Source organism: Sunxiuqinia sp., from assembly GCF_055140945.1.
The window spans coordinates 1-57,671 of the sequence record NZ_JBSQYS010000005.1 but is presented as its reverse complement, the minus strand read 5'-3'; the positions used below and the strand labels follow the sequence as shown (position 1 = coordinate 57,671).

The 57,671-nt window shown below is 42.1% G+C and carries 54 protein-coding genes and 1 pseudogene (1 of these 55 running past the window's edge); 44 read left to right on the top strand and 11 right to left on the bottom strand.

The window, feature by feature from the left end; genetic code table 11:
* The 14 genes and pseudogenes from ACTB00_RS03225 to ACTB00_RS03160 form a co-directional block, all read left to right on the top strand.
* Positions 1-1,273, top strand: the 3' portion of a protein-coding gene (locus tag ACTB00_RS03225; protein ID WP_463298510.1) for a T9SS type A sorting domain-containing protein. It extends 1,127 nt beyond the left edge of the window; the window shows 1,273 of its 2,400 coding nt (coding positions 1,128-2,400); the start codon falls outside the window, past its left edge; it ends in the stop codon at positions 1,271-1,273.
* Positions 1,274-1,293: 20 nt separating this feature from the next.
* Complete coding sequence (locus ACTB00_RS03220; RefSeq protein WP_463298509.1) at positions 1,294-2,031, top strand: SGNH/GDSL hydrolase family protein; 738 nt, start codon at positions 1,294-1,296, stop codon at positions 2,029-2,031.
* A 4-nt stretch (positions 2,032-2,035) separates the two neighbouring features.
* Positions 2,036-3,214 (top strand): sialidase family protein, encoded by a 1,179-nt coding sequence (locus ACTB00_RS03215; RefSeq protein WP_463298508.1) that lies wholly within the window; start codon positions 2,036-2,038, stop codon positions 3,212-3,214.
* A 4-nt stretch (positions 3,215-3,218) separates the two neighbouring features.
* Entirely contained in the window at positions 3,219-4,643 is a 1,425-nt protein-coding gene (locus ACTB00_RS03210) for a sulfatase (protein WP_463298507.1), read from the top strand.
* A 1-nt stretch (position 4,644) separates the two neighbouring features.
* Positions 4,645-6,072 carry a sialate O-acetylesterase gene (locus tag ACTB00_RS03205; protein WP_463298506.1) on the top strand — a complete coding sequence of 476 codons (1,428 nt, stop codon included), beginning with the start codon at positions 4,645-4,647 and terminating at the stop codon, positions 6,070-6,072.
* A 93-nt stretch (positions 6,073-6,165) separates the two neighbouring features.
* On the top strand, positions 6,166-6,693 hold the full coding sequence (locus ACTB00_RS03200; RefSeq protein WP_463298505.1) for a NanQ anomerase/TabA/YiaL family protein: 528 nt from the start codon (positions 6,166-6,168) through the stop codon (positions 6,691-6,693).
* 52 nt (positions 6,694-6,745) lie between these two features.
* Entirely contained in the window at positions 6,746-8,704 is a 1,959-nt protein-coding gene (locus ACTB00_RS03195) for a glycoside hydrolase family 97 protein (protein WP_463298504.1), read from the top strand.
* A 19-nt stretch (positions 8,705-8,723) separates the two neighbouring features.
* Positions 8,724-9,875: a glycoside hydrolase family 43 protein gene (locus ACTB00_RS03190; RefSeq protein ID WP_463298503.1), complete on the top strand. Its 1,152-nt coding sequence runs from the start codon at positions 8,724-8,726 to the stop codon at positions 9,873-9,875.
* Between the two features lie 30 nt (positions 9,876-9,905).
* Positions 9,906-10,589: a sugar-binding domain-containing protein gene (locus tag ACTB00_RS03185; protein ID WP_463298502.1), complete on the top strand. Its 684-nt coding sequence runs from the start codon at positions 9,906-9,908 to the stop codon at positions 10,587-10,589.
* Positions 10,571-10,771: pseudogene (locus ACTB00_RS03180) on the top strand (hypothetical protein); the annotation flags it as partial. The gene ACTB00_RS03185 and the pseudogene ACTB00_RS03180, both read left to right, overlap by 19 nt.
* 9 nt (positions 10,772-10,780) lie before the next feature.
* Entirely contained in the window at positions 10,781-12,379 is a 1,599-nt protein-coding gene (locus ACTB00_RS03175) for a glycoside hydrolase family 2 TIM barrel-domain containing protein (RefSeq protein ID WP_463298501.1), read from the top strand.
* A 100-nt stretch (positions 12,380-12,479) separates the two neighbouring features.
* The gene (locus ACTB00_RS03170) at positions 12,480-13,406 is read left to right on the top strand and encodes a dihydrodipicolinate synthase family protein (RefSeq protein WP_463298500.1); all 927 of its coding nucleotides are present in this window, start codon (positions 12,480-12,482) and stop codon (positions 13,404-13,406) included.
* Positions 13,407-13,462: 56 nt separating this feature from the next.
* Entirely contained in the window at positions 13,463-14,944 is a 1,482-nt protein-coding gene (locus tag ACTB00_RS03165; protein ID WP_463298499.1) for a sodium:solute symporter family protein, read from the top strand.
* 598 nt (positions 14,945-15,542) lie between these two features.
* A complete protein-coding gene (locus ACTB00_RS03160) occupies positions 15,543-16,370 on the top strand; it encodes an RteC domain-containing protein (RefSeq protein WP_463298498.1) in 828 nt (275 codons plus the stop codon).
* A 165-nt stretch (positions 16,371-16,535) separates the two neighbouring features.
* On the opposite strand, the gene ACTB00_RS03155 is transcribed toward ACTB00_RS03160, so the two are convergent.
* Positions 16,536-16,661 (bottom strand): hypothetical protein, encoded by a 126-nt coding sequence (locus ACTB00_RS03155; RefSeq protein ID WP_463298497.1) that lies wholly within the window; start codon positions 16,659-16,661, stop codon positions 16,536-16,538.
* 26 nt (positions 16,662-16,687) lie between these two features.
* Between ACTB00_RS03155 and ACTB00_RS03150 the strand changes: the two genes are divergently transcribed.
* From ACTB00_RS03150 to ACTB00_RS03055, 20 genes are all read left to right on the top strand, one after another.
* Positions 16,688-16,930, top strand: a complete 243-nt coding sequence (locus ACTB00_RS03150) for a hypothetical protein (RefSeq protein ID WP_463298496.1) — start codon at positions 16,688-16,690, stop codon at positions 16,928-16,930.
* Between the two features lie 122 nt (positions 16,931-17,052).
* A complete protein-coding gene (locus tag ACTB00_RS03145; RefSeq protein WP_463298495.1) occupies positions 17,053-17,349 on the top strand; it encodes a helix-turn-helix domain-containing protein in 297 nt (98 codons plus the stop codon).
* A complete protein-coding gene (locus tag ACTB00_RS03140) occupies positions 17,346-17,831 on the top strand; it encodes a hypothetical protein (RefSeq protein ID WP_463298494.1) in 486 nt (161 codons plus the stop codon). The genes ACTB00_RS03145 and ACTB00_RS03140 overlap by 4 nt, the downstream gene beginning before the upstream one ends.
* Positions 17,755-18,480 carry a P-loop NTPase family protein gene (locus ACTB00_RS03135; protein WP_463298493.1) on the top strand — a complete coding sequence of 242 codons (726 nt, stop codon included), beginning with the start codon at positions 17,755-17,757 and terminating at the stop codon, positions 18,478-18,480. Before ACTB00_RS03140 ends, ACTB00_RS03135 begins: the two co-directional genes overlap by 77 nt.
* Positions 18,481-19,399: 919 nt before the next feature.
* A complete protein-coding gene (locus tag ACTB00_RS03130; protein WP_463298492.1) occupies positions 19,400-19,762 on the top strand; it encodes a hypothetical protein in 363 nt (120 codons plus the stop codon).
* A 20-nt stretch (positions 19,763-19,782) separates the two neighbouring features.
* On the top strand, positions 19,783-20,097 hold the full coding sequence (locus ACTB00_RS03125) for a DUF4134 domain-containing protein (RefSeq protein WP_053183468.1): 315 nt from the start codon (positions 19,783-19,785) through the stop codon (positions 20,095-20,097).
* The gene (locus ACTB00_RS03120) at positions 20,094-20,402 is read left to right on the top strand and encodes a DUF4133 domain-containing protein (RefSeq protein WP_463298491.1); all 309 of its coding nucleotides are present in this window, start codon (positions 20,094-20,096) and stop codon (positions 20,400-20,402) included. Before ACTB00_RS03125 ends, ACTB00_RS03120 begins: the two co-directional genes overlap by 4 nt.
* Positions 20,399-22,822 (top strand): TraG family conjugative transposon ATPase, encoded by a 2,424-nt coding sequence (locus tag ACTB00_RS03115; protein ID WP_463298490.1) that lies wholly within the window; start codon positions 20,399-20,401, stop codon positions 22,820-22,822. The genes ACTB00_RS03120 and ACTB00_RS03115 overlap by 4 nt, the downstream gene beginning before the upstream one ends.
* Before the next feature lie 33 nt (positions 22,823-22,855).
* On the top strand, positions 22,856-23,518 hold the full coding sequence (locus tag ACTB00_RS03110; RefSeq protein ID WP_463298489.1) for a hypothetical protein: 663 nt from the start codon (positions 22,856-22,858) through the stop codon (positions 23,516-23,518).
* A gap of 29 nt (positions 23,519-23,547) precedes the next feature.
* Positions 23,548-24,270, top strand: a complete 723-nt coding sequence (locus tag ACTB00_RS03105) for a hypothetical protein (protein ID WP_463298488.1) — start codon at positions 23,548-23,550, stop codon at positions 24,268-24,270.
* Complete coding sequence (locus ACTB00_RS03100) at positions 24,270-25,223, top strand: hypothetical protein (RefSeq protein WP_463298487.1); 954 nt, start codon at positions 24,270-24,272, stop codon at positions 25,221-25,223. The genes ACTB00_RS03105 and ACTB00_RS03100 overlap by 1 nt, the downstream gene beginning before the upstream one ends.
* Positions 25,224-25,272: 49 nt before the next feature.
* Positions 25,273-25,899 (top strand): conjugative transposon protein TraK, encoded by a 627-nt coding sequence (gene traK, locus ACTB00_RS03095; protein ID WP_463298486.1) that lies wholly within the window; start codon positions 25,273-25,275, stop codon positions 25,897-25,899.
* A gap of 17 nt (positions 25,900-25,916) precedes the next feature.
* Positions 25,917-26,270 (top strand): hypothetical protein, encoded by a 354-nt coding sequence (locus ACTB00_RS03090; RefSeq protein ID WP_463298485.1) that lies wholly within the window; start codon positions 25,917-25,919, stop codon positions 26,268-26,270.
* Positions 26,236-27,396, top strand: a complete 1,161-nt coding sequence (traM, locus tag ACTB00_RS03085; protein WP_463298484.1) for a conjugative transposon protein TraM — start codon at positions 26,236-26,238, stop codon at positions 27,394-27,396. Before ACTB00_RS03090 ends, traM begins: the two co-directional genes overlap by 35 nt.
* A 5-nt stretch (positions 27,397-27,401) precedes the next feature.
* Positions 27,402-28,211 carry a DUF4138 domain-containing protein gene (locus tag ACTB00_RS03080; protein ID WP_463298483.1) on the top strand — a complete coding sequence of 270 codons (810 nt, stop codon included), beginning with the start codon at positions 27,402-27,404 and terminating at the stop codon, positions 28,209-28,211.
* Between the two features lie 11 nt (positions 28,212-28,222).
* Positions 28,223-30,268 carry a YWFCY domain-containing protein gene (locus ACTB00_RS03075; RefSeq protein ID WP_463298482.1) on the top strand — a complete coding sequence of 682 codons (2,046 nt, stop codon included), beginning with the start codon at positions 28,223-28,225 and terminating at the stop codon, positions 30,266-30,268.
* Positions 30,261-30,779 (top strand): PH domain-containing protein, encoded by a 519-nt coding sequence (locus ACTB00_RS03070; protein WP_463298481.1) that lies wholly within the window; start codon positions 30,261-30,263, stop codon positions 30,777-30,779. Before ACTB00_RS03075 ends, ACTB00_RS03070 begins: the two co-directional genes overlap by 8 nt.
* A gap of 18 nt (positions 30,780-30,797) precedes the next feature.
* Positions 30,798-31,478, top strand: coding sequence for a DUF3945 domain-containing protein (locus ACTB00_RS03065; protein ID WP_463298480.1), 681 nt, complete (start codon positions 30,798-30,800; stop codon positions 31,476-31,478).
* Positions 31,479-31,707: 229 nt separating this feature from the next.
* Positions 31,708-32,106: a plasmid mobilization protein gene (locus tag ACTB00_RS03060; RefSeq protein WP_463298479.1), complete on the top strand. Its 399-nt coding sequence runs from the start codon at positions 31,708-31,710 to the stop codon at positions 32,104-32,106.
* Between the two features lie 30 nt (positions 32,107-32,136).
* Positions 32,137-33,084, top strand: coding sequence for a relaxase/mobilization nuclease domain-containing protein (locus tag ACTB00_RS03055; RefSeq protein WP_463298478.1), 948 nt, complete (start codon positions 32,137-32,139; stop codon positions 33,082-33,084).
* Positions 33,085-33,205: 121 nt separating this feature from the next.
* Here the strand turns inward: ACTB00_RS03055 and ACTB00_RS03050 are convergent, their stop codons facing one another.
* The 6 genes from ACTB00_RS03050 to ACTB00_RS03025 form a co-directional block, all read right to left on the bottom strand.
* A complete protein-coding gene (locus tag ACTB00_RS03050; protein WP_463298477.1) occupies positions 33,206-33,682 on the bottom strand; it encodes a hypothetical protein in 477 nt (158 codons plus the stop codon).
* A gap of 20 nt (positions 33,683-33,702) precedes the next feature.
* On the bottom strand, positions 33,703-34,941 hold the full coding sequence (locus ACTB00_RS03045) for a GIY-YIG nuclease family protein (RefSeq protein WP_463298476.1): 1,239 nt from the start codon (positions 34,939-34,941) through the stop codon (positions 33,703-33,705).
* Complete coding sequence (locus ACTB00_RS03040) at positions 34,934-36,868, bottom strand: DEAD/DEAH box helicase (RefSeq protein WP_463298475.1); 1,935 nt, start codon at positions 36,866-36,868, stop codon at positions 34,934-34,936. Before ACTB00_RS03040 ends, ACTB00_RS03045 begins: the two co-directional genes overlap by 8 nt.
* Positions 36,869-37,007: 139 nt before the next feature.
* Positions 37,008-37,391, bottom strand: coding sequence for a hypothetical protein (locus tag ACTB00_RS03035; protein WP_463298474.1), 384 nt, complete (start codon positions 37,389-37,391; stop codon positions 37,008-37,010).
* Positions 37,342-38,637 carry an RNA-binding domain-containing protein gene (locus tag ACTB00_RS03030; protein WP_463298473.1) on the bottom strand — a complete coding sequence of 432 codons (1,296 nt, stop codon included), beginning with the start codon at positions 38,635-38,637 and terminating at the stop codon, positions 37,342-37,344. The genes ACTB00_RS03035 and ACTB00_RS03030 overlap by 50 nt, the downstream gene beginning before the upstream one ends.
* Positions 38,637-41,327 (bottom strand): class I SAM-dependent DNA methyltransferase, encoded by a 2,691-nt coding sequence (locus ACTB00_RS03025; RefSeq protein WP_463298472.1) that lies wholly within the window; start codon positions 41,325-41,327, stop codon positions 38,637-38,639. The genes ACTB00_RS03030 and ACTB00_RS03025 overlap by 1 nt, the downstream gene beginning before the upstream one ends.
* Before the next feature lie 774 nt (positions 41,328-42,101).
* On the opposite strand from ACTB00_RS03025, the gene ACTB00_RS03020 reads away from it, so the two are divergent.
* Both ACTB00_RS03020 and ACTB00_RS03015 read left to right on the top strand, forming a co-directional pair.
* Positions 42,102-42,536 carry a DUF6573 family protein gene (locus tag ACTB00_RS03020; RefSeq protein ID WP_463298471.1) on the top strand — a complete coding sequence of 145 codons (435 nt, stop codon included), beginning with the start codon at positions 42,102-42,104 and terminating at the stop codon, positions 42,534-42,536.
* A 45-nt stretch (positions 42,537-42,581) separates the two neighbouring features.
* Entirely contained in the window at positions 42,582-42,800 is a 219-nt protein-coding gene (locus ACTB00_RS03015) for a hypothetical protein (protein ID WP_463298470.1), read from the top strand.
* Positions 42,801-42,899: 99 nt separating this feature from the next.
* Here the strand turns inward: ACTB00_RS03015 and ACTB00_RS03010 are convergent, their stop codons facing one another.
* Positions 42,900-44,420, bottom strand: a complete 1,521-nt coding sequence (locus ACTB00_RS03010) for an RNA-binding domain-containing protein (RefSeq protein ID WP_463298469.1) — start codon at positions 44,418-44,420, stop codon at positions 42,900-42,902.
* A gap of 171 nt (positions 44,421-44,591) precedes the next feature.
* On the opposite strand from ACTB00_RS03010, the gene ACTB00_RS03005 reads away from it, so the two are divergent.
* Positions 44,592-46,154 carry an outer membrane protein assembly factor BamB family protein gene (locus tag ACTB00_RS03005; RefSeq protein WP_463298468.1) on the top strand — a complete coding sequence of 521 codons (1,563 nt, stop codon included), beginning with the start codon at positions 44,592-44,594 and terminating at the stop codon, positions 46,152-46,154.
* A 192-nt stretch (positions 46,155-46,346) separates the two neighbouring features.
* Here ACTB00_RS03005 and ACTB00_RS03000 read toward each other — a convergent pair whose 3' ends face one another.
* Positions 46,347-47,879, bottom strand: a complete 1,533-nt coding sequence (locus ACTB00_RS03000; protein ID WP_463298467.1) for a Fic family protein — start codon at positions 47,877-47,879, stop codon at positions 46,347-46,349.
* 485 nt (positions 47,880-48,364) lie between these two features.
* Between ACTB00_RS03000 and ACTB00_RS02995 the strand changes: the two genes are divergently transcribed.
* The 3 genes from ACTB00_RS02995 to ACTB00_RS02985 all read left to right on the top strand — a co-directional run bounded on the left by ACTB00_RS02995 (position 48,365) and on the right by ACTB00_RS02985 (position 50,846).
* Entirely contained in the window at positions 48,365-49,402 is a 1,038-nt protein-coding gene (locus tag ACTB00_RS02995; RefSeq protein ID WP_463298466.1) for an ArdC family protein, read from the top strand.
* Positions 49,403-49,458: 56 nt separating this feature from the next.
* Positions 49,459-50,166 (top strand): N-6 DNA methylase, encoded by a 708-nt coding sequence (locus ACTB00_RS02990; protein ID WP_463298465.1) that lies wholly within the window; start codon positions 49,459-49,461, stop codon positions 50,164-50,166.
* Between the two features lie 215 nt (positions 50,167-50,381).
* Complete coding sequence (locus ACTB00_RS02985; RefSeq protein WP_463298464.1) at positions 50,382-50,846, top strand: hypothetical protein; 465 nt, start codon at positions 50,382-50,384, stop codon at positions 50,844-50,846.
* A gap of 257 nt (positions 50,847-51,103) precedes the next feature.
* Here ACTB00_RS02985 and ACTB00_RS02980 read toward each other — a convergent pair whose 3' ends face one another.
* Complete coding sequence (locus ACTB00_RS02980) at positions 51,104-51,688, bottom strand: nucleotidyl transferase AbiEii/AbiGii toxin family protein (protein WP_463298463.1); 585 nt, start codon at positions 51,686-51,688, stop codon at positions 51,104-51,106.
* Positions 51,689-51,872: 184 nt separating this feature from the next.
* Here ACTB00_RS02980 and ACTB00_RS02975 point away from each other — a divergent pair, with 184 nt between their 5' ends.
* From ACTB00_RS02975 to ACTB00_RS02965, 3 genes are read left to right on the top strand one after another with little or no spacing between them, the layout of a single operon-like run.
* Positions 51,873-53,105, top strand: a complete 1,233-nt coding sequence (locus ACTB00_RS02975; RefSeq protein ID WP_463298462.1) for a site-specific integrase — start codon at positions 51,873-51,875, stop codon at positions 53,103-53,105.
* Positions 53,098-54,084 (top strand): tyrosine-type recombinase/integrase, encoded by a 987-nt coding sequence (locus ACTB00_RS02970; protein ID WP_463298461.1) that lies wholly within the window; start codon positions 53,098-53,100, stop codon positions 54,082-54,084. The genes ACTB00_RS02975 and ACTB00_RS02970 overlap by 8 nt, the downstream gene beginning before the upstream one ends.
* Positions 54,085-54,093: 9 nt before the next feature.
* Positions 54,094-55,125, top strand: coding sequence for a tyrosine-type recombinase/integrase (locus tag ACTB00_RS02965; RefSeq protein ID WP_463298460.1), 1,032 nt, complete (start codon positions 54,094-54,096; stop codon positions 55,123-55,125).
* Between the two features lie 293 nt (positions 55,126-55,418).
* Here ACTB00_RS02965 and ACTB00_RS02960 read toward each other — a convergent pair whose 3' ends face one another.
* The gene (locus ACTB00_RS02960) at positions 55,419-56,036 is read right to left on the bottom strand and encodes a type IV toxin-antitoxin system AbiEi family antitoxin domain-containing protein (RefSeq protein ID WP_463298459.1); all 618 of its coding nucleotides are present in this window, start codon (positions 56,034-56,036) and stop codon (positions 55,419-55,421) included.
* 618 nt (positions 56,037-56,654) lie between these two features.
* Here ACTB00_RS02960 and ACTB00_RS02955 point away from each other — a divergent pair.
* A partial coding sequence (locus tag ACTB00_RS02955; RefSeq protein ID WP_463298458.1) for a phage integrase SAM-like domain-containing protein occupies positions 56,655-57,671 on the top strand: 1,017 nt, incomplete at its 3' end.

The window sequence follows — 57,671 nt, the reverse complement described above, 5'->3', positions numbered from 1 at the left end:
CACGGTACCATGGGACATTGAAATAAGTCAGGCCAACTCAGACATTATTTATATCGGATTCTATGATATGGGGATGTGGAGAAGTTTAGATCATGGTAAAAGCTGGCAATCCTGTAATAATACTGATCTTACAGGAACTTGGGTATGGTCGGTAGATGATAATTCGAAGCAAGGTGTTGGTGGCAATACACGTACCATTTGCGCTGATCCAGATAGAGAAAACGTTGTTTGGGCAACAATCCAAGGTAACCAAAAACAAAAAGCATATCTCTGTAAAAGTACAGACTATGGAAAATTCGACAGCTGGATTACTTCAGAAGGATTGCCTGATGCAACCGATATTATGGGACTTTCAATTGATTATAATAGTTCTCCATCTAATAGAACGTTGCTGGTAACAGTGGAGGGTAATATTTATAAAAGTGATAATGATGGGGCAGATTGGAGACTACTTGTAAAAGATTTGAATTGTAAATATACATTAATAGATAATCATAACAGCGATTATATGTATGCCGGAGGTGATGATGGATTATACAGGTCGGTAGATAAGGGCGAAAACTGGGAAAAGATAGGATTACCGGAAATGACTTTCATTCATGATATCAAATTTGATCCAGTAAGTTCCGGAACCATTTATGCAGTTTGTTTTGGAGAAGGTAAAGGTTTGTATAAAAGTAATAATTACGGAGTAAATTGGTCGAAAGTATTAACAGATGATTTCTTAAGGGGAGTTGCTATTGATCCACTCAACACGATGAATATCTATGCGGGATCGTCAAGTGCAAAAGCTGCCGGAGGGTATAAGGATGGATCGAATGGATTTTTGTGTTCACGCGATCAAGGGGCGACATGGAATAAAGCTAATGAAGGATTATCATGGCCTTTTGTCTCACGTATTGAAATCGACCCTGAAAATCCGGCTTATGTATTTATTGGAGCAAATGGTATGGGATTTAAAAAACGATACTTCAATAGCTTAAACAATGCATCAACAAGTATTAAATCTAAAATTAACTTATATTCAGAATATAAAACTATAGTTTACCCGAATCCAGCAGGGGATCAGTTAACGATAATATTAGATCCGGTATTCAAAAAAGAACAAATATTCATGACCTGTATGGATGTAAATTGTTCTTTATTAATTAGAAAGGTGTTGAGGTATGAGGATAAAATAGTATTAAGCATGGCAGGATTCAATAGTGGTATTTACTTTTTAAGTATTCAGACAAATGATCATAATGAACTTGTGAGATTTGTAAAAAAATAATTAAATAATATTGAGAATACATGAAAAACACTAGACGAAATTTTATAAAAAAAGCAATGGTCAGTGGTGGTTTAATACCATTTGCAGGTGATTGTTTAAAATTGTTTAACGACAGTGAAAAAAAGATATCACTAAACAAAAATGCGACAATACTTTTTCAAGGAGACTCTATAACCGACTCTTTTCGTTTGAAAGAGGAGCATCCTGTCAACTACCAAAGATCAATGGGAGTTGGTTATGTGCATAATGTTGCTGCATATCTTTTAGGTAAATATCCTGAAAAAGAGTTTAAGGTTTACAATAGAGGTATTGGTGGAAATAAAGTTTCTCAGTTGCTTCAAAGATGGGAGAAAGACACAATTGCTTTAAAACCGGATGTACTAACAATTATTATTGGAATTAACGACTATTTTCATTTTAAGAAAAATAATATATCGGTTGATAATTATTATAATGATTATCACGAATTGATAAAATCTACTATGGAAGCATATCCCAATTTAACACTCATCATTGGAGAACCTTTTACAATTGATCATCCTAATGTAGACAGGAATAAATTATTTGAATTTCAGGAAGTTGCAAAACGAATTGCAAGCGAGTTCAATGCCAAATTTATTCCGCTGCAATCCATTTTCGACAAGGCATTAAAAGTTGCTCCAAAATCATATTGGAGCCGTGAAGGAGATGGGATTCATCCGTCTTTGGCAGGAGCTTATCTTATTTCAGAACAATGGTTAAATCAGTTTAAAATATAATACAATGAAGAAAATAAATTTTACAATATTCTTATTACTAATCATTACTCTAAGTTCTTTTGCAAAAGACAAAAAATATAAACTCCCTGGAATAGGGGTTTACCACATGCATCCCGATACTGAAATTTACCTGGGGTCACCATCTATTATAGTTCTAGAAGACGGCACATATGTTGCAACTATGGATAAGTTTGGAGCAAAAGTTAGAGAATCAGAGAAACCGACCCAAACATTAGTATTTCGTTCAAAAAACAAAGGGAAAAGCTGGAAACATATTTCAACACTTGAAAACTCATTTTGGGGAAATTTATTCTTATTCAAAAATGAACTTTATTTAATGGGAACTTCTGGTGGATATGGAGATTTACTTATTCGTAAAAGTCTGGATGGGGGAAAAACTTGGACAGAACCCAAAGATAAGAATACGGGATTACTGCGCCAAGATGAACAGTACCATACTGCACCCGTTCCGGTAGTCATACACAATGGGAGAATCTATCGTGCTATTGAAGACCGGAACCCTCCTGAAGAATGGGGCGTTAATTTTAGGGCGATGGTTATTTCTGCACCAGTTGATTCTGATTTATTAAAGGCTTCCAGTTGGGAGACAAGTAATAGGATCAGGTATAATCCAGACTGGAAAGGTAAAGCCTGGCTAGAGGGGAATGTCGTTGTAAACCCAGAAGGTCAGGTTGTTAACATTATGCGAAATGAAATTTCGGATAAAGGGCCGGGTAGAGCTTGCTTGTTAAAAGTGTCGGACGATGGTAAAAAGATATCTTTTGATCCTGAAACAGGATTTATTAATATGCCGGGAGGTAGTACGAAATTTACAATACGTTTTGATGGAAAGACAAATAAATACTGGTCAGTAGCTAATTATATTCCTGAAGAATGGGTAGGAATAAGACCTAATCCCGGTGGAATGAGAAATACATTAGCGTTAATCTCTTCAAAAGACTTATATAATTGGGAAGTTGAACGAGTTTTAATAAAACACAAAGATTTTAAAAATGTTGGTTTTCAATATCCCGACTGGCAATTTGATGGAAAGGATATTGTTACATTAATCAGAACAGCTTATCCTGAACCTGATGGAACTCCTGCTCATAATTTTCATGATTCAAATTACATGATGTTTTATCGGGTTAAGAATTTTAGAAAGAATAAGAAAACAAAATGAGTATATGAAAAAATATAGAGCTTTGGTAATTTTATTACTGATTTTTCTTTCTGCTTGTTCTCAAAAACAGAATTCTCAAAAATCAGTTGTCGAAAGAAAACCGAATATACTTTTTATCCTAATTGACGATTTAGGTTGGCAGGATCTGGAATGCTATGGCAGTACTTTTTATGAAACACCAAACATAGATAAGATACGATCAGAGGGAATGATGTTTACTAATGCCTATTCTGCATGTCCGGTTTGTTCTCCAACCAGGGCAAGTATTCTTACCGGGAAAAATCCTGCACATATACAGTTTACAGGCCACATTACCCGTATAGGTAGACATCGTTATCCCGAACACGGACGAATTATTCCACCAAATGATAAGATGCATGTAGAGCTGAGTGAGATTATGATTCCTGAAGCGTTGAACTGTATGGGATATGCCACAGTAAGTATAGGTAAATGGCATGTCGGTGATAAAGAGATGTATTTTCCTACTCACCAAGGTTTTGATCAGAATATAGCAGGTTATGAAGATGGAAGTCCTCCAACTTATTGGGGACCTTACGAATCAGACAGAGACTGGAATTCTATCATCAAAAATTTACCGGACAGGACAGAGGATGAATACTTAACTGACAGACTTACGGATGAGGCAATTAAGTTTATTAAGGATCATAAGGAACGACCATTTTTTATGTATTTGTCACATTATGCTGTTCATACCCCATTGGAAGCACCCGATTCACTCGTTCAGAAATATGAAGAAAAACTGAAAGAGAATCCTGTACAGAAAAGCGCGACTTATGCTGCCATGATTGAAAAGGTGGATGATAATGTTGGAAGATTGCTGGATGAGGTAGACTTACTGGGATTGACAGATAATACGATAGTTATCTTTTACAGTGACAATGGAGGAACGACCGAAGCAACAATTAACACTCCGTTGAGAGAAGGGAAAGGCTTTTTATATGAAGGTGGAATTCGTGTCCCACTAATTGTAAAATGGCCAGGACATATTAGATCAAACACGAAGTGTGATGTTCCCATTATAAGTGATGATCTATATCCAACCATTATGGAAATGATTGGAGAAGGAACAAAACCAGCAAAAGATATAGATGGAATAAGTCTACTACCCTTATTAAAAGAGCAAACTACAAGTTTAAATAGAGACGTACTATGTTGGTATTATCCACATTATAGTCCGCAGGCTCAAATGCCAGGATATGCAATAAGGAAAGGTAATTATAAACTCATTGAGCATTATGATCCAATTAAACTGGAACTATTTGATTTAAGTAATGATTTGAGAGAAACCCATAATCTTGTTGAAGAAATGCCCCAGAAGGTTGAAGAGTTAAAAGCATCATTTCAAACATGGTTAACAAAAATGCATCCGGTTATGCATACTAATAATCCAAGTTATTCTGAAAAGTAAGATGAATAGTAAAATTAATTTTCGCATTTTTTTGATAATCCCCGGCTTAATTATTTATTCTTTAATTACTAAAGCTGAAATTCAATTACCTTCCATATTTTGCAATAATATGGTTTTGCAGCAACGGTCTGATGTTGCAATCTGGGGTAAAGCCGAACCGGATAAAGAGGTTGAGCTAGTTACCTCCTGGAATCAACAACAATATACGACAAAATCAGATCAAGCAGGAGAATGGAAGCTCGATATCGCAACACCTCAAGCTGGAGGACCCTATTCAATTATTATTTCTGATGGGGAAAAACTGGAGCTTTCCAATGTTTTAATCGGAGAAGTATGGATCTGCTCTGGTCAATCTAATATGGAAATGCCAATGAAAGGATTTCGCAACCAGCCCATCTCAGGAGGACAGGAAGCTATCGTTAGATCAGAAAATGAATTTATTCGCTTATTTACAGCAAAACGAATGGGTAGTTTAACTCCGTTGAATGATCTTGAAGGAAGTTGGGAAGAATGTGTTCCCGGTCATGTAGCCAATTTTAGTGCAACTGCTTATTATTTCGGGAAACTACTCCAGGAAACCTTACAGGTGCCGATTGGATTAATTAGTACGAACTGGGGCGGATCGATAATTGAAGCATGGATGAGTCAGGAAGATTTGCAAGAATATGATTTTGTTACTATCCCAACCGGAGTAACAGAAATCAAAAATCCTAAGAGAACTCCCGTGGTGTTGTATAATGCAATGATTCACCCGATAGTTGGTTATGGCATCCAAGGAGTAATTTGGTACCAGGGAGAAGCTAACCGGGATCACCCCAAAGAATATGAACAATTATTTCCCGGGCTTATTAACAACTGGAGGAGCCTTTGGGGAGCTGGAGACTTCCCGTTTTACTATGCTCAAATAGCGCCATTTGATTACTCCTACAGTCATACTAAAAATTCGGCTTTCCTACGCGAAGCACAACTGAAAACGTCTGAAAAGCTATTGAATACCGGGATGGCTTGTTTGATGGATGCTGGCGAAGAACATTGTATTCATCCTTCGAATAAAAAGGCTGCGGGAGAACGGTTGGCTTTTCAGGCGCTAGCTAACACCTATGGAACAGAAGGTATTGCTTATTCTGGTCCCACGCTAAATGAAATGACGATTGATGGAAACAAGGTTACCCTGACCTTTAAGCATGCAGAAAACGGATTAACAACTTTTGGAAAAGAGCTTATTCATTTTAAGGTTGCAGGTGCGGACAAAGTATTTTACCAGGCAAAAGCAACGATAGAAAGGAATGGTACAATTGTATTGTTATCCGATCAAGTCAAAGAGCCGGTAGCGGTAAGATATGCTTTCGAAGATTTTGTAGAAGGTGAACTGTATAACACTGAAGGATTGCCTGCTTCATCGTTTAGGACGGATGATTGGGAAGAATAAAACCATAAATTTAATAAGATGCATTATTTCAAATTGATACTCCTTTTAGTAGTTCTGATTTCCTGTCAGAACAATCACATACAATCATCAAAAATGGATGATAATCATCAAAATTGGTTTAATAACGGAACTTGGAAACAAGGCTGGAGTGTTACTGCAGATGAATCAATAGATTCAGTAGAATTTGAAAAACAATATGCCAAAAATCATGAGCGCTGGGAAAAGGCATTTCAGTTTTTGGCGACAACCAATCTTAAGACTATTGAACCAGGTAAATATGAACTGGATGGTGAATCTTTGTTTGCCAAAGTTGATCAATATAATACAAGGGATGAAAAAGATACTCGTTATGAGGCTCATCAAAAATATGCAGATATTCAGTATCTGATCTCAGGTAAGGAATACATTGGCGTTGTTGCACTTTCAAAAATGCAGAAAATCACTGCTCCTTATAGCAATGAAAAGGATATTGTTTTTTATAACAGTACAGAGCAAAATTACCATCTGGCAGACAGCAGCAGGTTTTTTATTTTTTTCCCAAATGATGCACATCGCCCTTGCAGAAAAGTTGACGAAAATGAAGCAGTTAAAAAGGTTGTCGTTAAAATAGCATTGGACTGAGTGAAATTCACTAACTAACAGGGAATAAATCAACTAAATCAAAATAATAACAATGAGACACTACACTATTCAATTTATTTATCTTTTAGCTTTTTTGCTTGTATCTTTAAAGTTGTCGGCCAAAGTTTACCAGGTGAGTTCACCGGATGGTCAAATTGTCACCACGATTAATACTGATGATGGAATCAGCTGGTCATCCACGGTAAATGGCACGGCTGTTTTCAATCAGAACAAAATAAGCCTGACGGTTAACGGAGACGTTCTGGGAGCAACGGCAAAAGTTAAAAAAGCCAAAGAAACGGCTGTCTCCAGCAAGGTTGAAGCGCTTGTCCCGGTTAAGTCCAGGACAATCGACAATACTTACAATCAGCTTACGCTTACATTTAAGAATGATTTTGCTGTAAGCTTCAGGGTGTTTAATAACGGAGTTGCCTATCGCTTTGAGACTTCTAAGAAAGGAGAAGCTATTGTCAATGATGAGCAGGTGATGTTGAACTTTGCGGGCAATTACCCGATTATCTTCCCTGAGGAAGAAACATTGTTGTCGCATTATGAGCGCCTTTATAAAAATGAAACCCTGTCATCACTGGATGAAGGAAAATTTTGCTCACTTCCAACATTAATTGAAGGGGATAACAATATCAAAATCGGGATTACCGAAGCTGATTTGTTTGACTACCCGGGTTTATTCCTGGAGGCCACAGCCAGTCCAAGGTTAAACAGTAAATTTCCAAAGGTAATCCTGGAATTAAAGCCCAAAGGAGATCGCAATATTACCGTTGTTAAAGAAGCGGATTACATTGCTAAAACCGAAGGGAACCGTACTTTCCCCTGGCGTGTGTTTATGATCAGCCAGGAAGATAAAGATTTAGTGGAAAACCAGATGGTTTACCTGCTTTCCCGTGAATGTAAGATCGAAGATCCTTCCTGGATCAAGCCCGGTCTGGTTGGCTGGGACTGGTGGAACGACAACAACCTCTACGACGTTGATTTCAAGTCAGGTATTGATAACCAAACGTACAAATACTACATTGATTTTGCATCAGAATATGGCATACCTTATATCATTTTAGATGAGGGCTGGTCGAAAACCACCACTAACGTATTGGAATCGCGACCGGAAATTGATATTCCGGAGCTTGTTGCCTACGGCAAAGAACGGAATGTGGATTTAATTTTATGGTCTTTGTGGGGACCGGTTGACAAGGATATGGATAACATCCTGGATCGCTTTGCCGAGTGGGGAGTGAAGGGAATGAAGGTAGACTTTATGTCCCAAGCTGGTCAATACATGGTTAATTTTTATGACCGTATCGCCAAAGCCTGTGCTGACCGTAAACTGCTGGTTGATTTTCACGGGGCCTATAAACCATCGGGATTACGCCGGGCTTATCCTAATGTGATTAATTATGAAGGAGTTAAGGGAATGGAAAACTGCAAATGGAGTAATGTGATCACCCCGGAGCATGATGTAACCCTGCCTTTTACCCGGATGTTAGCCGGTCCGATGGATTTTACTCCCGGAGCGATGCGTAATGCGCATCCGAAAGATTATACCAAGAGCCACAGCAACCCGATGAGTCTGGGAACACGTTGTCATCAACTGGCGATGTATGTGGTTTATGATGCCCCTTTGCAAATGTTGTCAGACAGTCCGAGTAATTATTACAAGGAAGCGGAATGCACCCTGTTCCTGAGCCAAATGAAAACAGTTTGGGATGACACCAAAGTCCTGGATGCCAAGGTTGGAGATTACATTGTAACAGCAAGAAAGAGCGGATCGGACTGGTATATTGGAGCGATGACGGATGATGACGCAAGGACCCTATCGATTGATCTTTCTTTTCTTGAATCAGATGATTATGAGATAGAAATTATGCAGGATGGTATCAATGCAGATAAGGCAGCACAGGATTACCAGCATATTACTAAAAAGGTTGACAAAAATTCAAAAATCGAAATTCCGATGGCTTCAGGTGGTGGCTGGGCAGCTGTTTGTCGGAAGTTATAATTGATGAGCACAGTAGAAAATGAAAGTAATCATTACGCTTTTATCTTTAGTATTATTGAACTCTGTTTGCAGTTGTTCAAGTCAGGAGGAGTATTCATCGTTTCATCCCGAGAAGCTTTGGAAAGATAATAATGGAGTCCATATCAATGCCCATGGTGGAGGCATTCTATTTCATGAAGGTACCTACTTTTGGTATGGTGAGCATAAAGTGGAAGGTAAGGCCGGGAATATTGCCCAGATTGGTATTCATGTTTATTCTTCTACGGATTTATACAACTGGAACGATGAAGGTATTGCCTTAAGTGTGGTTGAAGATAATCCGGAACATGATATCACCAAGGGCAGTATTATGGAACGTCCGAAAGTCATCTACAACGAGCAAACCGGGGAGTTTGTGATGTGGTTTCACCTGGAACTAAAAGGACAGGGCTATGGCGCTGCCAGAGCTGGTGTTGCCGTTTCCAAGACCCCCACAGGACCCTTTGTATTTGTAGAAAGCTTTCGACCCAATGCAGGCTACTGGCCTTTAAATGTTCAGGCTTTTCATAAAGAGCCTGTTGCTGATGAAGTTAGAAGTGCCTACGGTGGTTATTTTGGAGGTTTACCCGCTCACCCGGACAGCTTAAACTTGTTGGGACGTGATTTTGAAAAAGGTCAAATGTCCAGGGATATGAACTTGTTTGTGGATGATGATGGTACAGCTTACCAGATTTATTCTTCTGAAGAAAACAGCACCCTGCACATATCCCAGTTGACTGATGATTACCGGTCTTATTCGGGTAAATACGTTCGGTTATTCTCGGAAAGATATATGGAAGCACCAGCACTATTTAAGACAAGCAATGGAAGATATTACCTGGTTGCTTCTGATTGTACAGGCTGGGCTCCCAATGCGGCCCGTTCGGTTGTGGCTAATAGTATCTGGGGACCGTGGAAGGAGTTGGGCAATCCATGTGTTGGAGGGGACGCTGAGTTAACTTTTCACTCTCAAAGCACCTATGTTTTACCGATCGGGGGAAAAGAAGATGCCTTTATTTTTATGGGTGACAGATGGAATCCGGATAATGCGATTGATGGCAGATATGTTTGGTTGCCGGTTCAGTTTGAAAATGAGAAACTAAAACTGGAATGGATGGATCAATGGGATCTGTCATTTTTTGATGAGCAATAGAACAAATGAAACAATTACAATATTAGACTAATGATACGAAACCGATTAATTTTATTTTTATTAATTCTCTCGGCATTAAGCTGTAGTCAGAATAACAATAATGAGCCACGAAACACGGTATTGCTGGATGCTGGTTGGTTGTTTCACCAGGGAGAAGTTTCAGACGGTGAAAAGCAGCAGCAAAGTATGGATGGTTGGGAACAGGTGACAGTCCCCCACGATTGGGCCATCTCGGGTGAGTTTGATGAGATGATTGATGCGCAGAAAACCATTGTCATTGAAGATGAAGAAAGAGTACCGAAGCTTAGAACCGGCAGAACAGGAGGTTTACCTCATATTGGCATTGGTTGGTATCAACGAAAATTAGATATTCCACAAATATGGAAGGATAAACGCATTTATCTGGAGTTTGACGGAGCGATGAGCCATGCTAAACTCTACATGAATGAACAGTATGTTGGAGAGTGGCCCTACGGTTATGCATCATTTGGATTTGATATTACCGATTTTATTCAACCAGGAGGTGAAAATCTGTTGGCTGTACGTTTGGAGAACAAACCATTTTCTTCTCGCTGGTATCCGGGGGCAGGAATTTACCGCAATGTGCGGATGGTGGCCACAAACCCTGTTCATGTCAAACGTTGGGGAACCTATATTACCACACCTGATATTGGACAGGAGAAGGAACTGTCAACCTGCAAACGACTGTTTTAAACCAATCAGGGCAATCAGGAGAACTGACTCTGCTTACTGAAATCATTAGTCCCGAGGGCTCGGTTGTCAGTAAAAATAAGAAGCAGTTTTTCATTGAAGAAGAACAAGTAATAGATCAACAGTTAAATGTTAGTTCACCTGAATTATGGGATATTGATAATCCTGTTCTTTATCGGGCTGTAACTCATATTATGGATGGTACAAAAGAAGTGGATCAATACGAAACCAGTTTTGGCTTCAGGTATTTTGAATTTACGAGCAACAATGGATTTTTCTTGAATGGTAAAAACCTGAAAATGAATGGAGTTTGTATGCATCATGATCTGGGGCCATTAGGTGCAGCAGTGAACGAAAGCGCTTTGCGCCGTCAATTGGAAATGTTACAGGAAATGGGATGTAATGCAATCCGTACCAGTCATAATCCGCCTACTCCCGAATTACTAAAACTTAGTGATGAGATGGGATTATTAATAATTGATGAAGCTTTCGATGAATGGAAACATGCAAAAGTAGAGAATGGTTATCATACCCTATGGGATGAATGGGCTGAAAAGGATTTGGTAGCCTTTATTCACAGGGATCGAAATCATCCTGCCGTAGTTATGTGGAGTATTGGAAATGAAATAAGAGAGCAAGGCATTGAAGGAGGAGAGAAGTATTGTCAGTTTTTGGTGGATATTTGTAAGAGGGAAGATCCAAGTCGTCCGACCACAGCTGGTTTTAACAACTGGGAGGGAGCCATTAAAAATGGTTTTGCCGATATCGTTGATGTTCCCGGATGGAATTACAAACCTCAGCATTACAAGTTTATCCACGAGAAGTTCCCTGAATGGAAGATGTATGGAAGTGAAACGGCATCAACAGTAAGTTCACGGGGAGAATACTTTTTCCCTGCAGAAGTGAAAGTTCATTTCACTCGTGAACCCTATCACTGCTCATCTTATGATATGGAATACCCGCGTTGGGCTACTTCGCCAGATACCGAATTTGCTGCTCAGGATTCCTTTGATTATATGGCCGGCGAATTTGTCTGGACTGGTTTTGACTACCTGGGAGAGCCAACACCTTACAATATTGAGTGGCCTGCCAGAAGTTCCTATTTTGGAATTATTGATTTGTGCGGTATTCCTAAAGACCGTTATTTCCTATATCAAAGTAAGTGGACTGACAAAGAAGTATTACACCTGTTGCCACATTGGAATTGGGACGGAAAAGAAGGAGAGATTATCCCGGTACATTGCTATACTGGTTTTCAGAAAGCGGAACTGTTTTTAAATGGGAAAAGCCTGGGGATCCAGAAGAAGGATCCGACTCAGCTTTATCGTAAATACCGTTTAGTCTGGGATGTACCCTATGAAGCAGGAGAATTAAAAGTGATTGCACTGGATGAAAATAATCAACCGGTAAAAGAAACAGTAGTTCGAACAGCCGGAGAGCCTTCTGCTATTAAGCTGGATGCATATAGCGAAAGCATTAACGCAGATGGGAAGGCACTTGCTTTTATTACTGTTTCAGTGGTCGATAGCCAAGGAACAATTTGCCCGAGAGCTAATAACCTGGTTAAGTTTACCGTTGAAGGAGAAGGGGAGTTAAAAGCCGTAGGAAGCGGAGATCCAACAAGCTTGGAGTCCTTTGTTGAACCACAACGAAAAGCGTTTAACGGGCAATGTATGGTATATGTACAGAACACTACCACCCCAGGTGATATCCGGCTGCAAGCCAGTTCCAAAGGTCTTGACGGATCCGAGGTGATCATAAAGGTCGCAAGGTTGTCTCTGAGGGTAGATTGATTTGCCCCATTTTCCTTTGGCATTAAGCCGAGATGTATTGAAGATTTCCAACAGACAAGTTACCATAAGAATAGAATATAAATTTTAAAAAACAGATTATATGAAACAATTAACTCAACCTTTACAGGGGATTATTCCCCCACTGGTCACTCCGTTACTGGATAATGACACGTTGGATATGGAAGGCCTGAAGTGTCTGATAGAACATGTTATTGCCGGAGGAGTGCACGGGATCTTTATTTTAGGTACTACCGGCGAGTTTGCCAGCCTTAGTTACAACCTCCGCTGTGAACTTATTGAAAACACCTGCAAGCTGGTTGATGGGCGCTTGCCGGTTTTAGTAGGAATCTCGGACTCTGCTTTCCGTGAAAGCCGGAACCTGGCAGCCTTCGCCGCAGATCATGGAGCTGCAGCGGTAGTGTTGACCCCTCCTTATTATTTTTCATCGGGACAACCGGAATTGCTGGAATATCTGAAACGGATCATGCCGGGGATGCCGTTGCCATTGTTTATCTACAACATGCCCATTCATACCAAGGTGGTGTTTTTTCCAGATACGGTACGGCGGGCAGCCGATATTCCCGGGATAATCGGGATGAAAGACAGCTCTGCCAACCTGGCCTATTTTAACCAGGTCCGTTACCTGTTGAAAGATTCCAATCCTGATTTTACTTTTATGATCGGACCTGAAGAGCTCTTATCTGAGTTTGTTTTGATGGGAGGACATGGCGGCGTTTGTGGTGGAGCCAATTTATTTCCCCGTTTGCATGTAGATTTATATGAGGCTTCGCTGAACTGGGATTTTGACCAAATAGATAAACTCAGGGAAAAGGTGATGCAGGTAAGCACTACAATTTATAACATCGGACAATATGGTTCCAGCTACTTGAAAGGGTTAAAATGTGCCTTGTCTTTAGCCGGTATCTGCCATGATTTTATGGCTGAACCCTTTCATCGGTTTAAAGAAAAAGAACGGGCACAGGTTAAAACAGCCCTGGAACAACTGAAATACGACCAGTTACTGTAAAATAACAAGAGCCGTATTCTTAAACCACACAACTAATCTTATTCAAAGCACTATTTATGAGTACTATTGATTTAATTGTTTTTATTTTATACCTGTTTGGTATTGTTCTTTTTGGTAGTTCCTTTTATAAAAAGAACAAGACAGCCTCGGCCTTTACCCTGGGGAACAATAAAATCCCGACCTGGGTGATCACCATGTCGATCTTTGCCACCTTTGTGAGCAGCATCAGTTACCTGGCTTTACCGGGCCAAGCCTACCTGACCAACTGGAACGCCTTTGCCTTTAGCCTTTCTATCCCGATAGCTTCGCTGATGGCAGTCCGTTTTTTTGTTCCTCTTTACCGGAAGGTAAACAGTCCGTCTGCTTATACGTATCTGGAACAACGCTTTGGCCCGTGGGCGAAAGTTTACGCTTCGGTGATGTATTTACTGACCCAGTTGATGCGTGCCGGGACTATTTTGTTTTTACTGGCCTTGCCATTGCATATACTTTTGGGGTGGAATATCACAACGATAATAGTCGTAACAGGAATCAGTGTGATGGTCTATTCCTTGCTTGGGGGGATTCAGGCGGTGGTCTGGACAGATGCGATCCAGGCGATCATCCTGATCGCGGGAGCTGTAATCTGTGTAATTGTGCTGTTATTTTCAATGCCTGAAGGCCCGGGGCAACTGTTGGATATTGCCATGCAGCATAATAAATTCAGTTTGGGAAGTTTTACCGCTAATTTGAATAGTTCTACTTTTTGGGTGGTCTTGATCTACGGTTTGTTTATCAACCTTCAGAATTACGGGATTGACCAGAACTACGTCCAGCGATACATGACTTCCTCTTCGGAAAAAGAGGCCAAGAAATCAGCCCTGTGGGGTGGTTTGTTATACGTGCCTGTTTCTGCCATCTTTTTGTTTATCGGGACAGCCTTATTCAGCTATTATCAATCCGATGCCAGTATATTGCCGGAAGGGGTTGAGGGAGATAAAGTGTTTCCCTATTTTATAGTGAACCAGCTTCCTGTTGGACTGACCGGATTGCTTATTGCATCAATCTTTGCAGCGGGGATGAGCACAGTTTCAACCAGCCTGAACAGTTCGGCGACAGTTATTCTTACTGATTTTTACAAATTTTCGGAGTCAGACCCAAAGGCGGCTAGAAAATCCATGATAGTTCTTTATTTATCATCCCTTGTTTTCAGTATACTAAGCATAGTTATAGCCATTGCAATGATCAATGTTCAGAGTGCATTGGATACCTGGTGGAAGCTGGCATCGATTTTTAGCGGAGGGATGCTGGGGCTGTTTTTGCTGGGATTTTTTGCCCCAAAGGTGAAGAGTCGTGGGGCCATTGCCGGGGTAATTGCCGGTGTCGTCATTATCGGCTGGATGAGCCTGAGCCAAATTTTCATAACGGAAGGAAGTTTGTTGAGCTATGCAAGTCCTTTTCACAACTACCTTTCTATTGTATTCGGAACAGCAGCGATATTCGTTATCGGTTTTTTTGCAGGAACAGTAATTTTCAATAAAAAAGGAAACACGAAATGATCTATTTAGGTGTTTTTTTTAATGTCAATTTCAAAATAAATATAAAATATAAAGCGACATGTGAATCGGCACGCCGGAACATAGAACAGAAAAACTCAAAACCAATTTACAACAGTTTGAAAGTTGCGAAAACAGGAATCTTTTTGAATTGGAAAAGGCTGTAGGACTTTGTTTTTCGGCACTTTTAAAACTGTGTGCATATGTTGACGAGCATGACTTTGAAACCAGGGAAGAAGAAATTCAATTTTTTTAAGTCACCAAACCTTATTTGCTTGGAGAATATCAGTATTGTTCAAAGTTCCTATTGTTGGAGTCAAAGCCTGCCGATTCAGCAAATTAGAAGAGACATCTGAAAGACGTGATGACAAAATCAAAACATTTGAGAATAAGAAAAATATTGCTATTAAAAATTTTAAGTATGCAAATTAAAGGGAGTACTTATCTGAAAAAAATTAGGTGAGATTTTGCCAAGAGCAGCTATGCTTATAAATTTTTGTAATTCTGAAATAGCGAAAAAGAGAACGTGCGTGCTTAAGGGGAACGAAACTGATTGGAATATACATTTCAAATATATATTGATAAACAGTTCTATTTACCCATGACAAAATTCGAACAGATTGTTGTTGATTTGGAAGCCGAATTGACAACTGAAAGAGATGTTTCAGAGAACATCCTTCAATATTCAGACCGGGCAATCGGTCATTGTAAAGTAGCATTGGACATGCTGCGTGAACTGGTGGAAAATGAAGGTTTTTCCGACAAAGAATCGGAAATCCAGTTTTTCAAAAAAATCAAGCCATCGGTTTTTAGCAAGTTATTATACTTTCAGAGAATCTTTGACTTGGAAAGTAATCGGCCAGTTAAAGATAAAAAGGGAGTCAGAAAGTATTTTGCGAATGAGTTGAAGAAACTCAGGAAATACATGAAATTGCATCAGGTGAAAGTACAATATTACCGGTGTGGGCATAGCCATCTGGATGAGAAGTACTTTACCCGGAATAATGAGGATATTCCGGTGGAACTTAAAGATTCCCAGGCCTTGATGGATGAGGAATTTTTTGCATGGAAAGACCATACGTTTTCGAACATCATCGCTAATGAGATGCTGATAGACTACATCACTCAAGAAATGGAAAAATTGGATTATCCCGACAAAAAAAGCTTACCGGAATTGAATCTAAATTGGACCGGAAATACGATCGATTTATATGAATTAATCTACGCCATCTATCTGGAGGGCTCCGTGAATCATGGAAAAGCGACCATTGTTGAGCTTGCCAAAGCCTTTGAATGGGCATTTAACATCGAATTGCAAAAAGAAGTTTATAAAACACAGGAAAGATTGGTCAGAAGAAAAGATCCGGTTAAATATCTTTCTCGATTGGTGGAGATATTAAAACGAAGAATAAATAATAAATTGAAATAAATCATGGTGCTAAAATTATAGTACCACTAAACTGTTAAGGTATGTTTACTATCTTTGTTAAAAATAGAATAACTAGAATACCATCCGGATAGACGTCCGGTGGAACTAAAAATATAAAAAGCGTTAGCTTTTTATTCTTGTCTCAAAAACCGCCAGTTTTTAACACTACAGGAATAATAGGTGTGACGCTCGTGCTTTGGCGCGAGCAATGTCTACCTGTAGTGGGGCATCTGGCGGTGCCTTGAGGCAGTAGGTGTTGTCTCGCGCCTCTTTTTTTATTCGAATTCTCATAACTTTCCGTTAAAAAAACTAACACAATGTCATCACTTTACACTACAAAAATCCGCCAGAATGCTGATCTGGTCAACGCCATGTCGAAATGCCCGTTTGGGGAACCGATTGCTGAATGTCCTTTTATCCCCTTTTATGAAATGAAAAACGAACGCAAACAGATTGAACAAATCGAAGTGATTCCACAAGAAGAATTAGATGATATGCGCCGCTTTCACCATGCCTGCATGCAGGAGCTGGTGAAAACACGGAAAGCAAACTTTCTATAGTAGTAGGACTACCATTACTTAACGATATAATTCACCACGTCCTTTTAGGTGGGTAACAGTTTTGTTTGAATGGTTGCAATTTTGAAGCAATTTCAAAATCAACCATTCAAAATTAGATTGTTATGCCTGCAGAAATTGTTACAACTGACGACCTCCGGGAATTCAAAATCGAACTGCTCCGGGAATTCAAAAGAATGCTAAAGGAACACCACGGAGAACCTTCCAAACGATGGCTCAAATCTTATGAAGTTAAGGAGCTTCTCGGGGTTTCGCCTGGTAAACTTCAACAGATGCGTGTCAATGGCAGCCTGCCTTTCACCAAGATAGGGGGAATGATCTTCTATGATTATGAGGATATACGCAGAATGCTGGAAGAGAACCAAACGAAGAACCATTCCACTTTCAGTTCTTTCAGATGAACTACATCAAACACCTGAACGGTTTTTTCGAACGGGTTTCAGGCGACGGAAGGCTGACGGCCTATCACATCAGTTTGTATTTGGCTATTTTTCAACTCTGGAACCTGAACCGATTTGCCGGAAAGTTTCCCATCAGCCGCACCGAACTGATGATACTATCCAGAATCGGATCTGTGAACACTTACGCCAAATGCATCAAAGAACTTGATCGATGGAGGTACATCAGGTATTTCCCAGCAGCCAACCGGCACTGCGGAAGTGAAGTTAGCTGTATCAGATTTGATACCGGAAGCGATACCGGAAGCAGTACTGGTAATGATACTGCAAGTGATACCGGAGGTGATACACTTATTAAAAGAATAAACAGAAAAACAGGAAACAAGTCACCCGATCAAATTTTTCAAAATGGAGGAAGGAGAAAAATTAACGGGTTTAACCATTACCACGTCAACAATGACAAGGACTATTCAGAGCCCCTTTGACGAAGTGGCTGAATTCAAAGATGGATTGTTCCATTTCAATTTTCAATTGAGCCTGAAGTGGATGGAAAAACAGGGCAAAATCCTATTTGGGGATCACTTTCGCATATACCCGGAGGATCAACCACTGATATACAAATTACTGGTCTATGCCATTGGCGACGAGGGAAGTTGCACCAAATCCGGAATCAGCCTTCGCAAGGGGATTCTTTTGATTGGGCCCGTTGGGGCAGGAAAATCCCAGCTGATGAGCCTGGTCAACTACTTTTTTCCTCCGGAAAAGCAGTACCGAATCAAAGCGACCCGGGAAATCAGTTTTGAGCTGGAAAAGGACGGCTATTCGGTGTTTAACCGCTACAGTAAAGGCTCGGTTCGAAACCTGAATGGCAAAATAGTTCCTCAGGTTTGGTGTTTCGACGACCTGGGAGTGGACAACGTTCAAAAGTATTTCGGTACGCAGTGCAATGTAATGGCCGAGATCTTGCTTAACCGCTACGACCTGTTTGTTTCCCGTGGGGTGCTGACCCATGTCACCACCAACCTTTCGGCCCCGGAACTGGAAGAGCGGTATGGCAACCGGATACGCTCAAGGATGAGGGAAATGTTTAACCTGGTGGCTTTTGATAAGGATGCCAAAGACAAACGCTGTTGACATGATTTGGTAGGTGATCCTGCGGCCTGTTCGCTCCGTTGGCTCCGCCATTGGGCTCACAAGCCTCGGTTGAAAAAGAAAGACGCTTGCTTCGTTTGCACGGACGGCACCAGGCCAGGGGCCTGACTAACCGTTGCGCTATCCCTTCGCAGGCAACTTTCAGGTTTGATTAGGTTTTATCCTATATTTTTCGGTTTATGGTGGTGTTTTCACAGGTTATCCCTGTGCCCCGGCACCATCGCTCCGCCTCGCTCAACCGCTTCCTTTATCCGTTCGCTACCGCGCACGAAACCAGTCGCTTTTTCACTCACCGTCGCTCCGAAGCCGGGTTGCACCGCACGGCAAGAGTCGCCCCGTTTGTTCCGCTTCGCTCCACGCCCGGGCGACACTTGCCTGAGCCCGCCCGCACCCAAAAATTTCAGCTTGAGATTATTTCCGTCAAAAATCAAAAAAGAAAACCAATTTAGCCGGTCTCCGCACAATTCAACCCGCTGATAAAATGCAAGGCCAAGGCAAGTGGGCCCATTAATAACCAAAGATGATTGTTATGAAAATATCAGTTTGGGTCCAGCCTTGCATTTTCGCCCCGACCAGCTTCCAAATGGTTTTTCTTTTCTTTTTTGCCTGTTTTTTCTTTTGTTTTTTGAAAAAAATCTACCGATCAAATTTCCACAAATTAGCCTATTTAAAATGATGAATGAAGCTTGTGAGTGATCGGTCTCTTCAAAGGGCGACAAATTAAATGAAACAACATTATTGGTCCCAATCATCTACTTAATCATATAAATACCCACCTCCGTTAAGGTGGGCAAATTTTTCTTTTCCGATCATGCACTTTTGCAGCGATGACTTCTGGTATAGACTGCTTTGTCAGGTCATCCACCAGTCATCTTGCCAAGAACAAATAAAATGAATAGGTATGTTTGGACTCGATCAAATCAGTTGGGGACAGTTTATCCGGGCGATCCTGCTTCTCCTTACCCTGTGGTACTTCTCCCTGTTTTTGCTGTTTTTATTCAACAACAAGAGAGCAAATCAAAAAACCTTGTTTGAAGACGACTTCGCCGGGACCATTCAGCCGGAAGAGCTGCAAGCAGTGGGTGTTTCATCCCGGGACTTGCCTTCGGAAATGGTACCCCTGGTCCCTTTTGGGGCTGTTGTTTTGCCCGTTTCCTTTTATGAAGAAATAGGCGTGGATGAAGGTTACTCCCTTGGCCGGTTTCAGAATTCCAAGAATCCTATTCCGAAATCAGTAATGGAACAAATCCAGTTTCAACAATAATCCTTCAATTTTTAAAAGCTATGAAAACAAAAGTTCAACGATTCTTTTCCAAAGCAGCCGCGATTGCTGCTCTAATCTTCTTGTGGGTTTCACGGGCTTTAGCCCAGAGTTCTGCCGGTATTGACCAGGCAACTGCCGAGGTCAGTTCTTACGTGGACCCGGTTTCCAACCTGATCATTGCCATCGGCGCTGTGGTCGGGCTGATTGGCGGCGTCCGGGTGTACATTAAGTGGCAAAGCGGAGACCAGGATACCCAAAAAGCCATTATGGGCTGGTTCGGTGCCTGCCTGTTTCTGATCCTGGTTGGTGTGGTCATCAAAGCCTTTTTTGCATGATGGAAACTTACAAATTGCAAAAGGTCGATACCAAGCTGTATATCAAAGGGCTTTCCGGCCCTTTGGTTTTCCATGCACTCTACGGAATACTGGCTGCTTTCCTGCTCTTTGTGGGCTTGTATATTCTCATCGGCACCTTTACAGCCGTTTTGGTCTGTGTCCCATCCTTTTTTGCCTGGCTCTACCGGGTCAGCCAAATCCAGAAAAAGTACGGGCCGGCAGGCTGGGACAAAAAGCAGACAGCCAAAAAACTGCCACGGTTTATCCAGATCAAAAGACGCATCCATCAAAATCAACAGCGATGACAAAACCAATGAATGTCAAACCCATCGAACATGCCCTGCCGGTGCTGGGCTTTAATGGCGACTTGATGGTTTCCAACAACCTGGACATGGGCTTCGGGCTGAAACTCCACCTGCCGGAATTGCTTTCCTGCAGTCGCGAACAGCTTTACATGTTGCACGATACCTTCCAGCGGGCTGTGAACCTGCTGCCGGTAAACACGCTGATGCACAAACAGGATTTCTTTTTTGTGGAGCATTTTTATGAAAGAGGCCAGAATAGAGAGCAAGAAGTTCCAAGCCTGAACGACTGCTACCTGGAACATTTTAGAGGAAGGCCTTACTTGAAACATGAATGCTACCTGTTTGTCAGTTTGCTGAATACTGGGCTGTTGAAGAACTACTTAGGTTCAGCGCTTATCTTTTCAAAAAAGGCAAAACAACACGAAGCCCGGCTGACCGAAAAGCTGAAAGAGGTACAGGCCAACCTGACTGGTCTTTTTACCCAAAGCGGGATTGTCTGCGAAGCGGTTAGCCAGGCCGAAGCCATTGGTGATAAAAAATCGCCCGGATTAATCGAGCGCTACCTGACCCTGAACTTCCATAAAGACCGGCCGGTGCTGGGCGGGATTGATTTTCGGGACAGGCTCCGGGTCATGGACCAGTTTGTGGAGATCCTGAGTTTAAGCGATTATTCGCATGTGCCGGCTGAACTAAAGCCAGCCGGCGTTCATCCCACAACAGGACTTCCGGCATCAATGGTTTACCCGGTTACTTACAACCTGCCGTTCTCTCACGTGACCAACCAGTTTATTTATGTGCCGGACCAGCAGCAGGTCAAGACTTTTTTGGAAGACAGCTACAAACGGATCTACAGCCTCTCCAGGTTTTCTTCGGAGAACAAGGTTAACGCCGGTTTGATCGATGAGTTTTTGGATACGGTACAGACCACCGGTGAAAAGATCGTCAAAACGCATTTTAACGTGATGCTCTTTGATGAGTCTATTTCGCAGCTTAAACAATACAAAAGCGAGGCGGCTTCAGCTTTTTCCCTGATGAATTGTTTTCCATACCAACATTCGTTTGACCTGCCGCTGTTGTTTTTTGCCTGCGTACCGTTTTCAACGCAGCTTCCCGAATCAGAATTGTTCATTACCCAGGTTCCACAGGGCTGCTGCCTGACAAATTTTGAAGGATCGATCCGGAATTCAAAATCGGATTTTACGATCCACCTTTCCAACCGTTTGGAAGGTTGCCCGGTTAAAATCGACATTTCCGATGAACCGATGGAAAAGCACCTGATCCATAACCGCAACAAGCTGGTGATTGGTGGATCCGGATCCGGGAAATCGTTTTTCACCAACCACCTCTTACGGCAATACGCCGAAAGTGAAAACTGCCACATCGTTTTGCTGGATGTCGGCCGGAGTTATGAGCTGCTGACCTGGTACCTGGAAGAACGGCTGAAAGACCAGGGCGGTGCGATGATGGTGGAGTTCACAACCGAAAATCCGATCTCCTTTAACCCGTTTGTATTGACCGGTGAACCGGATGTGGAAAAAAGACAAACCATCCTGTCTGTGATCTACACCATCTATAAGGAGAACCTGTCGGAGATGGAAAAGGATGTGATCGCCCATTCCTTGTCGGAGTTTTTCAAAACAGACGGACCGGAACGTTCTTTTAACGGCTACTATGAATTCAGCCAGGACTTCATTCCGGCTTTAGTTAAGGAACAGTCTCTGGGGTTTAACTGCCCGGAGTTTTTCTTTATCCTCTCAAAATATTACCGGGGTGGAGAGTATGACTATTTGCTCAACCGCCAGATGGACACGGACGAGTTTTTTCGATGCCCGTTTATCGTATTCGAATTGGACCAAATAAAGGATCATCCAATCATTTTCCCGGTGGCCACGCTGATTATCATGGATATATTCCTCCAAAAGATGCGCAAGCTAAAAGCCGTGCGAAAACTCTTGGTCATTGAAGAAGCCTGGAAGGCCATTGCCACGCCACAAATGGCCTCCTATCTGAAATATTATTTTAAAACGATCCGCAAGTTTTTCGGCGAAGCCATGGTCGTCACTCAGGAGGTGGATGATGTGATCTCCTCTCCAATTATCCGGGATGCGATTATCAACAATGCCGACACCCGAATCATGCTGGATATGGGCAAATTCAAAAATAAGTTTGAGCAGATCAGCCAGATCCTAGGGCTTTCGGAATTCCAGAAAGAGCAAATCCTGTCGATCAACAAAAACCTGCCATCGGATCGAAAACTGAAAGAGGTTTTTATCAGCTTGGGCAGTTATTCGCGGGTTTTTGCACTGGAAGTCAGTCGGGCGGAATACTATTGCTATACGTCGGAACAGAAAGAAAAAGAGCTCATCTTAAATAAAACAACAGAAAGTCAAAGCTTTCTGGAAACCCTCAAATCCATGTAAACAACAATCGAAATAATCAAAAATTTTAAAGCAATGAAAACACGAATCAAGAAACCAGTCCTGCTGCTGCTTTTTGCGCTAACGCTGACAGCCATTTTTCAAAAGCCAACTTTTTGCCAAGCTCCTGTAACGGATGTGGGTGCCGGAATTCAACGGGAAGCCCTTTGGACCCAGGAAAAGGACATTCTTTCAAAAATCAACTGGTACAATATTCTGATTAAAGCCCTGAACGGGGACATCAAAGGCCTAACCGGAGAACTACTCGGCATTGACCAGAAAATGCTGGAAAGCCTGGAAAAGGTCAGTGGCCTGATCAAAGACTACAAACGGGTTCAACAAACCCGTGACCTGCTTTCAAAGATCATGGAGATCTACACGGAGAAAGTTCCAAAGCTGGTACAGGATGAAAATTTTACCGCGCAGCAGGCCGCTGTAATTGTCCAATCCTTTGACCTGATCCTGGATGACAGCCGCCAACTGACGGGTACTGTGCTGAATTCGATTCTGAAAGACAACCTTTTTCTGATGGATGACAAGCAGCGGTACGACACCATCAACGGAGTATATGAAGATGTACGCCGCCATTACGGAACCATCTGTTACCTCTACAACAAGCTGCTTTATGCTTCTTACCTGAAAAGCCAGCAGGACGGAAGCCTGGAAAGCTTTGCCCTGTATTACAGCCTTTACCATTAATGAGTTTCGAATTAAAAAACAAAAAAGTCATGAAAATCTCCATATTAATTTTGGGAATAACTTTAAGTACAGCTATCACTACGGTAGCCGTGAAAGAATCCAATGCCCAGCTCCTGAATGTCAAACCCTGGCACGGGTATTACCCGGAAATGAATGACGATTACCCCTTAAGCTTTATTGCTTTTAAAGGCTGGCTGTTTCCGGTACCGCATGTGTTCGTTCGTACCTGGCCTACGCATTATTATGTAGAGCTTGGGGCTTTGCCTGTTTCGGACGCGACCGAATATGCCGGGCAGACCAAAACCGGTCTTTTGCGGATCGCCGCCAAATTGCTGGAGCGATCGCAGATAAAAGGGAGGCACGATGAGACCAGTCAGATCAGAGACAACACGCAGCTTCAAAAGGTGATTGAAGAGAAACTCTTCAGTGCCCGTAAGGATGAACTGCCGGACATCTACGGTCTGGCAGGACAGTTTATTCGCCTTTACCAGAAGATCGGAAACTTTGACCGGCTGGAAAACTCATCCGAAGTGAAACACATCCTGCGGGATGAAGCAGACGACCTGTTGATGCGTTTTTTGATGGTCAACCTTTTGGAGAGCGATCACGGAGCTAAGCTGGAATCTTTTGCCGGAATCCAAGCTGAATTAAATCAACTGGTTGGCGAAACAGACTATACCTTCCGAAAACTCTGTCACCTGAATGTTTTTGGGAACGCTGTAACCGGCAGTTATGCCTTTTTAACCCGCTGATGATGCTGTTACAAGTGATTACAACCGATGGATTTTTTGCCTTTACCGATACCATGGTTCAGGCAGGAATTGATAATGCCGGGATGCTGGTGGATATGGCCCGGGCAATCGGGGGCATTGCCGCTTTTTTCTATATCTCCAAAAGGATTTATGAGCAGTTGATCGCCGATAACCCGGTATTCCTGCTTCCGCTGCTTCGCCCGTTTGCGCTGGTGCTGGTGATTACCTTCTGGGGACCGTTTATCAATTTACTGATGGTTCCCACCAAAGGATTGACCCATCTTTCGGAATCAATCTATGCCAACAAAAAGCATTTGGTGGTGGAAAAGCTGGAAGAAAAGCGGGATGCCATCCTGGTGGTGGATATGCCACTGTTTTACGAAAATGAAGAAAAGGAAGCCGCCCTTTGGGACAAAGGGATCAACCTGCTATTGACGACCTACAACATCATTTCAGGCAGGGCTTTGCAACACCAGATTAACCTGTACATCATGGATGCCGTCAGGCAATTGCTCGAATCCCTGTTTGAGGTACTGGTTTATCTGATTGCTTTTCTCCGGACGGTGTTCTGTGTCCTGCTGGTCGTTTTCGGCCCGCTGGTCTTTGCCCTCTCTATCTTTGACGGCTTTCAGGAAAATTACCTGGGCTGGATTGCCCGCTTTGTCAATGTGAACCTTTACCTGCCCATCGCCCTGATTGTCCTGTCCCTTGTGCAGGAAGTATTGATCTATGTGCTGGATCAGGAAATTGCCCTGATCCATTCGATGCTGTTCTACCAGCCTTCCCTGTTTTTTGTCTCCAACCTCGTGGTGCCGGTTTGCGGGATTATCGGCTTGGCCATGGTACCGAAAATTGCTTCATGGATTGTGCAGGCATCCGGGACCGGTTCCGGAGGTGGAAGATTAGTCAGAACAGCAGCCATTATGGCTGCCACCAAAGGGGCAATGAAATAACGGGGGAAATTCCAAAATGCAAAATCCAAATTTCAATCATCAATCAACAATGAAAAAGATCTTTGATATTCAGCGCAAGTTCCGCTTTACCGTTTATGTGCTTTTGGCCGTCAGCATTGGGTTGACCGGACTAAGTGGTTATGTGTTTACCCTGTCCCTGAAACTTTCGGATCAGTCCCGGCAAAAGATCTATGTACTGGATAATGGTAAATCTTTGCTGGTAGCCCTTCGGGAAGATATTACTGAAAACCGGGATGCGGAAGCACGTGACCACGTGAAACGGTTTCATGAGCTGTTTTTCACCCTGGAACCGGACAAGCAGTACATCGAAAACAATGTCCGGGAAGCCCTCTATCTGGCTGATCGTACGGCGATGGAACAATACCAGTCTTTCAAGGAGAACAATGTCTATAACCAGGTGATTGCCTCAGACATTAGCATGACGGTGATGACCGACTCCATCAAGCTGGATTTTTCATCCTATCCCTACCGGTTTCAGTATTTCGGGAAGCAAAAGATTGTCCGCACTTCGAATATTACAATCCGCAACCTGCAAACTACGGGACAGCTCCGCAATATCTCGCGTACAGATCACAACCCGCACGGATTTCTGATCGAAGGCTGGCGGATTACAGATAACACCGATCTGGAAACGATCAAACGAAAATCATTTTAACCATTTATTCCTTGATCATGAAGAATACCAAAAATGATAAAATTAAATCGCCACAGTTTAAAGATGTCAGCCGCTACACCCGGTGGATTAACCGGATGGATGAAATGGACCAGGACCTGAGTCCGGTCAAACGAAAAACCAAGTGGCTGTTTTTCTTAGGATGCCTGTTTCTATCCTTTGCGTTGTCCTTTATCCTGTTTCCGGCCGCGAAGTTCAATCATGAAAAATTGGGCAGCCCGGCATTAAGCGCCGAACAACCGATCAAGAAAAAGCCGCTTACCTCTCCCTTTGAAATGCCCGTGGATTCTTTTGAAAACCTTTTAAAACGCCGAGTTCATGAAGACAAATTACACGTTCCTGAAAAAGAATAAGGCGCTCTTGATTCTTCCGCTGGCACTACTTCCTTTTGTGGTGCTGATCTTTTACATCCTGGGTGGAGGCAAAAAGGCGGGTCAGGAAACATCCGGAAAAATGAAGCCGGGTAAAAAGAACGGGGCCAATTATGAGCTGCCTGAAGCTGAGAAGTCCATCGAGATCTTTGACAAGATGGAAGCTTACCAAAACAGTCAAGGCCGGGTTGTTTCCACGCAAGACTATCACGTTATGGGAGACAATTCGTCAAAAAATACGGATGTGAATATCATAACTTCTGACGATTCTGCAACAGTTTTAGAAGACTCACAAACAGATGGAATCAATGCCAATGTGTCCAATAACCTTTTAGCACATATCAAAGACAAGGAGGCGCAGGTTCGAAAAGAGATGGAGGGAAATAACCTGGATAGCCCAGGGCGTCAAAACGTCTCTGCAACGAAACCTGTTATCAGCCCAACGACTCAGCGGCCGGATGCTTTACAGAAAACCGGGATTGAAGAACTGGATCAGGTGTTTGATGAAAATATCGCCCTAAGCCGTCAGAACGATTCGCTGGGTTATTACCTGAAACAGGCTAACCAGAAACTACAAGAACTGGAAGCTAAAAAGTCAGCCAGCTTTAACCTGGATAAAAAGCATTCGCCAAGTTTTGACGGGACAACGTCAGCCAGTCCGTTGATCAGGGCTGAAGTGTACGAAACCACCACCGTTCTGGATGGTAACCGGGTAAAAATGCGTTTGCTGGAAGATTGCCGGGTCGGCGGAAAAGTCATCCAAAAGAACTCCTTTATTTACGGGATTTGTCAGATCAAAAATGAACGGCTGCATATTCGGGTAAGCCAGTTACCAACAGATGAAGATTTCTTGCCGGTTGATTTGGTGATTCATGACCTGGATGGTCTCGCCGGATTGTATGTCCCGGACAATGCAGCCCGGAAAGTAGCCAAAGAGGTCGGAAGCTCAACCAATACTTCTTCTTTGTTTGGTGTCACTGCCGATCCGCTGACCTACGCCGGAGTTCGGGCTGCCGACCGGACTGCCCAATCCCTGTTTAAAATGGTTCGCCTGAAAAAGGTGACCATCAAGAAAAATACCCTTGTCTATCTAATCAATCAAAAATAACAGCTATGAAAAACTTTTTAATCATCATCGCCATATTGATTTTCCAACTGTCGGCATTCGCTCAAAACTATTTACCAGTCAGTGAAAGTAAAACCACGCACCTGGTTTGCCTGGATAAAGTTTCCTACCTGCAGGTGGGTGATCCATCACTTATTCTGGCAGAAGTGGTCCCGGAGCTGCCCAACCTGGTCCGTATCAAAGCCACCGGATCGTTTGAAAAGGAATCTTCCCTGACGGTTGTTTGTGCCGGCCGGATTTACTCCCTGATCCTGAATTTTCAGGATTCGGAAGAAATTACCCACCATTTGGAATCTTTTCATTCTGAAAAAGCGGGCGGGCCATCTTCCGGCCTGATGCCTGATTACGTGCTGAAAGAGTTGAGCGAACAGATCCTGATGAAACGAAAAAGCCTGGTACATGGCGTCAAGCAGAAGAAAGACGGGATCAAGGTTCAGCTCAAGACGATCACCCAGAAAAACGGCTTCCTCTTTTTTGAAGTACGGATCACCAATAAAACGAACCTGGCTTACCGGGTGGAAAGCTTTCACTGGTGGATCGATGATAAGCGGCAGTTTAAAGCTACCAACACCCAGGAATACCAGATCGAGGCAAGCTACCGGCACCACGAAATCAAAATTATTCCCGGTTACACCACTGTCCGGGAAGTGTTTGTGCTGCCCAACCTGGTTTTGCCCGACAAACGTGTTCTCCGCCTGGAAATGCTCGAAAATGCTCTGGGGAATACCGGTCGCCGCTTGACTTTGGAGATCGAGAACAAGGATATCCTAAAAGCCAAAGAACTAATATCAAACTAAACAAAGGCAGGATGAGTTACGAACGACAGGATTTGGTCCGATTGCATGAAAGCTTCCGGTTTATCAGCTATTTGTTGCTGATAGCTTCGCTGTACCTAAGCCGGATCGATTTTTTTGCTGGCCGGGGCTTCTACATTCCCGAGTTTGAGGGCTTGTTTCAAAAGTTGGGTCAACTGAACTTCCTTTCTGATATCTACCTCTCGAAAACCTTTTGCCTGTTGTTTCTGATGATCACCTGCGTAGGCACCAAAGCACACAAAGACCGGGAGCTGAAAGTTTCCAATATTGTGGTTCAGGTGATTGTTGGATTGACCCTCTATTGGGGAAGCCTGCTGCTGGTGGGCCCCTATGATCTGGCTTACCTGGGTTCAACATTTATTGGTTTTGTTGTCCTGAATATCGGCTTTGACAATGTCTCCAAGCTGATCACGGTCAATTTGATGAAGGACCGGTTTAACCTGGAAAACGAAAACTTCCCGCAGGAAGAAACACTCAAAACCAATGAATACGCCATTAACCTGCCAACGCGCTACATCCAAAAAGGGAAAGAGCATCAGGGCTGGATCAATCTTGTCAATCCGTTCCGGGGAACAATGGTCATTGGTACTCCCGGATCCGGCAAATCTTATTCCGTGGTTTTGCCCTTTATCAAGCAACACCTTCAAAAAGGTTTTTCCCTGTGCGTGTATGATTTTAAATACCCGGACTTGTCGTTGGTGGCTTACAACCACTTCCTAATGGCAAAGAAGAAAGGCAGCCTGAGGGAAAACACCCGGTTTTATGTGATCAATTTTGACGATATCCGGAAATCGTTTCGTTGCAACCCGCTGGCTCCTGAGCTGATGGAAAGTCCGATTGATGCCTTTGAATCTTCCCGCACCGTGCTTTACAACCTGAACAGGGAATGGATCAAAAAACAGGGCGAGTTCTTTTCGGAAAGTGCTGTTTCCTTCTTTGCAGCTGTGATCTGGTTTTTAAAAAGGTATAAAAATGGGATATTTTGCACCCTTCCTCATGCCATTGAGCTTTTGCAACTGGACTATGACGATTTGTTTGAAGTGCTCAGCCAGGAAAAGGATGTTGTTGGCATTATCAATCCTTTTGTCAGCGCCTACCAGCGCAAGGCCAATGAGCAGCTGGAAGGACAGCTGGGAAGCCTGAAAATCGCTATTTCCAAGATCATCAGCCGGGAAATCTACTGGATCTGTTCGGGCAATGATTTCTCGCTGGACATCAATAACCCGGAAGCACCAAAAGTCGTTTGTTTGGCGAACAACCCGCTGCGCATCGAAATGTACGGGGCGGTGCTTTCCCTTTATATCACCCGGATGCTGAAGATCATCAACCGGAAAGGCCAGCACCCTTCATCGCTGATCTTTGATGAGCTTCCGACGATATACTTCCGTGGCTTGGATACCCTGATTGCGACCGCCCGCGCAAACAGGATTTCCACCTTGTTGGGTATGCAGACGATCGACCAGCTGATCCGGGATTACGGGAAAGAGCAGGCCAATGCCATCCTTACCAATATCGGGAATGTCTTTTCCGGGCAGGCAGCTGGTGAAACGGCCAAGTTCATGCAAAACCGCATGGGCAAGATCCTGCAGGAGCGGCAGGCCATCAACATTAACCGGAACACCCAAAGCACTACCATTTCCACCCAGATGGACTACCTGGTGCCCGAAGGAAAGATTGCCACTTTGCCTCAAGGCTATATGGTTGGCCAGCTCACGGATAATTACGGAGAACAGATCAGCCAGAAGAACTTCAATTGTCTGATCCATGTGGATACCGCAAAGATTGAAAAGGAAGAAAAGGGTTACCGGCCGATCCCGGATTTTTACAAGTTCGATGATATGGCTGAAGTACTGGAACGAAACCGCCTGCGAATCCAAAACGATATCCGCAGGATTACCAACCAAACGGCTATCGACAGGGAGGAAGACGCAGACAAGCACCAAAAACCGGAACCGCAAACGCCGGATCATCCAAGCCAACCGGTCAAACCATTCACAATTGTACACCGAAAAAATCCCAAAAACAAAAGCAATGAATAATAAAAAAGCATTACACATTCAGTTTAAGCCGTCCCAACTGCTGAACCTGCCAGTGTTCCTGTTGGGAATTCTGCTGATCCCCGGACTTTTCCTGTTGGATGAGGTGATCAACCAGTACCTGCCATCCGACTTTATACAGGCTCCGTTCTATTCTTACATCCTGAACCTTCCGGTTTATCTGTCGCTTCTTTATACGTTTTTCCTGGGATACCATATCCTGAGAGTTTACTGTATCCGCCATGAAATCAGTTCCGAAGAATTCAGATACTATTCAGGAATCCTGCACCGGAAGCATGAGTTTATAGAACTTTACAGGCTGAAAGATTTCTCCGTTGACAGACCCTTGATATATCGATTATTTGGTATGGGCAACCTGACCATTTACACCTCAGATAAAACCACCCCGGTCTTTAAAATGGAGGCAATCAAGAATCCACAAAATATTTATAAAACCCTTCGCGGACTGGTTGAACAGAACCGAAGGGAGAAACACGTTTTCGAAGTTGATTAACACTTAAAATTAAAAGTTATGGAACAACAAAACACACGAATGAACATGGCTGACATCCCGTTTGAGAAACTGGAGAAAGCCGGAATTGACCGCAATTTTGTATCCCGCATGGAAAGCCGGGAGTTGACTGATTTTCTGAACGGTTTTCGCTCAGATAAGCTTTATACGATCAACGCCAGGATCAACGACCAGGATTACAAGATCCCGGCAAAGATTCGTTTACAGCAGGGTGAAGATGGTAAAGTCGATGTCAAAGTCCATCCCATTCAGCGACTGTTTGTCCCCGATGAATACCTGGGACACAAGTTCACCAAAGAGGAAAAGGGAGCTTTACTGAATGACAAGAATCTGGGCAAAACCGTTGAACTGACCGGTCGGGACGGTAAGAAAGATACTTATTACCTGAGCATCGATCCCAAGACCAACGAGCTCATTCCGCTTCGGGCCAAACACATCCAGGTCCCGGACAAGATCAAAGGAGTCGCCTTGACTTCGGAGCAAAAAGAAAAGCTGGCAGCCGGACAAAAGGTGACCGTGGACGGGATGCTGGGAAAGAATAACAAAAAGTTTGGAGCCACCCTGCAGGTGAACGCTGCCGAACGGAACATCAGCTTCTCTAATTTCAAACAGGAGAAGATGCAAAAATCCGAAGATCTGAAGCCGGAAAAAAGTAAAGGAGCCAAGCCGAAAGTTGGCTAAAACCACCGGTTACTTGAAGTGAAAAGATGGGGAAATACGAAATAAAGTTTCCCTTTCTTTTTGACCGAAAAATCAGAGAAAAAAAGCAGGAAAATCAAGGGTAAAATCTTAGCTCAAAGAGGGGAATGCAAGTTGTGTTTTTGTATGCACAAAAACCTTTTCACCTTGTCCCGATAACATCGGGAGGCTTTCCCCACCTGATAGCAGGTTGGCAAAAATATTCCCCTCTTTGAATAATAACAGAAGCAGGAAACAGTCCATGCGGCCACATTTACCAGATAAGGAAAAGCGAAACGAAATGCTGATCATCCGGATCACCCGGGAAGAAAAGATCCGTTTGCAAAGCCTGACCAAACGTGGGAAGTTCGCCTGCATGAGTGATTTCATCCGGTCGCGGATTTTTAAGCAGTCAGATCGAAAGATGATTTCCCTGGATGAAAATGCCAATAACCAGTTAAAAAATCTGGACTATGAGCTAAATAAGATCGGGGTCAACCTGAACCAACTCTCGAAGCGCATGAATTCTTTTGCCGGTTACCGGATGGGCGACAGTGACCGGCAGCTTTTAAAACAAGCTTTTGAGATGATGCGAAACTGTCTGGTCCTGCTTCAAAGGTATCTACGTTGATTCCTCGCCCACCCTCAAAATTGGAAGATCATGGTTATTAAGATTCATCAAGCTTGTAGCACGAAAAACGCGTTGTTTTATAATGAGCGCAAAGTTGAGCGGCACAAAGCCTCGTTTTATCACAGTCAGAATATGCCGGTTGTCAATCCATTTATGGGAGACAAGAACGACCGCTACCGGATTTTCAAGGAGATTGAAGAACGGAATACCCGGGTTCGAAAGCCCGGGTTGCATATATCCGTAAATCCGACTGTGAATGATTTGGTCCGGCTGGGTGATGCCGGTATCAGGACTGAGATCGATAACCTGATGAACCACCTGGGATATGGAAACCAACCTTACTTTGTCTATAAACATGCTGATTTGGAGCGGGTGCATTTTCATATCGTTTCCACCCGTATTGATTGTGATACCGGCAAGAAAATCAAAGACAATTACGAGAAAGAAAAGGCCCAGAGGTTCATCAAAGGTCTGGAGCAGAAATACGAGCTTACCAAAGATGATATTCAGGAAAAATTAAACTACCGGTTTTCCGGAGCCAGCAAAAACCTGAAACAAAACCTGGAAAGCCTGTTTTCCCAACTCAACCGGATGGAGTTTATCTCCTCCAAAGAACTATATGACCAAGCATTGGGGCTGTTTCAGGTGGAGATTAGAAAAGCGGGGAGAGGACATCTGGTTTTTGTGACGGATAAGAACGGAAATCCGGTCCGGCATCCGGTGAGGATGAGTGATTTTGAGGAGCGGCCGAGGTTTTATTTTTCAGAAAAACAGGTTTTGGACCAAGGACATTCTGCAAGAAAAGCGCAATCCGAAAAGTTATCCAATCAAAAAGAATTGGGCATTGACATTTTAAAATCGCTGGTTTTGAAAGAATTGATTAGGCAAATGCAGTTTCAAATCAATGATGGAACAGGTCTGAAAAGTAAAAGATATAAGCAGAAAACCCGAAAGAGAGAATTTAGAAAAAGACTATGAAGAGTATATTTTCAAAATGGCAATAACAGAAAACAATAACAAACTGGTTCCAACTGGGCAATACAGTCAATTTATCAATTAGCACTGACCTTTACAACATTCTGAGATAGACCGGGCTGAATTAGGTAAAGTCAGATTTCCTGCCTATTAAATCTCTATATACCGAGAGTATTTGGGGAGTTACTTCAATGTCAGTACCTTCCCCTGAATTATAGATAAAAATTTTCTCATCTTTCAAAATTAAAGGGGAACCACCAATATCAAAAGAGTTTTGTCTATAGTCTTGAAGTTCTAAGTGTAAATTCTCAATTTCAAAACAATAGTAAAAGTCACGAGAGTTTAACTCATTTTTTGAATAATCTTCGAGCGGGTGTAGGATCAAAGAACACAATAATAAATTTTCATAACCATCTTCTCCAAAGAATAAACTGAGCTCTATTTCCGTTTTTGGTTTAGGACCATGAGAAAAAATAAAATCATACGCTTCTCTATTCGCTGTAAGTTCATGGCCATTTGAAAAATAAAGAACCTCACTATCATTGAAAAATTTTCCGTCAGGAAAAATCTGTTTAGTGAATATTTCAACTTTATATGGCATACAATTAAGGTCCTTTAAGCTTATCGTTTTGCAATTATATGTCTTTCAGGATCATATCGATAATTAACAATCTGCCCACCGATTATTAAGGAGATTGCTTGTTCAATAACATCGAGTGGGGCGATGAACCATTCCCTGGGAGTGTGCCTTTTGCCTTTTTCATCGAACACATCTATTTCCAGGCATGATTTACCAAAGAAGTTGTGCATTAGCTGTTCGAACTTTTGGGCGTTCATATTGTAGCACTTCCATCCGGCGATATATTCAACCGGTGCCATTAGATAGGTTGGTTCTTTTTCCGCATTTTTAATTCGGTCAGTTACTTCAGTCCGGGAATACCCGATTTTATACAAGTTTTTTATTGATGAAATTTCCGGGTTGAAACTTTTAGATTTTAAAACATAAATGTATCCAGTTTCTTGATCATCAGTTGTAATAGTGCCGAAACTTTTCAGAAAGCCCTCATTTACTTTCTCCAAATTATCGGTTACCACCAAGCCATTCGTGTACAGAATTTTCTCAACTGACCTTTTCAGCATGTTGGATTGTGTGCCATTCTCAAAAATGCACCTGGTACGACCATCTTCGCGGACCCTTGTGCCATCGGGTTTATAATGGTCTTTTTGAGAAATATTTATTTTTTCAAGTAGGAAAAGCAAGCCATTATGCACATAAAATGCACCTTCCTTTAAATTTCCTTGATTGAAGTTAATGAGTTTTCTTTTGCCATTTGCTAAATCGTCCTGCACCTGTTTGAGCAGGGCTTTATATTTTTCAAAGTCTTTGCAGGGTTTTCTCCTGGCAATAAAATCGGCACTTGCCCGGTCGTAATCCTGTGGGGTATGTTTAAAATTAAACAAACCTTCCTCGTCCTTGCCCAATATATCAAAGTGGTCGTCCCCGAAAATGTCATCGATGGAATTTATTTCTTTGGGTTTTTTGTAGTGTGATTCGCCTGGTTCATTGACTTTATCAGCTTCCGCTTTAGGCAACAAGTGATAAATATCGACGGTACTTAATATCTCTATTTTCCCATTTTCTTCCCGAAGACTTTTTAACCGTGTGTAGAGCATGAATTCAGCAACATTTGTACTCGCCTCTGGCTCCCTGTCATTGCTTCTAATAAAATCATTAATTTCAAGGAAACTTGAGATTAGCCTTTCTTCCGCGGTTTTTGCCGTTGAATTTTTAGGCTTGACATTGAGCAGCCCTAACGGATCGTTGTCAAAAATATCATCCAGAATTCTGTCCTTATCCATTTGTTGCGGTTCGTTTTCGTTTTTCTTCCTTTAAATAGATGATACACTCTGCCAAGCGTTTTTCCAATGGGTTGTTGGCCTGAAAACTTGGTTCCCTGTTATACATCTTTATAAATTCCTGAATTTTAGGCCATAATATCCGGGCCTCTTCGAAGTCCATTTTGATACGTGTTGCTTCAATCGTATCCTGGATTATTTTTAATACTTTGGTTGTAACTGATTTTGAGAGTATCTCAAAAGCTTTCTGGAATGGGTTGATCTGGTCAATGAGGTCAATGTGGATATCATCAATGTCAATAAAGCTGTCTGCCATCCGGATGAAACGTTTATCGCCGGTTTCCTTGATTTCGCCATTTTTGATGACAGAATCGACCACTACATATTGACGTATTTCTTCAACTTCCATATCCGATAATTCCGGGTATTTCACCCGGATAATTTTTGGGATAAGCACTTTGTTGATCACCTCCGGTTCAACATTGCCCGGCATGGCTTTTAGCATGGTATCATCCTGAAGTATCGTTGCTTTTAAATCGTTTAGGTCTGATTCGATAATATCTTTTACCCTTTTTGAAGAAGGTTCTTTTAAGCCCCTTATCTTTAACTCGCCTGGTTTAGCTTTGTCATCGTCCGAAAGTTTGGTCTTAAAATTCCAGTTCGGGGCCAAAACCTGTTCCATCAGCAAGGATGCGGTAATAGCTTTTAGCATATTGTTTACAGACAATTTAACTTGGTCGTCTGCAGCGTCTGGCTGGGCAATCAGGTTGGTGAACTGGGCGTGTGATTTGTTACTGCTGTCACGGGTTGCCCGTCCAATGATTTGAATGATTTCAGTTAATGACCCCCGATAGCCAACTGTTAAGGCATGTTCGCAATATGGCCAGTCAAAACCCTCTTTTGCCATGCCTAAGGCGATAATCAAGTCCATGTCATCTTCTGATCGGATATTTCGAAGATAGTTTACAATCTTGTCCCTTTCCCTTTGATTATCTTCCACAAGATCGGCTACTTTTATTACTTTCCCATCTGCATGGCGTTTTACATGGATCACAGCTGTTTCCGTGTCCTGCTTTATCACTGATCCAATAGCATCCAGAATAAAATCAACTTCGTTGTGTTTGTCTTTGGTTGATTCGCCGGAGTTGACATTGGGGATATGCAAGATCGTTTTTTTATCGGTGTCAAGTATTTCCAAAATGGCTTCGGTATATCTTCCTTGGTAAAAATGGTATCCAATGCCCAATGATCTTAGGTACGAATAGCCGTTAAGCTGCTCATAATAGTTGTAAGTTACTTTGGTAAACCGGGCTTCACTGTCAGGCAATAAAACAGGGACACTGTCGCCCCGGAAATAAGAGCCTGTCATGGCGATGATATGGGCCGATGATTTTTGCATAATGCTACGCAAAAGCTCGCCCAGCCGGTTGTTTATGTCGGCTGAAACATGGTGAAATTCGTCAATGGCCAACAACGTTTTATTAAATATTTGTTCGTCCAGTTCCTCACAGGCAAAGCGGAGGGTGGCATGGGTGCAAATCAATATTTGCTCACCATTATTCATGAAGTTATGAAAAGCCTGCACTTTGCTTTTGCTCCCATCGCTTCCCGGCGTACACAGGTTGTATTGATCGTTTGGATCCCAGTCGTTGAAAAAACCGTGGGCACTGAGATTGGTTTTTGCAAACGAACCTCCGATGGAACGCTCAGGTACGGACACAATTACTTTTTCGATGCCTTGGTTTCTTAACTTATCTAGAGCGAGAAACATTAGCGCCCGTGATTTTCCTGATGCCGGTGGGGCTTTCAGCAACAAATATTGGGAATCGCGGGCTTCGAACGCCCGGGCCTGCATGTCGCGCATGCCCATTGGGTTTGTTTTGGTGCTTTGACCTGTTTGGTTGTAAGTAACTTTTACGATATCTGGCATTTTCGTCTAAATTTTCGTCTATTTATTTTTAATAAACAAACTTTAATCTGCTTATTATATGGTTATTACATCTTGTCGCAATTTGATTTACGTCTAAGTCTTCGTCTAAATTCTGTCTGAGATTGGGCATTTAGACCATTCAATTGAGGACCCAGTATCTTTCATTATTCAAATCGATAAGCCCATCTTTCTTCATTTTTTGCAAAAGGTTCTTGATCTTATGCTGTTTTTGTCCTTTACTTAATACATCGGGTAATTTGTTTTCAAGCAATTCCGAGAAATCAGCTTTTTTGGCCTTCTTAAACTCTTTGAGATAATCGATAATAAGCTTCATGCAATATTCATCATCGATTCCCCTTAATCTTAAATACTCACCTCTCTGCCCGGTTTCTTTTGCAACAATTGACGAAATATAAAAATTGGGTTTCCGGCCTTCAATTAATTTTTTATCCCTTAGTTCTTTTACTTCCGGATCAGCTAAATATTTGTTTTTTTTGCACTTTGTCCAGGAGCATGATTTCATGTAATGAAAGATCGGGCAATTGTGCCAATTTTTCTGCATAGGCTAAATCCATAACCTTTCCACTGATGATCACCTTAACTGAATTATTTTCAAAACTATATTCAGGTAATGGGAACAGTTTATTCTTCTGGATAACAAACATCCGCCTGATCCCACTTCCAATGGTATCAATCATGTTCAGGTTAACCATCGCACTGGACAAAAAAGCATTCCTGTATTTTGATTCAGGGGCATCGGCCATTATCACATTTTCAATGGACTGGGGAATAAAGTTGCCTAAATTATGAAAGGTGAGTGTGCCGTCTTCCTTTTCAACAATTTTTATTTTACCCCCTAAGCGGTAATCCTGATGGGCTATGCTATTATTTAGGGCCTCGCGGATTATATACGGATCGTATTGATCAACCTCGTCAGGAAACAGTGTGCCTTTTTGCAGGTAACGATATTTCAGGTTCCGGATTTTTGCCCGAGCCTTTTCAACATTCAGCAAAAATGGGCAGGAAAAATGCTCATAGTCTTTTTCAATATTGTCTTTATCCCTCAATATCCAACTAATCTTGGCAATGGCCGGATGAATAAAATGCTCTGATTCCGGTTTGCCGAGCAAGATAATCGCAGTTCTCGTTATTTTGCCTTTAATGGCCAGTTTTGCTTTATTCAAAAAAGTCAGGACATCCCAATGGGGTATCTCATCTTTTAATGATGGATTTTTAACAGTGAAAAGCTGCCTGGCTTTTTCAATTGCCTCAGGAGACAGATCATCAATCGATGCTTCATTTATTGTTCCTATACTCCAATCGGTTGTATTGACTTGGTTTCTGATCCTTTCCAACTCTTCAATGTTCAAAGGGCTTAGTGATTCTCCGTTCCGTCCATAGTAATGCCCTTTCCAAGCAATTGGCAAACCTGTAAGAGCTGCAGGTATTTGTAACAAGAGCACTTTCTGGCCTTCAACCGTTACCTTGTAAATATCAATAAATGTGAGATTGGCAGTCGTATTTTTGGCTATTTCATGTTTATATGCATTGATTTGATTGTCGGATATTGATGTCCCAACAATGGTTTTGTCATTCTTTACCCCGAATACCAACCATGCATCGCTGACATTCTTCAAGTTAGCTTCATTGCTTAATGCCGGGAAATACTTGCCCAACTTGTTTATGTCATATTGGTTTTTTGCCTCTTTAAATTCTACGATCTCATTTTCGGCAGCCTGGCTTAATAGTTTATTGAGTATTTTGTGCATTATCGTATTAGTTTCCGGGTTTTCTTTTTTTCTGCAAACAAGGTATTTCGGTCCTGTTCTTCCGCAATCATTTTTTCGTAGAGTTTGAATAGGTATTCCAACCGTTCTTCGTCGCTTTCAAAAGGCCGGCTTCTGTAACAACGTTCCACTGCCAAATCGTTTTGTCGGTGTGCTTCGCGCAAGCCTTCTGGCATCTTGTCGGGGTCGTACAATTGAGCCAGGGTTTTGTCTGAATGTTTCTCCCGCTCCTCCAAAATACGAAAAACACATTGGGTAATTTCTTGTTTACGCTGGTCGGATATTGGAGGGAAAGGGAATGTGTTATAACATAGAACAGAAGAATATCTAATTCGTGTCTCTAAACTTCCACCAACAGCTCTTACCCAAAGATTGTGCATTTTGGAGGTTAAAACACCAAATAATTCAGTGTTGGGTGAATATACTGCAAAAGCGAGATTATTTATAATTACGTTATTATTTAAAAGCCCTATTGGAATATATTCTCTTTTTTCAGACGATGTGCCAGGTACGAGCAATACATCCGTATTTTTATGACGTATCTCAATAAATCTATGTGGTTTAGTTGCAAATTTGTTGTACGATTCTTTTTTACTTCTGTTTCTTTCAGTCCTAACGATATTCAATCTGTCCGCAATTGGAGGTATTTCATTCAGCTCATTAAAATCATTTTCCTCGGCCCAAATACACCATCTTTCAACTCCTTTGATAAATTCCTGAGAACCCACAACCTTTTTAAAGAAATGAGTAGATCCAGGATATTGATTTACAATATTTTCCTTTTCTTCCATTGTGAACTGAAGACCACCGAAATCATTTGGCATATTCCCCAAAACCATTGGTGAAAAATTAGAAAGGGGTATATTTCTTTTAGGAACTCCACTGATTCTTGCTGTTGAAAGATAAGGATTTATATAGTCTACCGTCACTTTATGTCCGCTTTCAATTATACACTTGGGTTTGTTTTGTTTTTTCCGAATACCAGTGATTATCACTGTAACTCCAGCTTGTGATTTCGCATTGTTTTCCCATTTAAAAGATTTATGAGCAAAAAATATTTCATTCTTCTTACCCAAGATTAGAGGCCAAAGTAATGCAACTTGTTCCCCCTGGCATATAGAGTTGGTTGAAACAAAACCAAATGCTACCTGATCATATTCTGCGATATATTTTGCTGCAAGTATATACCAGCCAGAAATATAGTCTAGTTTAGTAGTTGCACCCAATATGAAAAACAGATCATTCTTTTGTTCTTTTTCTTGTTGGGAAAAACCTCTATATGGCGGATTTCCCAAAATATAAATTTCATCCTCTGTTTTACTTGGACAAACCGTTTCCCAATTCAGGCGACAGGCATTCCCACAAACAATGTTGCCGGCTTGTTTTAATGGTAGGGTTGGATTGGTGCGGCCAAACTGCCGGTAAAACTCTACATTCATTTGGTGCACGGCTAACCAAAGGGAGAGTTGGGCTACTTCGTGAGCAAAGTCATCAATCTCGATACCATAGAAATTGTTGAGCGAAATTTCACTGTACTTTGTAGTATGGGCTTTTGTAATTATTTCGATTTCCAGAAAGATTTTCATTTCCAGCCTTCGTAGTTCCTTGTAGGCAATAATTAGAAAGTTTCCACTGCCGCAAGCTGGATCAAATATCTTGATCTTTGAAAGTCGTATTTGAAGTTCATTTAATTTTTTCAGGTTGCCCTTGACATCTTCAAATTCTTCGTATAAACTGTTCAGGAAAAGCGGTTCAATCACCTTCATGATGTTGGGGACAGAGGTGTAATGCTGTCCGAGGCTTCCACGCTGGTCGGCACCAATAACAGCCTGAAACATGGAGCCAAATATGTCGGGGTTTATGTCTTTCCATTGCATCTCGCCACTGTCGATAATCAATTGCCTCGAACGCCGCGTAAACTTTGGCGACAGAAGCCGCTTGCAGAACAAACCTCCATTAACATAGGGGAATACGTTGAAATAAGCAGGTAAACCAACCCTTGATTTTTCAGGAGTGTCCAATACCTCAAAAAGCCGGTCGAGAAATGAATCCAGGTCGCTACCATTGGCCTGGGTGTTTGAACTGATGGCATTGGTAAACTGGTTTTTCTGGAAAATATTTGTATCCTCAGCAAAATAACAAAACAGCAGACGTGAAAGAAAAACGTTTAAGCCGTGAATGAATTCCAGTGAATCATCCGGGTTATCTTTTTTAATTTCATCAAACAACTTAGCCATCTTTTCTGCAGCCCTAACATCTGCAATATTTTCATCGCGGTGTTTGTGTTTTTCCATGCCAGCCCAAGGAAGGAAGAAATCATAATGCTTCGGTAAATTTTGAAGTTCAATATCCAGCTTATCGTTTGTTTTGGTATCAATAGCTAACAACGTTTCAAAATCTGTTACAACCACAAATCGCTGACCGTGGTTTAATTCTCCGTTCAATTTAGAAATTGACTGGTGCAAATCTGCGTCATAAACAGCTTTGAAAAAAAGCTTTTTCTTCCATGATATTTCACCGTCCTTTTTAGAGAGGTTTAAATTCCCCTTTTGCAAACGGGTGATGGAAGCTTTGGGCAAACCGTATGCTAAAAGTAAGTCGTAGATGAAGGTTTCCGGTGAAAAAAACTTCATCAGGTTTTGCAGGTTTTGTTCTATTTGGGCGATATTCATTCCGTATTATACGTTTGGCTAAAGTTGATAATTCTTTGAGTTTTCTCAAATCAAAACCAAATGTAATAATTTGAATTTTAACATCTGGAGGAAGCAATCATAATAATAACATGATTTGTAGGATTTAGAATAAAATGAAGCCTTTCCCTCAAAACTCCTGAAAATTCAAAGTAAATTCGTGCCTTCTTTGATATTGGTTTCTTATCCTTTACTCCTTTCGTTTATTGTGTTGGTTAGGCAAGGTCTTTGACTTAGCATGGCTATGTGTAAGCTTTTGTTATCTGCCTAAAATTCAGGACTATTAAGTAATAGTTTAATCTTACCAAATTATACTTATTGAACAAAGCCATTCTCAATTCCTGTCGAATTTACCTGCACTGCAAAAACGGTCAAGGACCTCTGCTTCGCTCCGGTTCCTCGCATTCGGTCATTTTTTTGAAATGTTCTCTGTAAATGGTTGAAAAATGACATTCACCCGTTGACTGATCATAAGACATACTCCTTTTCACTCAAATTTTCGACAAAGTTATTGATCGCTTCCCTGAACGGTAAAGGGGCGGTTGCTTTTCGTGGCAACCGTCCTTCGGATGCGTTCAGTTTTTTGCCTTGTTCATTGTCGATGAACAGGTTGATTCAATGAACAAACAGGTCGGCAAAAAACTGACATGCACCCCATTGACCTGATCCGGGACAGCTCAATGTGGTACGCCAAAAATTTAAGTTTAACGGCGTGCCAGATGCCATTAAAAGTCTGCAAGGCAGCAGCGATCTATTATGAATGATTTCAAAAGTTTAAAACCCATTTCCGTTTACTCCACCAAACAAGCCATCGATGATGGTTTCCTGATTCAAGTTGATCAAAAGATTTCTCAGGAAGCTGGGATCCGTCATCCGGTTTACCTGACCCGCTCAGTATGGGACAAATATGTTGAAGTACCCAAAGGAATAGACGGCCATCAGGACCAGTCGGGCCGTTTATGGGATGTATTGTTCATGTTTGCCTTTTTCGCCCGGAAGGAATCTTCTTCCAGATTGCTATTTAAGTTATTGGTCCAATTGCCGGACGCTGGAGATTGGGAGCAGAACGAAAAAGTAGCGGACAGGTCTAACCGGCTGTTGCGGGAAGTCACTCTCAGAGCCCTGATTACAGCCCGGGATTTTGACGATCCGTCGCCAGCGATTTTCATTATGAAACCATTTGAAGATTAATCCATTCTGATGATCGATTTCAGAATAAAATGATAGGAGGTATTGATGATGATGAGATATAAAGATGATCCAAGACAAATTGCCGTACGTTATCCAAGCTACTGCGAAAAGTGCCAGGTTCGTTTGCCTCGTGGAAGTGTAGCCTACTACTGGCCACGAACCCGCACGCTGCTATGTTCTGATTGCGGAGAACCGGAATTCGGAAGTTTTCTTTCGGCTGCGGCAGATGAAGAAGTCTTTGCCGGTATGGGAAATCCTTTTTAGGTTGAACTACTGGGGTGCGATGCCCCTTTTTTGTTCGTTCTCTTTTTCAGGAAGATATGTTGCAATAGTTCCAGCCTTTTTGAACGATTTGAGAAGTGATCATGATTTTTTCAGGATTTGTGCCAATTTTTTAGTAATCATATATTTTCCTGTTTTAGGTGCACCTAAAAAATGTATAAAGCCAATATCTCTGAGTATTTTCATGTCGCGTTGAGCAGTCGCACGTTTGACACTGAGATCTTTCATAAGTTGGGGTAATGACAGGCCTTCATTCTTGATGATTTCCATTAATTCTGTCTTTAGCCGATCTTTTACAGCATCATTTACAGCATCATTTACAGCATCATTTACAGCATCATTTACAGTATCAGCATCAAATTTATCCTCTTTTTCAAGAGCTGCATGACTTCCTGTAACCCTGTAATCTCCACCTTCGTCCCTAAAAATATATTTATTGGGAATAGAAATGATTGTCGTGAAAATGTCACCTTCTTTAAAAACTGGTTCAGATTTTCCATAGAGCTTACCATACTTAAAAACGTTTCTGACACCTGAGCCAAGCTCATCGGCCCGCCCAATCTGCTTAAACAGTTCCAGTACAATTGGATTCTTTGGATGGGTATAAAAGTTATCAGGATTAATGATCCCCGGAATGTAGGGCTTGTTCCAGTTTTCAATAGTTACCTTCTCTTTCTCTATAACCAATCTGGAGGGAAAAGAATTCAAAAATTCGCGGTGAACCAACGTATTGGCGATCACTTCCCTGAAAATTTTATCCCGCAGGTTTATCCGTTGGTCATTCTCCAGGTAAAACGGATCCGGTAAATGCTTACGGATGAAATCCATTAACAGGTCATAGCTTTCAATGAGGTTGGTCCGTACTTCCAGACGGTCGTCATAACGGTCCGTATTCACAATTCTTACCAGGGCATCGGTTTTATATGCCGGAAGGATATTCTGAATGATTTCGTCCTTTCCAAACAAAAGTACAGCAGCCAGAATGAACCCTTCTTCACCTGTCTTGAAATCTTTTCTGTAAAGCTTGGCGCTACGAAGCAACTCTTCGTCATTCATACTTTCCCACGGGTGACCGGAAGTACGCACTGAAGCGAGTTTCCTGACCCGTGCAATCAGGTCAGGCCGAAAATCCTCCAGGGATAGAAACTTATAGATGCCTGATTCTGTAAAATTATTTGCCTTGCGCAGGTACAGGTGTTCCACCAGACTATGATTCCCGGTAACATTAAAATCACCATCACTGTTCCGGTCAAATATCTTACCGGCCGTGGAATGAACCTGTGAACTTTCAGGAATATGCAGGTAAATAATTTTCTTTCCATCCAAGTCCACGATTTCGGGGATAAGATAAACCGTTGGTGAAAGCTTTTGGGGATTGTTCATGAGGCTTATCAGCCGGTCAACCAAGAGTTGCACCTTTTTTTCTTCAATTCCTTCAACAGTCCCGCTATCGGTTACTCCCAAAAGCAAATGGCCACCTTTCCTGTTCAGGAAAGCGCAAATACTCTCGAACGTGTTTTTATTGAGTTCATATCGCGAAGTCTTAAACTCAACCGTTATTCCTTCGCCTTCTTTTAATATCTGCTGTACCTGCTCAATCATTCCCTAAAAATAGGAATAAAGTTTTTTATTATCGAAGTTTTGAAAAACACAACCTTCAATCGTTGATTCAATATATTTTCAATTATACCATAAAAATGATAATAAATATCCTTCTCTTGATTTAACTTTGAGGCTGATATTAACTTTTATCACCCGAAGATTTGACAAAAAATGAAAATTTCTATCCTTGTTCTACTCATTGTCGTTTCAATCAGTTCGTATTGCCAAAAAACTGAATTGACCATCCTGGCCAACCAGAAGGTTTTGGGCAAAAACCTTGTTGGGGGAACCGATATCACGGGAACCGAATTCATCTTCCCGGACAGGATCCAAGAAACATACCTTGACACAACATCAGGATTTTCGACTGTACAATTGCGAGGCACAAGCAAAAACGGGAAATGGCTTGATAATAAAGGTAATATTCTTGTTTATGACCTTTATTCCAAAGATTTAAAATGGAGCAAAAAAATCAATTACCAGACCAGCAGTGTTCAGCAGTTCAGTAATACGGTTATTCTCACTGTTGCCAATAAAAGCACCTGCCTGGATATCAATACCGGTGAGGAACTATGGGAGGTCAGAAATGACATTTATTTTGTTGATCCAATATCAAATACCGGTATTGGTTACAAATACAGGATCGGTGATCAACTTTCTGATAAGTTGGAAGGCATTAATTTAAAAACAGGTGACGTTCTCTGGAAAAGGGAGCTCAGCCGGGAATATGCCTGGAACAACGTCTTTTATTTGAATGACACCACACTTCTTGCTGTTGCAGCAGGCTTACATACCATTCACTTAAAGGACGGTTCCGGCTGGGACTACAATACTGTTACCGGGGACAAGGACTATTCTGTTACAAATACAGCCAATGCACTTGGTGCCGTAGCAGGTGTTCTCACCGGGACTTTCGTTATCTCTACCGGATATAACCTGGTCAGGGATTTAGTCTCAAATGTACTTGCTGACAGTACTGATTTATATTTCGCATCAAAGGAAAAACTTGCCGGGGTTGATAAAAATACAGGAGAAGTTGTCTGGTCATTTCCATTTCCCCAAAACCTGCCAAGTAAATCGGTCATCTTTGCCAATGACAGCGTGATCTACATGATCAACAGGGGATATGCTTTTATGGGATACAGACAGCTGAATTATGGCAAACCTTTCCTTGCTGCTTTTAACAAGGATACAGGAAAACAAAGCTTCTTTTCAATCATAGATGTGAAAGACGATCCAATCCTTGGCTTTCAGCAGGTGGATGATGTTTTTTACCTGGTTTTCAAAAACCGGGTTGCCAAATACTCATCAAAAAATGGAAATTTGATCCAGAACAAAGAATTTCCGGAGGATGAATTTGGGGGACTAAAGTATTTTACCGGAGGACATGTGTATTCGCAGGACGGCCAGGGTGAATTTTCCAGCCTTTCAGATACAACAAAGAAATATGTCTATACAGGGAATGGGAAAACCTTGGTAATTGATGATCAATTAAATGTAACCGCCACAATAGAAAAGGCATTATGGCTGCATTCCCTCAATTTTGAAGGATACAAATTTATTACAAATGATACAACAACCTTTGTATTGGATAGCATAGATAAAAAAATTGCAGAAATAGAAGTAGGCTCAAATGCTTTTATCCTTGGAAATACCTTTTATAACAGGAAGGAGGCGAGTTTTACAGCAATTGACCTGGAAAAATTTATAATGGGACCATTGGAAAAGAAATAAATGGGGAAAAGAAAGTCAAATACGGGTATAGACCCAAAACCAGTACTGATAGCCGGGGAATTTTTTTACTTCCGTTAACCATTTACATACTCTACAGGATATCGATATCTGGAAACTGGAACCTTCTTTATTTTGACGAGAATATCAGTACCCTGAGTACCCAAATCCCAATATTTTTAAAGTGATTGTGATTTACTTCAAGCCTGATTCAACCAAATTCCCCAGAAAAGTTGCAAAGTCACGAATATCGCCGTCAACGCTGGCACGTTCCAGTGCGGCCATATAGGCATCCCTTTGCTCCACCGGAATAACCGTCCATGAATACCCACCCGAAGCCAACATGGTATTAAACAGAAAACGCCCGATGCGTCCGTTACCATCCATATACGGGTGGATATAGACAAAGATAAAATGCCCCAGCACTGCCCGGACACCTGCATGGTCTTCATTGCGTAACAATTCAAACAGTGCGGGAATGGCATCGCGCACTGCTTCGGGATTGAGCGGCGTATGCATCGAGCCTTTGATATAGACCTGATTGTTTCTGTATCCGGCAAGGTCGGCGGGTTTCAATAATCCGGCTACAACACTGGGCGCAAACAATTCCCGGTACCAGTCTCCATGATCTGTATCGGCCACCTCTCCTGCATTTTCCCCTGTAAGGATTTTCCTGATGCTTTCTTTTACGGCTTGGAATGCTTGATAATACCCGCGGGCGGCCATGGCATTACGTGCCTCTCTGTCTGATTTGTCACCATCAGGATTCCAGTTTCCACCTCTGACCCGTTCTATGAGTTCGGGCGTTACCCGATACCCTTCAATGGATAATGAATGATAGGCATCTTCGACATAATGTTCTTCGACCTCTCTCATATAGGCCTGAATATCCGTGGGTAATTCTTTGGGCTTTGGAAAGTTATTAATCACTTCGCCCCGCATCTGGTGCCACATTAGCTTTATTCGGCTGACATACGGCGAATTTTCCCGAATTCCAAGAATATTTTCCGGTAGTTTTTCAGCAAACGGGTCGTCCTCCCGAATGTCATATCCGGCTGATTTCATCGTTTTAAGAATTGTATCGGCTATTCGGGTATTTCCGATATTCCGGAAAGCCCCTGCCAACCGTCCGGCAATAACACTATGCCCACCGTTCAACAGTTTTGATAATAAAGACGATGCGTCCCTGACCATTGCAAGACAGGCTCTTGCATCTATCGCATGACGGGTAAAAAAGTCGGCATTAACGGCAACCAATGCGCTTTCCAAAGAAAATACATTTAACCCTTCCAAAACGAGAATATCGTTTTTGTTGGGCAATGATGCACGTATATCCAAAATGGAGGTATTGTGAATAAGCTGTGTGACTTTGTTTCTGGCTTTGGGAGAACGGACTAAAAGCTGTGATGGAACGGTTTTGTTCCCGACTATAAGCAGTAAGGACTGATCCGGGGAAAGACACCAGTTCTCATCAAACCTGGATGTAAGATAAACCTGTGCAAAGTTCCAAAAAGATGTGTACCATGAAGTTGTATCGCCGTTTGGAGCATCGGGCCTTGTTGCGATAAACCATCCTTTCATCACCTCTTCAATAAATCCATTTGCAAGAAGCCTTTCCTTGTGGGTTCGGGACAGTTCTTCCGCCTTGATAACGGCGAGACCATTCTCATTTTGCAGTTTTTGTAAAACTTCAAGCGATTGTGCCAGTTTTTCTGATGGTGTTGCCATAATCTTCTTCCTTTTGATTTAAATCTGTATTTCCTTTAGCTTATACTGCCGTACTAATGTTAGCTTATTCTGCTGTGTTATATTTAGCTTATTTTGTCGGTCAATATTTAGCTTATTTTGCAAATATACAAATACTGATTTGATTATGAAGGAGACTTCGTATTTTACCTGAACTTAACGGGGAGAACCAAACATTGGGAAAATCAATGATACGGCATTGATTAGTTTAAGTTTATCAACCAGTTCGTTCACTGGTTTCATATCGTCTTCATTCACCCTATTTTTAATTCGCTATAAAGTCCTTAATCTTTTCAATAGGTTTCTTTTACACTCAAATTTCCGACAAAGTTATTTCGCTTCCCGGAACGGTAAAGGGGCGGTTGCTTTTCGTGGCAACCGTCCTTCGGATGCGTTCAGTTTTTTGCCTTGTTCATTGTCATTAAACAGGTTGATTCAGTGAACAAAAAGGTTGGCAAAAAACTGACATGCACCCCGTTGACCTGATCCGGGACAGCTCAATGTGGCACGCCAAAAATTTAAGTTTAACGGCGTGCCAGATAAGTCCGGCTATTGACGGATGCCAAAAAAAGACTGCAGGGCAGCAGCAATTTCCTATGAATTCTTCATTCGACATTTATGAAATGGTTAACAGCCTGATTATCGAACGCCTTGAAAAAGGTGTCATTCCGTGGCAGATGCCCTGGAAAACTGAAACCGGTTTGCCTCAAAACATGGTTTACAAAAAGGTTTACCGGGGGTTCAATTTTTGGTTCCTGCTTACCGTGGCCGATAAGTTCGGCAGTCCATTTTTTCTCACTTTCAACCAGGTCAAAGAACTGGGCGGGCATGTCCTGAAAGGAGAAAAAGGTTTTCCCGTGGTATTCTGGAAAATCCTGGAAAAGGAAGAAAAAGACGGCAGTATCGACCAGGTACCGTTTCTCCGGTATTACACAGTTTTCAACCTGAAACAGGCCGAAGGGATCGATGAAAACAAAATCCCGTCCACAGAAGCTTACGATCACGATTTTGACCCGATTGCCCGTGCCGAGCAGTTGATCGAGTGCTGGTCTGATTGTCCTGAAATCAGGTTGAACCAATCCCATGCCTTTTATTTACCGTCAGAGGACTATATCGGGATGCCCAATCCACGGACCTTTTTTCAGGATGAACAGTTCTATTTAACATTATATCATGAATGTGTCCATGGGTGCGGGCATACCAGCCGGACAGGAAGACATGAAAAGTTGCTAAACCACAAGTCCGGTTCCCGGGATGTTGAGGAACTCGTAGCCGAAATGGGGGCAGCTTACCTGTGTTACATGACCGGTATCCAGAATGCCACGATTGACAACAGTGCCGCATACATTAAAAGCTGGATTGGAAAATTCAAGGAAGACAAGAAAATGCTTTTAACAGCTTCATCGATGGCACAAAAAGCAGTGGATTACATCCTGGACCATCAGGTTAGCCCAAACCGGCCGACAAGTACAAAGCAGGCCAGGAAATTGGCGGGGGCAGTTTAGCCTTCGCCTTTTTTATCTCAAAAATTCACACTCAATCATGATTAAACATCCAAAAGATGGAACAGTTAAAAAGTTTTTCCCAGTATATCCTTCAAATCGGGTACAAATATGGTTTGCATTCCGTTTATGAAGACTTCCTTGAAATGGTTGTTTGCGCTTTATCGTTGGGTACAAAAGAAGGCCGGTACCATGAAATCGTCCGAAACTATGAAAAGTCGGACGCCTACCTGATGGCAGAAGCTTTTGGTGCATTGGTACAAGAGATGGACAATAATGGTGAAGGTTTGAAAGACGTGTTCGGTGACTTTTATATGGAGTACATCAGTCATGGGCATAATGGACAATTCTTTACCCCGGAACCAGTATGCGAAATGATGGCAAGAATATTAAACCCGGCAGGTTTTGGAGAGCGGGTGGCTGACTGTTGTTGCGGTTCTGGCCGGATGTTATTGGCAGCGGCAAAAATTAGCGGGGATTCGTTATTTTTCGGGGCAGACGTTGACCGGACCTGCGCGATGATGTGCGTGATTAACCTCTGCCTGAACGGACTTTTGGGCGAAGTTTGCTGGTTGGACACCCTGATGAACCGTTTTTATACGGGTTGGCGAATAGAACTTCACCCTGAAAAAGGGGTTCCTTATATCCGGGAGATTACAGAAGCGGAAAGTTACCTGATATTGAAACTGCCTGAAAAGAAGCAGGAAACCATTGTCAAACAGGTACCGAAAGCGGGAATATCCCAGCAGTTACTATTTGAATTTTAGGGGCAGAAGAAAGCCCCTTTTTTGTTCGTTTCCGTGTTTTGAAAGGTAAAACCACTCCATTTAAAATCCCAGCAAAGTTATTTGCGCTTCACGGAACGGTAAAGGGGAACTCGCTTTTCGTGGCTCGTTTCCTTCGGATGCGTTCAGTTTTTTGCCCTGTTCATTTTAAATGAACAGGTTGATCCAGTGAACAAGCAGGTTGGCAAAAAACAGACATGCACCCCGTTGACCTCATCCGTGCAGCTCAATATCCGGTCCGCCGAAATTTTAACCGGCGTGCCAGATGCCATAAAAAAGCCACAGGGCAGTGGAAAACAATTATGAGTAATACAGTTAAAAAGGCCACTACTGAGAGTAATGGACAAAGCAAGGCTTCTTTGGAAGTAGTGAAAAAAGAAGAGAAAGCAGTTTCTGAAGTTCCATCATTGGAAAAACGCATCCAGAAAGTGGAAGATTTGGGCATGCTCGTCGAAAGGTGGCGCAAGCTGACGGAAACCCGCCGTAACCTTCAGACCTTTTCATTGGGTGCCGATGGAATGGGGGCAACGATTTTCCTACGGGACGCTTCCGGAAAGGAGTTCAAAACCTCCAATACCCCGGTTGTGTCAGCCGTGATGGAGGAGATCAAAACCACACTGGATGGAAAGATCAAAGAGGTTGAAGACCAGATCAAGTTCTAAAAAATGGGAGGCAAAGCCTCCTTTTTTTGGTCGTTCAATATGATTTTGTCGATTTCAACCGACATTTTTAACTCCCTTTTGTTGGATGTAATCGACAAAACCTATTGTTTTCGTTTGCGAAGTATTACGTTCTTCGTAATGAATTGCAAATCAAATATAAATACCACAAAAATTTTGAGTTAGGTTTTGTGGAACGAAAGGCCCCATTTTTTAGGCCTTTTAATTCTTCAACCGATCAGAAAAAATCTATAGTTGATTTATTTCATATCCTGAAAGAATTCTTTAATTGACAGGATACGTTCACTGTTTCTTTTATTGAACAACAGATGCTCAAAGTCCTTCTTTTTGATGTTTAGATCAACAACTTTTAGTATCTCAACTACTGCCGTCTTCAATTCTTCCAGATTGTTGATGCCCTGCATCTTGGCAAGAAAGGGGTAATCCGGTTTGGTTTGGGCAAGCAGGAACATTACATCGTAGAAATCACGCCCTTTATGGCGGGTGAGCATAGCTGAGAGTTTCATCGAACACAATACTTCATCCGACGGCACTGGAAATGGGAAGTAAAAACCACATCCCTTGATGTTCACCATTTTTCGTTCATATTGTATTTCCTGGTCCTGGCTCTCAACTTTTATCAAAAATCGCTCTTCCCGGTGACCGGTCAATCCCAGGTCAAACAACAGTTCAGGAAAATGGATGTTACGCCGGAAAGCCTTCAGGCGTTTATTTTCACGGTCCCGGACTTCGGCACGCCATCCGTCCCGTTGCAGGAAGTGCAGGATGCTATCGGTCATTTCAATAAATTCCTCTTTTGAAAGTTCCTTGCAGTCAAAATCCAAATCTTCGGAGTAATTATCACGACTCGTGATAATTTATCTTATCCCAAGTAAATCGTTATCCAAAGTTATTATTCAAAATACTTTGTAAGTATCTATAAACCAATCTTACTTTTGATAATATTATCGTGATAATATTTGCTATTTTCAAATGGATGCAATGTTGCATTCTCTAAAAAGATAGCAAATGAAAACAGAACAAGAAATCAAATCCCTTATCAGGGAATGCGTGGCTTACCTCAGGGAGGAAGGCTACAGTGAGCCACGGATTGCGGATTACCAACGACTGTGGCGTGATGGAATCGAGGAGTATATGAATAAAAACTCCTTTGCAAACTACAATGCTGCCATTGGTGAAGATTTTTTAGGCAGCATTCAAGGAATGAGCGACTCGTATATGCGCACAATCCGTCGTAATGTGCATGTAATTAGCGACTTTCTTTCATACGGCAAGGTCAGAAAAAGGATAATACAATATGTATACCATGAGTTGCCAGGAGAAATAGGTGAAGCTGCATTTGAGTTCTTAAAGTCACAAGCAAAACTTCGACGCAGCAAACTGACAATTGAGAACCATCGTCGCATTTTGAGCTATTTTATAAGCCATTTGGCATTAAAGTCAGTAACCCATGTTTCAGAAATCAGGGATGAAGATGTCCTTTCCTTCATAGCATCCGCCCATAACAGTAAAGACAATTGCCTTTATACTACCCGCATGTTCTGCCGGTTTTTGTATGGGCAAAAATATATAGATAAGAATGTAGAATACGTCATCGGAAGAAACAATTTTCCCAAACGTGAAAAACTGCCTTCGGTATATAGTGCCGATGAGATAAAGCGTATTGAGGATACAGTAGGCCAGTCAAGTGCGGTCGGCAAACGTGACTATGCGATGCTCCTTCTGGCCACGCGGCTCGGCCTCCGTTCTTCGGACATAGCAGGACTGACATTCGGAAACCTGGAATGGGGCCAAAACATCATTTGCCTAACTCAGTCCAAAACAAAAAAAGTGATAGAACTGCCGCTCCTGACCGATGTTGGAGAAGCCATTATCAACTATCTGAAGTATGGCAGACCGGTATCCAGCCTGCAGCAAGTTTTCCTGAGTGCCTGCGCCCCGTACCGACCCGTCAACAGGATGATAATAAATGGAGCGGTAAGCAGGACAATAATATCATCCGGTGTCGACATCACAGGCCGCAAGTTCGGCCCCCACGCTATGCGGCATACACTGGCGAGCCAGTTACTGCGCAACGGGACCTCACTTCCGGTCATATCCGAAACGCTCGGCCACTCCGGTACGCAGGCCACTATGAACTACCTGCGTATAGATATAAACAACCTTATGCGTTGTTCTCTTGATGTACCGCAGGTACCTGCAAGTTTCTATGAGCAGAAAGGGGGGGTGTTTTATGAGTGAACAGCTTGAATACAGAAGTGTGTTTGCACCCTATTTTGACAGCTTCCTGAAGATGAAGGATACCATGGGGTATGGCCTTAATAAGTTCAGGCGGATATTTTTAGAGCTTGACAGGTTCTTCTTGGAAACCGGTGCCGTAGATGCCTACATAACCAGTAAACAAATCGCAGCATGGGGCAAAACCCGCGTAAACGACAAAGCCAGGACACTGTACGACAAATACTCCATACTGTCCCAGTTCTGCCGGTATATGTGCCATCTTGGCCATGAATGTTACATTCCACGGCTGCCCAAGCAAAAAGATATAGACTTCATACCATACATTTTTACACATCAACAGATGGATATGATCTTCCGGGAATGCGACAAGATGGCCGTTTTTAACCGCAACATGAACAGCGCCCTCTTTGCCATACCTGCCCTGGTCCGGTTTCTCTACAGCACCGGGGTTAGAATCGGCGAAGCCTTACCTATCAGAAACATAGATGTCGATTATACGCTTCGCCGGATCATAATAAGGAAAACGAAGAACCAAATGCAGCGGATGGTGCCTATCAACCTTTCATTGGAGAAAGTGTTGAAGCAATACGAAGTTTACAGGGACCGGATGCCAATTAAAAGCCTGGTGGATAAAGAAAGTTTTTTCTTTGTATCGACTATTGGGAAACCACTCACACACAGCACGGTATACAAATGGTTCAGAAAGGTGCTGCGGCAATGCGCCATACCTCATATTGGAAAGAACCAAGGGCCCCGTGTTCATGATATCCGCCACACCAGTGCTGTGCACTCCTTTGAAAAAATGGTAAAAGGTGGGGACGACATTTATTGCGCACTGCCGATACTGTCCACCTTCCTTGGGCACAAGACGATAAAAGGAACGGAGAAATATGTAAGGATGGTGCAGGAAATTTACTCTGACATTGTCGCGATGGAAAATCCGGTCACATCTTTTGTCTTCCCAACAAACCTGAAATAAACATCGACTATGGAAACAGTTACTGACTTTGCAAAATACCTGACAAAGTTCTTCACGGAATATCTTGTCGGGGAAAGGGGAGCCAGCTCCCATACAATAAGATCGTATAGCGATACTTTTACCCTTGTGCTTACTTATATGGATAAAGTCCGGCACATAGCAGCCGACAGACTGACTCTTGCTCATCTTTACAGGGAAACCGTTCTGGACTTCCTTGATTGGCTGCAGAAAGAACGGAAATGTGCCAACTCGACCAGAAACCAGAGGCTGGCCGCCCTGCACTCATTTTTTAAATATATGCAATATGAAGATGCCAAACGCCTTGAACAATGGCAGAATATCCTGTCGATCAAGGTCAAGAGGTCAGAAAAAAGAAGTTCTGTCAATTATCTGACCGTCGAAGGGATCAAGTTCCTGCTGGAACAGATACCTGTGACCACAAAGGAAGGACGGCGAAATCTTGCACTGCTGGCATTGCTTTATGACAGCGGGGCAAGGGTGCATGAACTCATAGACCTTTCCCCTTCCTCCCTGAACCTGGACAAGCCATGTTACGTCACCATTTTTGGCAAGGGGAACAAAAAAAGAATAGTCCCATTACAGAATGAGCAGGTAAAGTTGCTGGTGCCTTATATGAAGGAAAACCGCCTTGACAACCAGGCATATAACCAGCGGCCGTTGTTTGCCAACAACCGGGGTGAAAAGCTTACAAACTCAGGTGTGGCGTATATCCTAAACCTTTATGCAAATAATGCACGGATACTCAAGCCTGAACTTATACCCGAGAAAATCAGCCCACATACGTTGCGTCACAGCAAAGCGATGCATCTTTTACAATCCGGGATAAACCTGGTTTATATACGTGATATCCTGGGGCATGTATCAATACAGACTACAGAAATCTATGCAAGAGCCGACTCAAAGCAAAAACGCGAAGCATTGGAAGCTGCGTATACCAATATCATACCAGCCCATGTAAAGGAAGGCACGTGGGAGAAGGATTCGAAACTTAGGGAATGGCTAAAAAACTTTGCAAGATAATCAATATCGTTATCCAAAGCTATTTTAAAAAGCAAAGGAGATAAACTCCTGATTAATAGTCCTGCTTATAAGTACGCTTTGGATAACGATTTACTTAGGATAAGAGAACCGGTCTATCCCCTTGGTAAGGCGGAGGTTCGTGCCGCCTATAAAGACGATTTTCCCTATGTATGGTGTGGCCGAAAGATAATCAAGGATTAGCAATTGAAGGTATTCCTTCAACATATATTTTTGAAATGGGGCATTCTCCCTTAATCCGGTGGGGAAATAATTCTTTATCAGTTCCAGTTGTATCATAGGCCGTATGTCTTGATTAGCAATTTCACCCTGTTCTCAAGGGACCTGTTCCCAAACCTTTCCAAATACTCCCCCAGCACCCCCAGGTTGAGGTCATCTTCTAAAAAATCTTCATCCAAACGTAGGCCATCCAGCTCTTGTTCCGTGTTGTAAAATGGATAGAGGTAAAGCAAATCAAGCAGGGCCTTCTCCGGTTTGGCCAGTTGCAGCGTCCTTCCTTCCTCAATGGGTTTGAGGTCATAGCCAAACATCAAATCCTCTTTTACATTTTTATAGCTGTACTCACCAAAGTCGTTGCTGAAACTTGCCGTCTTCAACGCTGTGACACTTGTTATCTGGATTACTGCCTCGGGGATTATTCCGTAAAATGCCAGGGCAGCATGGAGGCTTACATAGGAAGGACGATAAATACGGTTTGCGAAGTAAAGCACAAAATCGGGTTTCCCCTTATATTCGGGAAATGTATAATATCCCCGGCGAAGGCGGACAATAAGGCCTTTGTCGGTCCAACGTGAAAAGTTGTTCCTGTCGAATCCGGGCTTCCACGCATAAACCTGGTGAATATTAAAACATCCCAGGTCAAACATCCTATTCTTGAATTCCAAATAATTCATCGTCTTGGCTGGAGCAGTTAGAAACTGTTAGGTTGGTTAATATTGCAAAGGTGAATACTCATGAAATAATCAAATATATTTCTGTTATGCAGCAAAATTAATGCATTTTGGAAATAAAACCAAGTGTTATGGTTGCGATATTTATAAATATTTTCTGCATCAATTTGTCTTAACAGGTTCGAATCTTAAATGAGATGATTCCGGACGATCATCTTTTTTTTCAATTCAAGATCATTTTTTTCGAACCAAATTGGATTATTTTGTATATTTGCATGTAACCAACTCATTTCAAATTGATTGAAAACAGGTCAAATTTCAGGTGAGTTAAACGGTGAGTTCTTTCTGGAAGCATTCCGATATCTTTCTGATAATAAAACATTTACAGGACACAAGACGAATCCTGGTATCCCGACAGAGATAAAACACTTAGAGTTAGTGTTTTAGAAGAGATAAGCGAGTTGGCACAGGTTTGTGTCCCTCGCTTTTTTTGTGCCTTTTTGACATTAAAAACGACTATTAGGCATAAATTAGGAGGTATTTTCTTTGAACTATCTTTGAACAACTCTTGCCGAGGTTCCCAAGCTTGTGATTTTGTTGAATTGTTAGACTTACAAAATCATGGCAACTTTTAAACCGATCGTATTCTCAACTGGCCGACATGTCAAACAAGACGGAACCGCAAATATCAAAATAAGGATCTACCACAATAAGGAGTCCCAATACATTTCTACGGCACATTACATAGAACCGCATTACTTCGCAAAAAACGGGGAAGTTTCGGAAGACTATCAGAATGCCGACATGCTCAATTTCGAGCTTGGAGAGACAGTACAGCAATACAGGAAAATTGCTCTCCAACTTGGCGGTATAAGACTACAGAAGATGGCGTGCAAAGAATTGAAAGACTACATCGAAACATTATCGGAGCCAGAATCCGAATTCGTTGACCTAGTCAAGTTTTCAAAGCAATTAATCTCTACCACTTCGAAGAGTAAAACTGCAGAATGGTATGATGTATCTCTCAAGGCATTGACCTGGTATTACAAAAAGGAATCGATTGATGTCATGGATATAAGCTCGAAGAAGCTCACAGCATTTATGAAGCAGCTATCTATATCCGGACCGAAGGGTAAGGGATTGGAACCAGGAGCAATAAACAACTATATCCGAGGGATCAGAGCTCTATTCAATAAATGTAAGCTTGAATACAACGACGATGACTTGAATATCATCCGGATTCCACATGATCCGTTTGCAAAACTCAAGATCCCACAGTATAGGCGAAAGCGTAAAAATATCAGAATTGAAGAAATCAAGGCCATTCGGGATCGTAAATTATCATCTGAACGTGAAAATATTGGCAGAGATGTTTTTATGATGATGTTTTACTTGATGGGAATCAATGTAAATGATTTGTATTTATTGAAGCCGCCAGTAGCCGGGCGGCTTGAATACGAGCGAAGTAAAACGACCACTGACGATAATATCAATAATTTTCTACTGTCAATCAAAATTGAACCTGAGGTAAAAGAGCTCATAGATAAATATTCGGATAATGGATTCTTATCAGTGTTGAAATCACGGTATTCCTGCTCATACAATTTGATGAAAGCAGTAAACAAAGGCCTTGAATCT

Excerpts from the sequence above, each read along its gene's own strand:
- ACTB00_RS03170 (WP_463298500.1), top strand. The coding sequence starts at position 12,480 with ATGAAACAATTAACTCAACCTTTACAGGGGATTATTCCCCCACTGGTC.
- ACTB00_RS03165 (WP_463298499.1), top strand. The coding sequence starts at position 13,463 with ATGAGTACTATTGATTTAATTGTTTTTATTTTATACCTGTTTGGTATT.
- ACTB00_RS03210 (WP_463298507.1), top strand. The coding sequence starts at position 3,219 with ATGAAAAAATATAGAGCTTTGGTAATTTTATTACTGATTTTTCTTTCT.
- ACTB00_RS03040 (WP_463298475.1), bottom strand. The coding sequence starts at position 36,868 with ATGCCAGATATCGTAAAAGTTACTTACAACCAAACAGGTCAAAGCACC.
- ACTB00_RS03115 (WP_463298490.1), top strand. The coding sequence starts at position 20,399 with ATGACAAAACCAATGAATGTCAAACCCATCGAACATGCCCTGCCGGTG.
- ACTB00_RS02970 (WP_463298461.1), top strand. The coding sequence starts at position 53,098 with ATGAGTGAACAGCTTGAATACAGAAGTGTGTTTGCACCCTATTTTGAC.
- ACTB00_RS03145 (WP_463298495.1), top strand. The coding sequence starts at position 17,053 with ATGCCTGCAGAAATTGTTACAACTGACGACCTCCGGGAATTCAAAATC.
- ACTB00_RS03030 (WP_463298473.1), bottom strand. The coding sequence starts at position 38,637 with ATGCACAAAATACTCAATAAACTATTAAGCCAGGCTGCCGAAAATGAG.
- ACTB00_RS02965 (WP_463298460.1), top strand. The coding sequence starts at position 54,094 with ATGGAAACAGTTACTGACTTTGCAAAATACCTGACAAAGTTCTTCACG.
- traM (WP_463298484.1), top strand. The coding sequence starts at position 26,236 with ATGAAGACAAATTACACGTTCCTGAAAAAGAATAAGGCGCTCTTGATT.
- ACTB00_RS03080 (WP_463298483.1), top strand. The coding sequence starts at position 27,402 with ATGAAAAACTTTTTAATCATCATCGCCATATTGATTTTCCAACTGTCG.
- ACTB00_RS02990 (WP_463298465.1), top strand. The coding sequence starts at position 49,459 with ATGGAACAGTTAAAAAGTTTTTCCCAGTATATCCTTCAAATCGGGTAC.
- ACTB00_RS03150 (WP_463298496.1), top strand. The coding sequence starts at position 16,688 with ATGTCATCACTTTACACTACAAAAATCCGCCAGAATGCTGATCTGGTC.
- ACTB00_RS03110 (WP_463298489.1), top strand. The coding sequence starts at position 22,856 with ATGAAAACACGAATCAAGAAACCAGTCCTGCTGCTGCTTTTTGCGCTA.
- ACTB00_RS03090 (WP_463298485.1), top strand. The coding sequence starts at position 25,917 with ATGAAGAATACCAAAAATGATAAAATTAAATCGCCACAGTTTAAAGAT.
- ACTB00_RS03130 (WP_463298492.1), top strand. The coding sequence starts at position 19,400 with ATGTTTGGACTCGATCAAATCAGTTGGGGACAGTTTATCCGGGCGATC.
- ACTB00_RS03055 (WP_463298478.1), top strand. The coding sequence starts at position 32,137 with ATGGTTATTAAGATTCATCAAGCTTGTAGCACGAAAAACGCGTTGTTT.
- ACTB00_RS03205 (WP_463298506.1), top strand. The coding sequence starts at position 4,645 with ATGAATAGTAAAATTAATTTTCGCATTTTTTTGATAATCCCCGGCTTA.
- ACTB00_RS03020 (WP_463298471.1), top strand. The coding sequence starts at position 42,102 with ATGAATGATTTCAAAAGTTTAAAACCCATTTCCGTTTACTCCACCAAA.
- ACTB00_RS02975 (WP_463298462.1), top strand. The coding sequence starts at position 51,873 with ATGAAAACAGAACAAGAAATCAAATCCCTTATCAGGGAATGCGTGGCT.
- ACTB00_RS03070 (WP_463298481.1), top strand. The coding sequence starts at position 30,261 with ATGAATAATAAAAAAGCATTACACATTCAGTTTAAGCCGTCCCAACTG.
- ACTB00_RS02960 (WP_463298459.1), bottom strand. The coding sequence starts at position 56,036 with ATGAATTATTTGGAATTCAAGAATAGGATGTTTGACCTGGGATGTTTT.
- ACTB00_RS03195 (WP_463298504.1), top strand. The coding sequence starts at position 6,746 with ATGAGACACTACACTATTCAATTTATTTATCTTTTAGCTTTTTTGCTT.
- ACTB00_RS03100 (WP_463298487.1), top strand. The coding sequence starts at position 24,270 with ATGATGCTGTTACAAGTGATTACAACCGATGGATTTTTTGCCTTTACC.
- ACTB00_RS02985 (WP_463298464.1), top strand. The coding sequence starts at position 50,382 with ATGCACCCCGTTGACCTCATCCGTGCAGCTCAATATCCGGTCCGCCGA.
- ACTB00_RS03185 (WP_463298502.1), top strand. The coding sequence starts at position 9,906 with ATGATACGAAACCGATTAATTTTATTTTTATTAATTCTCTCGGCATTA.
- ACTB00_RS03065 (WP_463298480.1), top strand. The coding sequence starts at position 30,798 with ATGGAACAACAAAACACACGAATGAACATGGCTGACATCCCGTTTGAG.
- ACTB00_RS03035 (WP_463298474.1), bottom strand. The coding sequence starts at position 37,391 with ATGAAATCATGCTCCTGGACAAAGTGCAAAAAAAACAAATATTTAGCT.
- ACTB00_RS02995 (WP_463298466.1), top strand. The coding sequence starts at position 48,365 with ATGCACCCCGTTGACCTGATCCGGGACAGCTCAATGTGGCACGCCAAA.
- ACTB00_RS03120 (WP_463298491.1), top strand. The coding sequence starts at position 20,094 with ATGATGGAAACTTACAAATTGCAAAAGGTCGATACCAAGCTGTATATC.
- ACTB00_RS03155 (WP_463298497.1), bottom strand. The coding sequence starts at position 16,661 with ATGAGAATTCGAATAAAAAAAGAGGCGCGAGACAACACCTACTGCCTC.
- ACTB00_RS03025 (WP_463298472.1), bottom strand. The coding sequence starts at position 41,327 with ATGAATATCGCCCAAATAGAACAAAACCTGCAAAACCTGATGAAGTTT.
- ACTB00_RS03160 (WP_463298498.1), top strand. The coding sequence starts at position 15,543 with ATGACAAAATTCGAACAGATTGTTGTTGATTTGGAAGCCGAATTGACA.
- ACTB00_RS03005 (WP_463298468.1), top strand. The coding sequence starts at position 44,592 with ATGAAAATTTCTATCCTTGTTCTACTCATTGTCGTTTCAATCAGTTCG.
- ACTB00_RS03050 (WP_463298477.1), bottom strand. The coding sequence starts at position 33,682 with ATGCCATATAAAGTTGAAATATTCACTAAACAGATTTTTCCTGACGGA.
- traK (WP_463298486.1), top strand. The coding sequence starts at position 25,273 with ATGAAAAAGATCTTTGATATTCAGCGCAAGTTCCGCTTTACCGTTTAT.
- ACTB00_RS03220 (WP_463298509.1), top strand. The coding sequence starts at position 1,294 with ATGAAAAACACTAGACGAAATTTTATAAAAAAAGCAATGGTCAGTGGT.
- ACTB00_RS03215 (WP_463298508.1), top strand. The coding sequence starts at position 2,036 with ATGAAGAAAATAAATTTTACAATATTCTTATTACTAATCATTACTCTA.
- ACTB00_RS03190 (WP_463298503.1), top strand. The coding sequence starts at position 8,724 with ATGAAAGTAATCATTACGCTTTTATCTTTAGTATTATTGAACTCTGTT.
- ACTB00_RS03135 (WP_463298493.1), top strand. The coding sequence starts at position 17,755 with ATGGAGGAAGGAGAAAAATTAACGGGTTTAACCATTACCACGTCAACA.
- ACTB00_RS03010 (WP_463298469.1), bottom strand. The coding sequence starts at position 44,420 with ATGATTGAGCAGGTACAGCAGATATTAAAAGAAGGCGAAGGAATAACG.
- ACTB00_RS03045 (WP_463298476.1), bottom strand. The coding sequence starts at position 34,941 with ATGGATAAGGACAGAATTCTGGATGATATTTTTGACAACGATCCGTTA.
- ACTB00_RS03000 (WP_463298467.1), bottom strand. The coding sequence starts at position 47,879 with ATGGCAACACCATCAGAAAAACTGGCACAATCGCTTGAAGTTTTACAA.
- ACTB00_RS03075 (WP_463298482.1), top strand. The coding sequence starts at position 28,223 with ATGAGTTACGAACGACAGGATTTGGTCCGATTGCATGAAAGCTTCCGG.
- ACTB00_RS03140 (WP_463298494.1), top strand. The coding sequence starts at position 17,346 with ATGAACTACATCAAACACCTGAACGGTTTTTTCGAACGGGTTTCAGGC.
- ACTB00_RS03125 (WP_053183468.1), top strand. The coding sequence starts at position 19,783 with ATGAAAACAAAAGTTCAACGATTCTTTTCCAAAGCAGCCGCGATTGCT.
- ACTB00_RS03200 (WP_463298505.1), top strand. The coding sequence starts at position 6,166 with ATGGATGATAATCATCAAAATTGGTTTAATAACGGAACTTGGAAACAA.
- ACTB00_RS03175 (WP_463298501.1), top strand. The coding sequence starts at position 10,781 with ATGGATGGTACAAAAGAAGTGGATCAATACGAAACCAGTTTTGGCTTC.
- ACTB00_RS03015 (WP_463298470.1), top strand. The coding sequence starts at position 42,582 with ATGATGATGAGATATAAAGATGATCCAAGACAAATTGCCGTACGTTAT.
- ACTB00_RS03105 (WP_463298488.1), top strand. The coding sequence starts at position 23,548 with ATGAAAATCTCCATATTAATTTTGGGAATAACTTTAAGTACAGCTATC.